Origin of the sequence: Waltera acetigignens, from assembly GCF_025567015.1 — a bacterium.
GTDB classification, from domain to species: Bacteria; Bacillota; Clostridia; order Lachnospirales; family Lachnospiraceae; genus Acetatifactor; species Acetatifactor acetigignens.
On record NZ_JAOQJO010000007.1, the window covers coordinates 1 to 50,831 of the forward strand.

45 protein-coding genes, 3 tRNA genes, 1 other RNA gene and 1 pseudogene are annotated in these 50,831 nt (G+C 46.4%); 3 read left to right on the plus strand and 47 right to left on the minus strand.

Features of this window, described 5'->3' with window-relative positions; translation table 11 throughout:
• Positions 1-365: 365 nt before the first annotated feature.
• The 27 genes from OCV96_RS07965 to OCV96_RS08095 all read right to left on the minus strand — a co-directional run bounded on the left by OCV96_RS07965 (position 366) and on the right by OCV96_RS08095 (position 26,974).
• Positions 366-647, minus strand: coding sequence for a hypothetical protein (locus OCV96_RS07965; RefSeq protein WP_262594290.1), 282 nt, complete (start codon positions 645-647; stop codon positions 366-368).
• 94 nt (positions 648-741) lie between these two features.
• Positions 742-1,740 carry a hypothetical protein gene (locus OCV96_RS07970; protein ID WP_262594153.1) on the minus strand — a complete coding sequence of 333 codons (999 nt, stop codon included), beginning with the start codon at positions 1,738-1,740 and terminating at the stop codon, positions 742-744.
• A 186-nt stretch (positions 1,741-1,926) separates the two neighbouring features.
• Positions 1,927-2,883 (minus strand): putative ABC transporter permease, encoded by a 957-nt coding sequence (locus OCV96_RS07975; RefSeq protein WP_227062952.1) that lies wholly within the window; start codon positions 2,881-2,883, stop codon positions 1,927-1,929.
• 69 nt (positions 2,884-2,952) lie between these two features.
• Positions 2,953-3,723 carry a YlmH/Sll1252 family protein gene (locus OCV96_RS07980; protein ID WP_227062953.1) on the minus strand — a complete coding sequence of 257 codons (771 nt, stop codon included), beginning with the start codon at positions 3,721-3,723 and terminating at the stop codon, positions 2,953-2,955.
• A 58-nt stretch (positions 3,724-3,781) separates the two neighbouring features.
• Positions 3,782-4,564 carry a ZIP family metal transporter gene (locus OCV96_RS07985; RefSeq protein WP_022312844.1) on the minus strand — a complete coding sequence of 261 codons (783 nt, stop codon included), beginning with the start codon at positions 4,562-4,564 and terminating at the stop codon, positions 3,782-3,784.
• Positions 4,565-4,643: 79 nt separating this feature from the next.
• Positions 4,644-5,918: a hypothetical protein gene (locus tag OCV96_RS07990; protein WP_227062956.1), complete on the minus strand. Its 1,275-nt coding sequence runs from the start codon at positions 5,916-5,918 to the stop codon at positions 4,644-4,646.
• A gap of 14 nt (positions 5,919-5,932) precedes the next feature.
• Complete coding sequence (locus tag OCV96_RS07995; RefSeq protein ID WP_022312842.1) at positions 5,933-6,865, minus strand: TIGR03943 family putative permease subunit; 933 nt, start codon at positions 6,863-6,865, stop codon at positions 5,933-5,935.
• A 54-nt stretch (positions 6,866-6,919) separates the two neighbouring features.
• Positions 6,920-8,086 carry a CobW family GTP-binding protein gene (locus tag OCV96_RS08000; protein ID WP_022312841.1) on the minus strand — a complete coding sequence of 389 codons (1,167 nt, stop codon included), beginning with the start codon at positions 8,084-8,086 and terminating at the stop codon, positions 6,920-6,922.
• A 148-nt stretch (positions 8,087-8,234) separates the two neighbouring features.
• Positions 8,235-9,011, minus strand: a complete 777-nt coding sequence (locus OCV96_RS08005) for a S1 family peptidase (protein WP_148708616.1) — start codon at positions 9,009-9,011, stop codon at positions 8,235-8,237.
• Positions 9,012-9,105: 94 nt separating this feature from the next.
• Positions 9,106-9,444: RNase P RNA component class A (rnpB, locus tag OCV96_RS08010), an RNA gene on the minus strand.
• Positions 9,445-9,455: 11 nt separating this feature from the next.
• Positions 9,456-11,024, minus strand: coding sequence for a glycosyltransferase family 39 protein (locus tag OCV96_RS08015; RefSeq protein WP_262594156.1), 1,569 nt, complete (start codon positions 11,022-11,024; stop codon positions 9,456-9,458).
• Between the two features lie 198 nt (positions 11,025-11,222).
• Positions 11,223-12,878, minus strand: a complete 1,656-nt coding sequence (locus tag OCV96_RS08020) for a nucleoside kinase (protein ID WP_022313273.1) — start codon at positions 12,876-12,878, stop codon at positions 11,223-11,225.
• A 47-nt stretch (positions 12,879-12,925) separates the two neighbouring features.
• A complete protein-coding gene (locus OCV96_RS08025) occupies positions 12,926-13,711 on the minus strand; it encodes a tRNA (adenine(22)-N(1))-methyltransferase (RefSeq protein ID WP_262594157.1) in 786 nt (261 codons plus the stop codon).
• Positions 13,711-14,823: an RNA polymerase sigma factor RpoD gene (gene rpoD, locus OCV96_RS08030; protein WP_022313271.1), complete on the minus strand. Its 1,113-nt coding sequence runs from the start codon at positions 14,821-14,823 to the stop codon at positions 13,711-13,713. Before rpoD ends, OCV96_RS08025 begins: the two co-directional genes overlap by 1 nt.
• 81 nt (positions 14,824-14,904) lie before the next feature.
• Complete coding sequence (dnaG, locus tag OCV96_RS08035) at positions 14,905-16,677, minus strand: DNA primase (RefSeq protein WP_118504767.1); 1,773 nt, start codon at positions 16,675-16,677, stop codon at positions 14,905-14,907.
• Between the two features lie 27 nt (positions 16,678-16,704).
• On the minus strand, positions 16,705-17,709 hold the full coding sequence (locus OCV96_RS08040; RefSeq protein WP_022313269.1) for a deoxyguanosinetriphosphate triphosphohydrolase: 1,005 nt from the start codon (positions 17,707-17,709) through the stop codon (positions 16,705-16,707).
• Positions 17,710-17,801: 92 nt separating this feature from the next.
• Positions 17,802-18,710: an alpha/beta hydrolase gene (locus tag OCV96_RS08045; protein ID WP_262594161.1), complete on the minus strand. Its 909-nt coding sequence runs from the start codon at positions 18,708-18,710 to the stop codon at positions 17,802-17,804.
• Between the two features lie 148 nt (positions 18,711-18,858).
• Positions 18,859-19,563: a DUF6320 domain-containing protein gene (locus tag OCV96_RS08050; RefSeq protein ID WP_118504765.1), complete on the minus strand. Its 705-nt coding sequence runs from the start codon at positions 19,561-19,563 to the stop codon at positions 18,859-18,861.
• Positions 19,564-19,589: 26 nt separating this feature from the next.
• Complete coding sequence (locus OCV96_RS08055; RefSeq protein WP_262594162.1) at positions 19,590-20,906, minus strand: alcohol acetyltransferase; 1,317 nt, start codon at positions 20,904-20,906, stop codon at positions 19,590-19,592.
• An 80-nt stretch (positions 20,907-20,986) separates the two neighbouring features.
• Positions 20,987-21,070 (minus strand) — tRNA-Leu (locus tag OCV96_RS08060).
• A gap of 79 nt (positions 21,071-21,149) precedes the next feature.
• A tRNA-Leu gene (locus tag OCV96_RS08065) sits at positions 21,150-21,233 on the minus strand.
• A 259-nt stretch (positions 21,234-21,492) separates the two neighbouring features.
• Positions 21,493-22,263 carry a flagellar filament capping protein FliD gene (locus tag OCV96_RS08070; RefSeq protein ID WP_262594163.1) on the minus strand — a complete coding sequence of 257 codons (771 nt, stop codon included), beginning with the start codon at positions 22,261-22,263 and terminating at the stop codon, positions 21,493-21,495.
• Positions 22,264-22,390: 127 nt separating this feature from the next.
• On the minus strand, positions 22,391-24,205 hold the full coding sequence (locus OCV96_RS08075; RefSeq protein WP_262594164.1) for a bifunctional homocysteine S-methyltransferase/methylenetetrahydrofolate reductase: 1,815 nt from the start codon (positions 24,203-24,205) through the stop codon (positions 22,391-22,393).
• Positions 24,206-24,489: 284 nt separating this feature from the next.
• Positions 24,490-25,635, minus strand: a complete 1,146-nt coding sequence (gene fucO / locus OCV96_RS08080; protein WP_227733469.1) for a lactaldehyde reductase — start codon at positions 25,633-25,635, stop codon at positions 24,490-24,492.
• A gap of 171 nt (positions 25,636-25,806) precedes the next feature.
• A complete protein-coding gene (locus tag OCV96_RS08085) occupies positions 25,807-26,379 on the minus strand; it encodes a TetR/AcrR family transcriptional regulator C-terminal domain-containing protein (protein WP_227733468.1) in 573 nt (190 codons plus the stop codon).
• Positions 26,380-26,399: 20 nt separating this feature from the next.
• Positions 26,400-26,552, minus strand: a complete 153-nt coding sequence (locus OCV96_RS08090) for a hypothetical protein (RefSeq protein ID WP_191835476.1) — start codon at positions 26,550-26,552, stop codon at positions 26,400-26,402.
• Between the two features lie 32 nt (positions 26,553-26,584).
• Positions 26,585-26,974 (minus strand): C-GCAxxG-C-C family protein, encoded by a 390-nt coding sequence (locus tag OCV96_RS08095; protein ID WP_227733467.1) that lies wholly within the window; start codon positions 26,972-26,974, stop codon positions 26,585-26,587.
• A gap of 245 nt (positions 26,975-27,219) precedes the next feature.
• On the opposite strand from OCV96_RS08095, the gene OCV96_RS08100 reads away from it, so the two are divergent.
• Positions 27,220-27,303: transfer RNA gene (locus OCV96_RS08100), tRNA-Leu, on the plus strand.
• A gap of 671 nt (positions 27,304-27,974) precedes the next feature.
• Here the strand turns inward: OCV96_RS08100 and OCV96_RS08105 are convergent.
• The 6 genes from OCV96_RS08105 to OCV96_RS08130 all read right to left on the minus strand — a co-directional run bounded on the left by OCV96_RS08105 (position 27,975) and on the right by OCV96_RS08130 (position 34,628).
• Positions 27,975-29,378: an ABC transporter substrate-binding protein gene (locus OCV96_RS08105; protein WP_262594168.1), complete on the minus strand. Its 1,404-nt coding sequence runs from the start codon at positions 29,376-29,378 to the stop codon at positions 27,975-27,977.
• A gap of 27 nt (positions 29,379-29,405) precedes the next feature.
• Positions 29,406-30,113, minus strand: a complete 708-nt coding sequence (locus OCV96_RS08110) for a carbohydrate ABC transporter permease (RefSeq protein ID WP_227733465.1) — start codon at positions 30,111-30,113, stop codon at positions 29,406-29,408.
• Between the two features lie 106 nt (positions 30,114-30,219).
• Entirely contained in the window at positions 30,220-31,107 is an 888-nt protein-coding gene (locus OCV96_RS08115) for a carbohydrate ABC transporter permease (RefSeq protein WP_262594169.1), read from the minus strand.
• Between the two features lie 3 nt (positions 31,108-31,110).
• Positions 31,111-33,315 carry a DUF6259 domain-containing protein gene (locus OCV96_RS08120; protein WP_262594170.1) on the minus strand — a complete coding sequence of 735 codons (2,205 nt, stop codon included), beginning with the start codon at positions 33,313-33,315 and terminating at the stop codon, positions 31,111-31,113.
• A complete protein-coding gene (locus OCV96_RS08125; protein WP_172594771.1) occupies positions 33,312-33,476 on the minus strand; it encodes a hypothetical protein in 165 nt (54 codons plus the stop codon). The genes OCV96_RS08120 and OCV96_RS08125 overlap by 4 nt, the downstream gene beginning before the upstream one ends.
• 84 nt (positions 33,477-33,560) lie before the next feature.
• Complete coding sequence (locus tag OCV96_RS08130) at positions 33,561-34,628, minus strand: LacI family DNA-binding transcriptional regulator (protein ID WP_262594171.1); 1,068 nt, start codon at positions 34,626-34,628, stop codon at positions 33,561-33,563.
• A 322-nt stretch (positions 34,629-34,950) separates the two neighbouring features.
• On the opposite strand from OCV96_RS08130, the gene OCV96_RS08135 reads away from it, so the two are divergent.
• Positions 34,951-35,133 (plus strand): hypothetical protein, encoded by a 183-nt coding sequence (locus OCV96_RS08135; RefSeq protein ID WP_148708615.1) that lies wholly within the window; start codon positions 34,951-34,953, stop codon positions 35,131-35,133.
• 353 nt (positions 35,134-35,486) lie between these two features.
• On the opposite strand, the pseudogene OCV96_RS08140 reads toward OCV96_RS08135, so the two are convergent.
• The 8 genes and pseudogenes from OCV96_RS08140 to ftsH form a co-directional block, all read right to left on the minus strand.
• Positions 35,487-35,906: pseudogene (locus tag OCV96_RS08140) on the minus strand (UDP binding domain-containing protein); the annotation flags it as partial.
• Between the two features lie 134 nt (positions 35,907-36,040).
• Entirely contained in the window at positions 36,041-36,715 is a 675-nt protein-coding gene (locus OCV96_RS08145) for a hypothetical protein (RefSeq protein WP_227733462.1), read from the minus strand.
• A 24-nt stretch (positions 36,716-36,739) separates the two neighbouring features.
• The gene (locus OCV96_RS08150; protein WP_227733461.1) at positions 36,740-36,958 is read right to left on the minus strand and encodes an aspartate dehydrogenase; all 219 of its coding nucleotides are present in this window, start codon (positions 36,956-36,958) and stop codon (positions 36,740-36,742) included.
• Positions 36,955-37,410, minus strand: a complete 456-nt coding sequence (locus tag OCV96_RS08155) for a YaiI/YqxD family protein (RefSeq protein WP_022312098.1) — start codon at positions 37,408-37,410, stop codon at positions 36,955-36,957. Before OCV96_RS08155 ends, OCV96_RS08150 begins: the two co-directional genes overlap by 4 nt.
• Positions 37,411-37,609: 199 nt before the next feature.
• A complete protein-coding gene (locus OCV96_RS08160; RefSeq protein ID WP_118504736.1) occupies positions 37,610-38,041 on the minus strand; it encodes a PIN domain-containing protein in 432 nt (143 codons plus the stop codon).
• On the minus strand, positions 38,038-38,253 hold the full coding sequence (locus OCV96_RS08165; protein ID WP_022312100.1) for a type II toxin-antitoxin system Phd/YefM family antitoxin: 216 nt from the start codon (positions 38,251-38,253) through the stop codon (positions 38,038-38,040). The genes OCV96_RS08160 and OCV96_RS08165 overlap by 4 nt, the downstream gene beginning before the upstream one ends.
• A gap of 139 nt (positions 38,254-38,392) precedes the next feature.
• Positions 38,393-40,633 carry an extracellular solute-binding protein gene (locus OCV96_RS08170; RefSeq protein WP_262594172.1) on the minus strand — a complete coding sequence of 747 codons (2,241 nt, stop codon included), beginning with the start codon at positions 40,631-40,633 and terminating at the stop codon, positions 38,393-38,395.
• A gap of 238 nt (positions 40,634-40,871) precedes the next feature.
• Positions 40,872-42,695: an ATP-dependent zinc metalloprotease FtsH gene (gene ftsH / locus OCV96_RS08175; protein WP_227064643.1), complete on the minus strand. Its 1,824-nt coding sequence runs from the start codon at positions 42,693-42,695 to the stop codon at positions 40,872-40,874.
• Positions 42,696-42,932: 237 nt separating this feature from the next.
• Between ftsH and OCV96_RS08180 the strand changes: the two genes are divergently transcribed.
• The gene (locus OCV96_RS08180) at positions 42,933-43,979 is read left to right on the plus strand and encodes a lysylphosphatidylglycerol synthase transmembrane domain-containing protein (protein ID WP_262594173.1); all 1,047 of its coding nucleotides are present in this window, start codon (positions 42,933-42,935) and stop codon (positions 43,977-43,979) included.
• Between the two features lie 99 nt (positions 43,980-44,078).
• On the opposite strand, the gene ftsZ is transcribed toward OCV96_RS08180, so the two are convergent.
• From ftsZ to OCV96_RS08210, 6 genes are all read right to left on the minus strand, one after another.
• The gene (ftsZ, locus tag OCV96_RS08185) at positions 44,079-45,275 is read right to left on the minus strand and encodes a cell division protein FtsZ (RefSeq protein ID WP_117466845.1); all 1,197 of its coding nucleotides are present in this window, start codon (positions 45,273-45,275) and stop codon (positions 44,079-44,081) included.
• 101 nt (positions 45,276-45,376) lie between these two features.
• Complete coding sequence (locus tag OCV96_RS08190; RefSeq protein ID WP_118504730.1) at positions 45,377-46,111, minus strand: cell division protein FtsQ/DivIB; 735 nt, start codon at positions 46,109-46,111, stop codon at positions 45,377-45,379.
• Positions 46,104-47,387, minus strand: a complete 1,284-nt coding sequence (gene murA / locus OCV96_RS08195; RefSeq protein WP_262594174.1) for a UDP-N-acetylglucosamine 1-carboxyvinyltransferase — start codon at positions 47,385-47,387, stop codon at positions 46,104-46,106. The genes OCV96_RS08190 and murA overlap by 8 nt, the downstream gene beginning before the upstream one ends.
• A gap of 84 nt (positions 47,388-47,471) precedes the next feature.
• On the minus strand, positions 47,472-48,644 hold the full coding sequence (locus tag OCV96_RS08200; protein WP_118539812.1) for an FtsW/RodA/SpoVE family cell cycle protein: 1,173 nt from the start codon (positions 48,642-48,644) through the stop codon (positions 47,472-47,474).
• A 34-nt stretch (positions 48,645-48,678) separates the two neighbouring features.
• Positions 48,679-50,046: a UDP-N-acetylmuramoyl-L-alanine--D-glutamate ligase gene (gene murD / locus OCV96_RS08205; RefSeq protein WP_262594176.1), complete on the minus strand. Its 1,368-nt coding sequence runs from the start codon at positions 50,044-50,046 to the stop codon at positions 48,679-48,681.
• A 165-nt stretch (positions 50,047-50,211) separates the two neighbouring features.
• On the minus strand, positions 50,212-50,475 hold the full coding sequence (locus OCV96_RS08210; protein ID WP_022312581.1) for a hypothetical protein: 264 nt from the start codon (positions 50,473-50,475) through the stop codon (positions 50,212-50,214).
• Positions 50,476-50,831 lie beyond the last annotated feature (356 nt).

Genomic DNA, 50,831 nt, shown 5'->3' on the forward strand with positions numbered 1-50,831 from the left:
AAACGCAGCGCAAACGAAAGGGCAGTTTTCTATAACGTAAGACTGCTTTTTCGTTTACGCCGCTATTGATTGTAGCCTAAAGAATTTACGAAAATCTCTTTTGAATCTTATACAACCATATCCCAGCGACAACAGCTATAAATAATATAAACACAAGTCTTCTGTTTTTCCTGTAAGCAGGAAAGAAGCCTTTTACCTCCATAGTCTCACCTCCCCTCAAAATGTTCCCATTCTTACGAATGAAAGAAATACTCTTGCTATCAGACAGAATAGAAGAAGAACTAACCTGACAAGTCCCAAGAACAGCTTTAATGCTCCAAGAACAATTTTCAGCATCCACTTGAGTATCTGTAAAACAGCGGTTCCTAAGAAAAGATTGCAGACACCAGATACAACAGCATAAACACATCCGTTTTCTTCCACGTCCGTTTCGTTGTCCGTTCTCCCCGGATTCTCTGCCACAGCACAGCCAGCACCACAAAAGCCCCCAGCACCAGCGTAGTATTCCGGAAAAACAAATATTTTGCATTTCCGATCATCACCAGCTTGTTCTGCATATACAGCGGTAAACCGGCAAAAAGAATCATCAGATACCCATAAACCAGCATACTCACGGTCTCTTTTGTATTTTGTTCCTGTTTCTTCATAACTTACATTATCCTTCAGACTGAAAAACAAGGCACCCCTCATTGACTGAAGAGTGCCTTATATTTCCCGGTTATTTCATTTCCTTACGGTTACTTATTTGCCGTAACGCATCTGCAGGTACAGAGGACCATACCATTCGATAGCATTGTCTTCTGCCTTACCGGCAGGGATGGTTACCGTATACTCGTTGCCTTCGAAGGTGTACTCCAACTCCAGAGCTACCGTCTGCTTCTTGTACAGAGCCTGCATGATATCGTTGGGCAGAGCATTGATGTTCTTGTCTCTGCTGATCTTAACGGTAGCACCGTCCTTGGCATTAGCGATCTCGCTTGCCACATTGTCACGATATCTTCCAAATGCGTTGTCAGTACCTTCTGCTGTTGCGGTATTATTAGCTTCTGCAATAGCAAAAGTAGAGAAGTGATTTACAGTAAAGGTCAAAGTGTTTGCGGAAGCATTGTAAATAGGCTTGATTTCTTCCAGTCCACCATTTACAAAGTGGAAAATCACTGCCTTATTACCATCTACACCTGCAGGAGTCTCAATGGTAACTGCTACGGGAATAGGCAGAGATTCAACTGAATAAGTACCAGCCTTCAGGCTGATTTCTACATATACGGGAGTAGAAGTTACTGCGTATGTAGAAGAAGTAATCTCAGGTGTAGCCGCCGGTGCTTCTACACTCAGTGTTGTGTCAGGAGCAACAAATGCTGCACCAACAATGCCTACAGCCTTTACAGCGCCGGAGTTAGCAAGAGTAGTATCCTTAATTCCCTTTGCCTTTTTGTATGCTGCTTCGATGGCTGCAACATCATTAACAGTATCCTGTCCTGCATTCATTGCTTCCTTCAGATCCTGAGAACCGATCTTTATCAAAGCAACTGCCGCATTATCTGCAGATGCCGCATCAGTAATCTTGGATGCATCAATAGCATCTACCGCATTCTTTACCTCTTCTACCGGTTTGGTGCTCGGTGCAACCACCGTATTATTCTCACTTGCTACAGATACGGTAGACAGTGCACTGCTGCCGTAAGGAACTGCAAATACTGCAAATGCAATGGCTGCGGCAATGATTAATTTCTTTTTCATTATCCCATTCCTCCTAAGTATAATGTTATGGATTTTGTTTTTACCGTTATTTAGTTTACCCCCCCCGCTATATTGTCAATACTATTTCTTCCTATTTTTCCTTTTTTTCTCATTTTCCATGTGCAAAAAAAGCATGCCCTTCCGCCCCCCTAAAAACGGGCATCACAGACATGCTTTTTCTGCTTTTTATTCATTTTTCTTATTGGAGTGCTCTTTCAGTTCTTCCAGAGCTTCCTTGAACTTCTCGGAACTCATGGTCGGATTGGAACGGATCATGTCACGCTGGAAGAAATCTCTTAAGCTGCTGACATTCTCTCTGTCTGCCACGCTTCTGGTGTACTTCTGCCGCAACTCGGCTACCTCGTTCTTCACGCTCTCCAAATACTGATTGGGAGATTTCTGTGCGGAAGTGCGGAAGCTCTCCAGCTTGCCCTCAATGTTGGACTTCAGGTCCTCCACTCTGGTGGTAATACTTGCAGTAAAGTCTTCCTTCTTCTGTGCCAGGCTATCACTGAAGCCTTCCCTGCGGTTCTCCAGATCTTCACTGGTCACAGCAATAATGACATCCAGCCGTTTCTGGATCCGCAGCATATCTTCTTTTGCCTTCTCCATCTTCTCCAGTACATCCCGCAGATCCAGGGCTGCCTTGAAGGATAATGCGAAATCCGCACCGATCAGCGCCGTCAGCACCAGTGTCACAGGAGTGAGGATGCTGTCCGGAATGGACAATACCAGATGTTCAATGGGCTTATGGATAAACTCCGTCATCAGGATCGTCAGACCACCCCATGCCAGCGAGGCCCCCAGGCAGATATGTCCCTGGAAATTGAATTTATTCTTGGAATAGTCCCAATATCTGACTTTAAATAACGCCTCCATAGTCACGCCTGTGACATACTCCAGCACCGTAGCCCCGATACATCCGGCAATATAGACTAACACCAGATTGTCCTGAAACGGCATGGACACCACCAGCATCATGATGGCTCCACTTCCATACAGCGGCAGAAACGGTCCGCGGCAGAAACCACGGTTGACCAGCTTCCTGCTTTTCAGGGATACATAGGTGGATTCAAAACACCAGCCGAAAAAGCAATAAAAATAAAAGAAAAATAGCCATTGGATCGCAGTATAATGATACACTGTTTAACCTCCTTCACGTCTTCGTTTTTTCCTTACGAGCAAGGCAACTGTCATCTCATGACCGAACCGCTACGGATATACCTCAGCCTCTATGGCAAGCTTCCCCTTCCTCGTGGCATGGGGTTCTCCACTTATGCGGAATTTACCGTAGCCTCTGGCATTTACCACATCCCCCGCCTCCAGGGGCTTGGAATTATTTTCACACAGCCTGCCGTTCACATATACCTTTCCCGCCCGGAACAACTCCAGGCAGTCGCTTCTGGATTTATTATATACCTTGGAAATGACAGCATCAACACGTGGACTTGCCACCTGAATGACCTGACGCACCGGTTCTTCCTGCGGTACTTCTGCCGCCGCATCCACCACCTCACACTTCACATGGGTATGACGGATCTGTTCCAGATTGTCACAGATGAATTCCGCGATGGTATCCAGACAGAACAAAAATGCTTCGCCCTCCCCCGGCAGAATATCACCGATGGTGCTCCGTTCAATGCCAAGGTTCATCAGCGCCCCCAGATAATCCCTGTGGGACAGCTTGTCTGCAAATTTTGCCGACAGAGGCCGGATCCGGATACAGCAGATGGGAAAAGGCTGTTCATAGCCCAGCTCCGCCTCACTGCCGAAGCGAAGGAGCTTCCGCTCTGCCTCTTCCCTGCCGCCGTATAAGGTGATCCCTGCGAACTTCACTTCCCGTTCCACCTGCCACAGGGCATCCTGCTCCGCCAGTCCTAAGAATCCGGTAAATGTGTACTGGTTCTGGTTGTAGGATTTGTCTGCCAGTTCACGGATCCGGTTTTTCAGCTGTTGTATTTCTTTTTCATTTTCCACGGACATTCCCGTACATCCTTCCTGCTGTTCTCACTTTGCTTTTGCAAATATTACACTGTACACATTATCCCAGTGCCACATCCAACATCATCATCAACGCAAAACCAATCGCAAAGGCAATGGTTCCCAGGTTGGAATGCTCTCCCTCACTGGCTTCCGGAATCAGTTCCTCCACGACCACATAGATCATGGCTCCGGCTGCAAAAGCCAGCATATAGGGTAAAATAGGTGTCACAATGCTTGCCAGTGCAATGGCCAGGATTGCTCCCACCGGTTCCACTGCTCCCGACAATACGCCTAAGGCAAAGGACTTTCCTCTCTTATTTCCTTCACTCCGAAGAGGCAGGGAAATAATGGCTCCCTCCGGGAAATTCTGAATGGCGATACCGATGGCCAGCGTCAGGGCTCCCGCCATCGTAACAGTTCCGTCCCCGTTTAACACTCCGGCGAAAATAGCACCACACGCCGCACCTTCGGGAAAATTGTGAATGGTCACCGCCAGCATCAGCATGGCTGTGCGGTTCAGACTGCTCTTATGGCCTTCCGGTGCATCGCTTCCCACATGCAGATGGGGTACCATGCTATCGATGAACAACAAAAAAACAATACCGATCAGGAATCCGATCACTGCGGGAAGAAATGCAAGCTTCCCCATCTCTTCGCACATATCCATGGCCGGTATCAGCAAAGACCACACCGAAGCTGCCACCATGACACCGGCAGCGAATCCGGTAAATATTCTCTGAATATTGCCGCCAATCTGTTTTTTCAGGAAAAACACGCAGGCTGCCCCTGCAGTCGTTCCCAGAAACGGAATCAGAAGACCGGCTACAATGCTTAAATTCATGAAACACTCTCCTTTCTTTCATTATTCTATGTAACTCGCAGCAAGATGGTATCTTGTCTGCCTTTTCAAATCATTTTTACTAAAATCCCGCCAGATCGTTGCCCAGGACGGCATACATCAGGAAATTCACACCACACACCAGATGGTAGCAGAATACCGCGATCTCGCCCACGACGAAGATCACCTTCCAGCTCTTCCACCACTCCCTGATATTCCGCACCATGACGATCAACGTCATCAGGAAGACAAAGAACATGCCGTGCATATAGCCCCAGGAAAAGTTGGCATGCATCATGCGGAATCCTTTTTCATAGAAGATCAGGAACATTACTGTACCCATAAGATAATTCAGCCATGCAAACCAGTAATATCTGTTGGACTTTATATTTTTAAAATCAAATACCAGATTCAGGAAAAGTACGCCGATGGGCAATGCCATTCCCATGATAATACTTAAAGGAATGCTTTTGGAATAATTGCTCCATACTTTGGCAAAGCCGATGGCGATGCCTGTCTCCTCTCCCATGGCATTCGTCCCGGTGAAAATTCCGGAAAACTGGTACAGCAGGGCAATTCCCGTGGGGATCATGGTCACACACAGACAGAAGGCATTGCGAAAACTTTTTCCTCTGCTTACGATCAGCTGGATCAGGAGGATCAGACCGATCAGAGGCACCACTACCATCGTATAGCTTGGTTTGGTCATGGTGGTCAGCAGAAGGCTGACTGCGAAGAGAACGCAGTTCTTCCACTGAAAATCCTTCTCATATTCTGACAGCACCTTCACCGTCTCAAAAAAGCAGATAATCGCAAAAGGTCTGGTGGCCAGATAAGTGGCATTCCAGAAAGGATTCGGCGTATAAATCCCCATACAGCGATACGCATAATCAAAGCCGAAAAAAGCTGTATTCTTGGGAGAATACAGGTTAGAAAGCAAAAATAGCGAAAAGACAAGCAGGGTCACAAGAATGTCCGTCATAGCCTGTCTTCCCTGAGTTAAGTCATCATAATGACTTACTTTCCGGATCTCCCGGTTCATATAATATTTTGTGATCACCACCGCTGCCAGATTGAACAGCGCGGTGGTGATGGCCATGGCCGCTTTCGCTCCGATCAGCCAGGCGGAAAGTCTGGCTGTCCAGAACAGGATCGGATAGGGAAACTCATAATTTCCCGCAATACCTGCCACCTTATTCACATAGTCCGGCATATCCGACTGAAAGCCCGGCACCTGATAGCACTCCATCCAAAACAGATATAACATAACCCCGGTATACAAAAACAGCAGGAAAAGAAATGTCACTTTTCCTGCCATTGTCTCCCGCAGGCCGCTCTTTATGGGATTCTTTTTCATAGAGCCGATCCTTTCTAGTTGAAACTGATCACGGGATCTTTGGGAGCCTTTGCCTTCTCCACACTGATGGCATGGAGTACAGGGCCCTCTCCCTTATAGTCTGCGAAGTATTCTCTGGCAACCTTCGCTGTCACTTTAACCCATTCCTTCTGCTTCAGGTCTTTCGTGCCTGCAAACTCACAGGCATAGCCCAGAAATGCCATATCTTCCGCACAGCAGGTCATTGCCATGCGTCCCGGTACGAAATAGCCATCGGGATATTCCTCGGGCTTCAGTACCATGGCCAGAAACTGGATATTTTTGCCTTCATAGCGCTCCAGATGATCCATGGAATCCAGATACCAGATGCCATAGCCCTGGTTGTCCAGTACGATAGGATCCTGATTCAGATCGTAGGGCAGATCCTCCTCGAAGATCTCATCGATCTCACCGTTGGAATCCTCGAAGATCACATCTGCGGAAGGATTCACCGCTTTGATGTTGCGCTTGTATACATTCAGATCCTTGATACCGTCGCAACGGTTGAAAATGATCATCTCGGACTTACGGATCATCTCTGCCAGCAGAGACTTCATATTTGTGTAGTACATAGGGAAGGTGGAGCCGTCAATGGTCGTGATCTGCTGCTCTACTTTCCAGTACCAGGGAAGCGTCATGTTCTTGCAATTCCACATACCGTTATACTCGATGATGATACGGGCGGGCTTGTACTGCTTCTCCAGCTCGATCAGATGATTCGGAGTAAACTCCTCTTCCTCTTCGATCAATACGACATCCGTACGACTCTTTTTTAATAAAGCGGGATCGTATTCATTCTCGCCCTCTTCACAGAGGATGAGCAGTGTCTTTCCTTTGATCTGGAAATACGGCTGTCCCAGTGTAAATGTGATAAATTCTGTCTTACCGCTCTCCAGAAAACCATTTATGATATAGACTGGTTTCGTCATAATTCATACCTTTCTCTTTCTTATCCTGCTGCCTGTAAAATCCGTTCCGGCAATTTATTTACGGAACAGTTCTGCCAGCTTGTCCTCGTCCAGTTTGGAACCGATGACACAGATCTTACCGGTAACTTCCGGCTTACCGCTTCTGATGTCATGCTCTTCGGGAACATAATCATAATATACCCAGGTTCCGTCGGGAGCGGGTACCATACCCTTGGCACGCAGGATTGCACCGTACTCTCCGCTGTCCAGAGCAGTAAGGATCTTCTCGATGTCCTCTGCGCTGTAGGTGTTGGGTGTCTCGATACCCCAACTGGTGAATACTTCGTCTGCGTGATGGTGATGATGGTGGTGGTCATGATCATGATCGTGGCAGCCGCAGGTGCAGTTCTCGTCATGCTCATGATGATGCTCATGGTCATGGTCTTCATCATGGTCATGATGATGGTGATGCTCATGCTCGTCTTCATCATCGTCGTCATCGTGGTGATGTCCACAGCAGCACTCATGGTCGTGGTCATCCTCGTCATGGTCGTGATGGTGATGATGCTCGTGGTCACAGCACTCATCCTCATCGTGATCGTCATGGATATGCTCCAGCATTTCCTTCATCATATCTTCCAGCTTGTCAGCGCCTTCGATGGTCTTCAGTACTTCCCTGCCATCCAGCTGATCAAGAGGAGTGGTGATAATGGTAGCCTTGTCGTTATGCTCACGAATCATCTCCACGCAGGCATTCAGCTTTGCCTGATCCACTTTGTCGGTTCTGCTTAAGATAATGGTTCCGGCGTACTCGATCTGGTTGCTGAAGAATTCGCCGAAGTTCTTCATATACATCTTGCACTTGGATGCATCTACTACTGCTACCGCACTGTTGATCTCCACATCCAGATCTCCTGCCACGTTCTCCACAGCCTTCAGGACATCGGACAGCTTGCCGACACCGGAGGGCTCGATCAGAATACGCTCGGGAGCATAAGTGCTGATAACTTCCTTCAGGGAAGTACCGAAATCACCTACCAGAGAGCAGCAGATACAGCCGGAGTTCATCTCTTTGATCTCGATACCGGCCTCTTTTAAGAAACCGCCGTCGATACCGATCTCACCAAACTCATTCTCGATCAGAACGGTCTTGCTGCCGTCCAGAGCTTCTTTTAACAGCTTCTTGATCAGGGTGGTCTTACCGGCACCCAGGAATCCGGATACTACATCTATTTTCGTCATTGTTTTTTCCTCCAATCTGAGTCTAAGACCCATCCTTTTTATTTTCTATCATATTTACAGTATTGTCAATAAAACGATTATTAAATTTTTATCAACTAAGCCATAATGTTCGTCAGACACTGTGCGGATGCTCGCATACGCAGCTGTGCTACGGTCTCTCCGTCTCGATCATGCTGTAAGGCACCACGGCCACTTTTCCCTCTTCATCACCGCCACACAGGATTCCTACGAACACACCGTCCTCCGTAAAGGCTCCGCCTCCTGACATTCCGGGAGCGATCAGTCCCTGCAGCAGAAGCATATACTGGTCAAAATCCTCCACATAGATCCAGGGATCCACCACGAAAGCATAGACCGGCAGCCCACTCTCCCCTCCGTACATCCATACATCGTCATATTCCTTCAGTGCATCGAATACTTCCCGATCCGTCTGCACCGGCAGACAGACCTTCCATGCTTCCTCTGACAGTTCCGCCTTGTCCACCCACAGGAAAGCCAGATCGCAGCTGTCCACTGTCTCCACGCCGGTGGCAGCCACCTGTGTTCCGTCCGGAAATGTCACCCGGGCCTCTCCGGTATCGTCCGCCAGTACGTGCCCTGCCGTTGCGATCAGAATCCTGTTTTCCTCTTCATCATAGATCACACCGCTGCCCTGCCGCTCTCCCGTCTGAATTCCCACCAGGGATTTCATTACCTTAAAATCATTCTCCGTCAGTTTCTGCTCTGTCTGCACCGGCAGTTCCACAAATTCCATTCCTGCGTCAGCCTGTCCCATGCCACTGTTTTCTTCCGAAACCTTCTGGCCTGCGGTCTCCGTGGAGACATTTTCCTCACTCCCACCGTTTTCCCCGCAGCCGGCGAAAAGTAACAGGCAGCTCAGTATCATAGTGATCCCTTTTATCCGCATTCTCTCTTTTTTCTCCATGACTTCTCCATAGTTTCTCCGTGAAACATGCTCTGCATTGCAGTCGCTTATAACAGAAAACGGACCGCATCCGCAGTCCGCATTTTTCTCAAAAGGTGTAAGCAAAAAATAAGCCGAGTTCTGTATATGACGATCATCTATCTAGTACGACTGTCACCAGCCGCATCAAGCGACCTACCTGAAAGCAGACCGGGCCGGTCTATAGCTCTCTGTTTGGTCTTGCTTCGGATGGGGTTTACATGGCTCCGTCTGTTACCAGCCGGACGGTAGTCTCTTACACTGCCTTTCCACCCTTACCGGCCAAAAGCCGGCGGTATATCTCTGTTGCACTAGCCTTGGAGTCACCTCCACCAGACGTTATCTGGCATCCTGCCCTGTGAAGCCCGGACTTTCCTCACCTGCATAAAGCAGCCGCGATCATCTATCTTACTTACACCTGTTCGATTATATCTTTTTCTTCCGGAAAAAGCAATATTTTTCTGCCAGACGTATGATTTCCCCATATCCCAGCGCTGCCAGCGGGAACATCATCATGTAATAGGCATACATATACCTGGCCTTTGCTTCCCAGAAAATACTGAACAAAAAGCCCCCGATCACAGCCACTGCCAACAGATGCTGTGTGATCTCACTGTCTTTTCGGACACAGAAGATAAAGTAAAACAGACACCCCAGATAGATAATGAACTGTAAACGATCTGCCATCCTCACCACACTGTCAAACAGATCTCCACTCAGCCGGTCTTCCAGTGCCGCCAGTTTCTCATGGTACACATCCCCGTGGTTAAAGTTGAAATACAGTGACTGATAGGTCGGGACATTCCACTGGGACAGAAGTTTTCCCTGATAAAAACCTCTCAGATACCCCGGCTGTGCTTTCATGGCCTGCATGCGCTCCTGCATCATCTCCCGGTAGATCTGATCGCTCTGCTCTGTATTACAGTCCGTTGCATAATATTGTGCCCAGCAATCGCTGTAATACCAGCCGTACCGGCCACCGATCTCTTCCATTCCCAGATACAGGTAAGCCGATGTGGGCAATCCCCGGGAATGCTCCATTCCGGATCTCATCTCATACATTTTATAGATTCCCTGATAGCACAAGAGTGGCAGTGCCAACGCCAGCACCAGTGAAATCAACAGGCGTCTGTCCCATTTTGAGAATATCCGTACCGCGCCGACCATGCAATATGCCACCACCAGGACCAGTGTGTTCTTACGCAGCAGAGTTCCCAGTGTAAGAGCTGTCACAATGCCCACCAGTGATCCCGTTTTTCCATATTTGATATATCGGACCAGCATCCATGCGGAAAACAGGGAACAGAATACCCAGGGAATCTCTCCGTAGACCCAGCTGGTATAAAAGACAGATGCCATACAGCTGCCCGCAAGCAGTGTCCCCATGGCCACCACCGCAAGTCTGCCGGAAACTTCCTTCAGAATGCCGTAAATGCAATAGATACCCGCCACGTTCAGAAGTACGAACACTATCTGGATCACATGATAATCCGCCTCTCCAAGAATCCGGAACAGCATCTCTTCCATGGCCGCCGGTCCCAGCTGATGAGCATACAGACCGCAATAATGATCCGGAGCCAGCGTCCCATAGTCACCCTGTATAAAATCTATGGCCGCACCAATAACCGATGCCTGATCTGCACTCGGCACTCTGTCTACCGCCAGAACCCAGCACAATCCTGCGATTCCCTGCCAAAGCATGCCGAGCGTTACGGCAATTCTTTTACACCAGATGACGATTTTGTCACCGGCCTTTTTTTCCACTGCCGTCAGAACTGCATACAATAGCAATATCAGCGCTGCTGCCGCCAGATTCCATATTACGGAATCCGGAATCTCCACCAGAACTTCATGACCTGCCACCGGAAGCATATACTGCAGGGTACGCATGGCATACCATACAAGGAACAGAAGGATCAGGCTGCCCATGATCCGGATCACCCAGTTTGCTGTCTGCTTTACTATCGATTTTATCTTTGGTAAACGACTCTCCACAGGTATTCTCCTTTTCTTACTGTAGAGTAAACTATTCAGCACCATGCATGTAAACTATTCAGCACCACATTCGCAAAATCGCCTCTCCGAGGCTTCCTTTTTGCTCATGTGGTTACTTCGTCGCATCAATTCTGCCGCACAGTCTTACGAATGCAAGCATTCGACGCCTGTCAGCAGAATTGCGCTACTCTGAATAGTTTACACGTTGAAGCAGCTTCCACCCACAAATTCTCTGCACAGAGAATTATTGGGAAGGCTTTCACTGGTCACACCCAGGAAATACTCCAGGAACTTAAGCAGTCTCTTGGCTTCGTAATATTCCGGTTCTCCCTTATCGATCTGGAACAATAACGGCTCTGCGAACTGCTTTAACACTGCCAGTTCATAGATCAGGACGGAATTAAACATGGCATCCGCATCCTCCTGGAACGGAAAAATATTCTGTTCCTCTCCCCGGCGCACGGAAGCCCACATATCGATGGTGCGTCTCGCATCCGCACCTCTGGTCCTCGCATCTCTGACCATACGGCGGAGAAGTCTTCCGTCCGTAGTCGGGATCCGGTTATGCTCATCAATATTGATATTGGTCAATGCACTGATATAGATCTTGTATTTACTCTCCTCGGGAAGTGCATAAGATGTCTTCTCATTCAGACCGTGGATACCTTCGATCACCAGAATATCATCCGGTCCCAGTTGTTTGAAATTGCCCTTATATTCCCGCTTTCCGGTCTTGAAGTTAAAGGAAGGCAGTTCCACACGTTCACCGGCTAACAATCTGCACATGTCGTCATTGAACTGCTTTACATCAATCGCTTCCAGACATTCGAAATTGTAATCACCGTTCTCATCCCTTGGCGTGAATTCTCTGTTCACGAAATAGTCATCCAGTGCAATGGGATGCGGTGTTTTCCCCAGGGTCTTCAACTGAATGGATAATCTGTGGGAAAAACTGGTCTTGCCGGAAGAAGAGGGTCCGGCGATCATGACAAATTTCACGCCGCCCCTGTCTACGATGCTCTTGGCAATCTCGCCGATCTTACGCTCCTGCTGCGCTTCCTGTACCAGGATCAGTTCACTCAGCGACCCACGGCAGATCTGATCATTCAGATCACCTACGGTCTCAATACCGATCTCCTTTCCCCATTCCTCAGATTCTTTCAACGTCCGGAATAACAGCTTTCTCTCTTGAAACGGCTTAACATGTGTAGGATCTTTTTTATCCGGCAACAGCAGCATAAATCCATCCTCATACGCTATGACATCGAACCACTTTACATAGCCGGCATTGGGCAGCATATAGCCGTAATAATAATCGTAATAACCGTCCATTTCATAAATATTTACGAAAGAGCCTCTGCGGTAACGGAACAGCTTTTCCTTATCCTTCATCCCCTCTTTCCGAAACAGTTCCATGGCATTATCCAGGGAATAGGATCTCTTCAGAAAAGGTGTCTTTGCCTCCACCAGCTCCCGCATCCGGTTACGGATCTTTGCAGCATTTTCTTCCGTCGCATTGATCTTCTCTTTTGGAGAGATGTAGGAGCCGTTGCCGATGGCAAATTCCACACGACAGCTCTGGGCCGCCTCTCTGCCGTAGACATCAAATACCGCTTTCAAAAACAGCATTGTGGCAGAACGCACATAAGTCTTGTTGCCCACATCATCCTTCAAGGTAAAAAAGGTAACCTCGCAATCCCTTGTCAGTTTCTTGAACAATTCTCTGATCTTGCCGTCTCTGGCTGCCAGTGCGATCAGATTCTCATACTCCTGCTGATAATCGTTGGCCACATCCTCGTAAGTGGCTCCCTGAGGATATTGTCTCTCTTCCCCGTTTATCTTCACTGTGATCATTTTTTTCACCCTGTCCTTCTGTAATCTGCTTTTACAGGTCTTATTGCCTAAATACAATCCGCTTCCTTGCCATTATCATACCAATCCAGTGCACGGGTAATCAGGGTGATCTCGTCTGCGATCTCCTGTCTGCGGCATATGGTTCTGGGATTGTCCGCATCTGCCTTTTGCTCCATGCGTCCCACGATCTGCTTTCGCTCGGTCAGCATCCATTCCAGATACTCCCGAAGTATCCGGTCTCTGCGGGATAAAAGCAGCGGGCCGAACTTTTCCGCCAGTCCGGGATCCAGACCTTCCGTCTTCCAGGAGTCCCCGACCTTCTGCCGTACCGCATCGTCCGTCATCGCACCCAGCCAGCGCACCTTCATCATAAAATAATATTTTCCTTCTTCGTAGATGATATTCTCATCCAGCAGAAGATATCCCTCATCCATCAGGAATGTCCGAAAATGCGGGATCTCCGACTGTGGCTGCAGGATCAGCTCTGCAAATCCCTGTGCCTGTTCTCTTCCTTCGGTAAGAATCTTCTCCATGAGAGGTCCGCCCATGCCGGCACAGATCATCCCGTTCGCCTCTCCGGTCTTCAGGCCGTGCAGACCGTCGGAAAGTCTGGTCTCTATCCTGTCCTGCAGACCATATTCCCGGATATGCTCTCTGGCACGCTCCAGGGGTCCTGACCGCACATCCATGGCGATCACCCGTGGGGAGAGCCCCCTCTGCACGAGATAGACCGATACAAAACCATGGTCACACCCCACATCTGTTATCACAGTGCCGGGAGTGACCATGTCTGTTAAAGCCTGCATTCGATTGGATAATATAACTTCCGCCATTAATCCAGATAATCCTTCAGCTTGCGGCTGCGGCTGGGATGACGCAGTTTGCGCAATGCCTTTGCTTCAATCTGACGGATACGTTCACGGGTAACGTTGAATTCCTTACCTACTTCCTCCAGAGTACGGGCCCGTCCGTCATCCAGACCGAAACGGAGTCTCAGTACTTTCTGTTCTCTCTCTGTCAGAGTACCCAGCACTTCCACCAGCTGTTCCTTCAGCAGGGTAAATGCTGCAGCATCGGAAGGAACCGGTACATTATCATCCTGAATGAAGTCGCCTAAATGGCTGTCTTCCTCTTCACCGATAGGAGTCTCCAGGGATACGGGCTCCTGGCTGATCTTTAAGATCTCACGCACTCTGTCTACCGGCATGTTCATCTCTTCCGCGATCTCTTCGGGGGTCGGTTCTCTTCCCAGCTCCTGCAGCAGCTGTCTGCTCACGCGGATCAGTTTGTTGATGGTCTCTACCATATGCACCGGGATACGGATGGTTCTCGCCTGATCGGCGATCGCTCTGGTGATGGCCTGACGGATCCACCAGGTCGCATAGGTGGAGAACTTATATCCTTTACGATAATCGAATTTCTCTACAGCTTTGATCAGACCCAGGTTACCTTCCTGGATCAGGTCTAAGAACAGCATTCCACGGCCTACATATCTCTTGGCAATACTGACTACCAGACGTAAGTTGGCCTCTGCCAGACGCTTTTTCGCTTCCTGGTCGCCCTCTTCCATTCTCTGGGCCAGTTCGATCTCTTCCTCAGCACTTAACAGGGGCACCTTGCCGATCTCCTTTAAGTACATACGGACAGGATCCTCAATGCTGACGCCTTCCGGTACGGACAGGTCGATGTTCTCCACATCCACTTCGTCCTCATCGGTCAGAATGATCTCTTCGTCATCCACATCATCGTCATCGGTAATACGCAGCACATCTACGTTGTTCTGGTCCAGATACTCCAGAACCTTCTCCATCTGTTCCTCTTCCAGAGGCATGTCCGCAAAGAAGTCACTGATTTCCTGATACTCCAGCACATTCTTTTTCTTTTTCGCCATATTCAGGAGCTCTTTTATCTTCTCCGCAAATTTTGCCTGTGTGTTTTCATCCATTTTCGTGGTTCCATCCTTTCATTGCCATTATTTATAGCCATATTTCGTATTTTTTATAACTGTCCCGAGCCGCAAACCCTATTATTCCAGAGAAATGCGGGCTCTTTGTAATTCTTCCAGTGCTTTTTTGCCTTCCACCGCTTTTTTGACCGCGTTGACATCTGTACCCAGCTGCGCCATATAGTACTGGTAGCTGTTGCGTTTGACTGACACCAGTATGTCATGGAAAGCTCTTTCTCTCTCCTGCTTCGTGGACAATTCGGGAAGCGTTGTATGGAACAGCTCCGCTGCCTGCCTCTGCTCCTCTTCATCCTCAAACATGCTGATGATCCCCGCCGGCTGAAACTGTCCGTTGTCCAGCTCTGCAAACATCTTCTCCGCCACCTTGCGATACAATTCCTCCGTGAAATCCTCCAGAGAAATGTACTTACGTACAATCGTATACAGAGAAGGATCATCTCCGATCCAGGTGATCAGCAGTCTCTGGGACTTCCGTCCGCTCTCCGAAGGATCGCTCTTATTCTGTACTCCGCTGCGGGGACGGGGAATCGGTCTGGCGATTCCCGTCTGGGAAGCATATCCTATGACCATTTTGCGCAGATCATCGGGCCGGATCATATATTTTTCGGCAATGGCCTGCAAATAATTCTCCCGCTCCAGATCTTCCGAAAATTCGCATAGTTTCTGTGCGATCTCCCGGTGGAACTTCGTCCGCTGTTCCGGATCGCTCTGATCGTATTGTTCACTCAGGATACGGATCTCGAAGTAGAAACTGTTCTCCGCCTGATCGATTCTCTCCTGAAAAGCCTCTTTCCCCAGATTCTTGATAAATTCATCCGGGTCCTTATAAGGACGCATATTGATGACTTTACCGGTAAGCCCGGCCTCCCTGAGAATACCGATGCCCCGGAGTGCCGCCTTGGTTCCGGCACCGTCGCTGTCGTAGGCCAGCAGGATGTTTTCCGCATAACGGTGTAAAAGGTTAGCCTGTTCCACCGTAAATGCCGTTCCCAGGGATGCCACCGCCTGGGTAAATCCCGCCTGATGCATGGCTATGACATCCATGTAGCCCTCGCACAGGATAATATTGCCCGTCCGGGCAGTCCTTGCGAAATTCAGCCCATAAAGATTCCTTCTCTTATCGAAGATCATGGTCTCCGGTGAATTCAGGTATTTCGGTTCCCCGTCTCCCATGACTCTGCCGCCGAAGCCGATGACCCGGTGGTTGATATCCTGTATGGGGAACATGACACGATTCCAGAACTGGCTTCGCAGTCCCCGCTGTTCAGAAAACATTGCCAGTCCGGAGTCTTTGATCTCTTCGTCCGTAAAGCCCTTTTTCCGCAGGTACTGTACCACCTGCTCGCCGTTTTTCCCGGCATAACCCAGTCCGAAATGATGCATGGTCTCATCGGTCAGCTTCCGCCCCGTCAGATACCGCATTCCCACTTCGCCACGGGGGTCCCGCAGCATATAATAAAAATATTTTGCCGCTTCCTTATTGACTTCCAGCAGCCGCATACGTTTGCCGGCTTTTTTCTTCTGTTCCGGTGTCTCCTCCACTTCGGGAAGCTTTACCCCGGCGCGGTCCGCCAGGATCTTAATGGCCTCCGGGAAGGTATCGTTTTCATATTTCATAAGAAACGTATATACATTTCCGCTGGCATGGCATCCGAAGCAATAATACATCTGTTTGTTCGAAGACACCGAAAAGGAAGGTGTTTTTTCGTTATGAAAAGGACAGCAGCCCCAATAGTTGCTTCCCTTTTTTTTCAATGAGACATAGCCCGATATCACATCCACGATGTCATTTCTGGCTCTGACTTCTTCTACCAGTTCTTCGGGATAATACACGTTTTTAACTCCTATTTTATCTTGTACCTATCTCTGCCAGGATTTCGGTATGTAAATATCCTCGTATACCGCTATGGCAAACCGATCCGTCATCGCTCCCACATAGTCGCAGACGACCTTCTCTCTCGGTTCTCCCACGGAAAGAAGATTGAGATATTCTTCCGGCAGATCATCCAGATGCTTCAGGAAATGCTGGTACAATGTCTCCATCAGCATCTCTGCTTTCCCCTCTTCGCTCTTCGCTACCGGGTTCTTGTAAACTCTCTCAAACATGAACTGTCGTATCTTCGTCATGGCTTCCGCCACCGGCTCCGACATCAGGATGTCTCCCTTGTCCATGCTGTTGGTCACGATGTCATGAATGAAATGATCCAGTCTCTCGGTGGGACTGCTGCCGATCACCTCACAGATGTCCTTCGGCACATCCGCTTCCGTGAGGATTCCTCCGCGGATGGCGTCATCCATATCGTGATGAATATAGGCAATTTTATCGGAAAGTCTGACGATCTTGCCCTCCAGGGTGTGGGGCTTTCCAATGGTCTGGTGGTTTCTTATACCGTCTCGCACCTCGTAGGTCAGATTCAGCCCCTTGCCATCCTTCTCCAGAATGTCCACGGTGCGGACGCTCTGTTCGGCATGTTCGAAGCCAAAAGGGCATACTCTGTTCAGCGCACGCTCTCCGGCATGTCCGAAAGGCGTGTGTCCCAGATCGTGTCCCAGCGCAATGGCTTCCACCAGATCCTCGTTCAGCTTTAATGCCTTGGCTATGGTTCTGGCCGTCTGGGATACCTCCAGCGTATGTGTCAGTCTGGTACGGTAATGGTCACCCTCAGGTGTCAGAAATACCTGGGTCTTATCCTTTAGCCTTCGAAAGGCCTTGCAATGGATAATACGGTCTCTGTCTCTCTGAAACACCGGCCGGATATCACATTGTTCTTCCGGTCGCAGACGTCCTTTGGAGTTCACACTCAAGGATGCGTACGGACTTAAATAATCCTTTTCCCACTGTTCCAAGTTTTCTCTGATCGTCATAGTTCCTCCTGCCCCTACTTCTAATATTCTGTGCCTGTCTTAAAAATCCTTTTCTTTCTTTTGAAAAAAATAGTCATTTTTTCTGATTTAAATTATCTGCACACAGAATAGATGAATTCCGCATTCTTATCCATGGCCTCACTGGCCTTTTTGAAGGGTGACATCTGAAAAACATGCCACATTCCGGGGAATCGGTCGATATGGGCAGCGACCCCGGCTTTGATCAGATTTTTATATAACCGCAGGGAATCGTCCAACAGGATTTCATTCTCTCCCACCTGAATATAGACGGGCGGGAAACCATGAAAGTTTCCAAACAGCGGAGAAATATAAGGATCCGTCAGATCTCTGTCCGGGGCATAGGCCCTGGTCATACGGTCGATGTACTCTTTATCCAGTACCGGATCCAGTTCCGCCTTGGTCTGGAAAGTCTTGCCCTCGCCGGTAAGATCCGTCCAGGGAGACATCAGCACGATTCCTCTGGGAAGCAAGCGCTCCTGCTCTTTTAATTTCAACACCAGTGAAAGCGCCAGATTACCTCCAGCCGAATCTCCGGTAATGATCACATCTCTTGCTCCGTAGCCCAAAAGCATCAGATAGTTCCAGGCTTTCATGGCATCCTCCGCAGCTGCCGGATACGGATGCTCCGGTGCCAGTCTGTAATCAAAGCACAGCACATCCATGGAAGTACCCGCCGCCAGCTTCGATGTCAGGGTTCTGGCATAGATACTGCTGCCGGTGGAATATCCGCCTCCGTGGCAATGCAGGATCACGTACTTTTTCATATGAGCCCGGTTCACGCTGACCCACTCCGCATCCATGCCATCGATGTCCACGGGACGGTACTGGATCTCTTTACTGTTGCCGAGCAGCTCGCCAATGTGATCCTGGGATTGTCTGTGCTTCTCCAGATCCGGATTCTCCACAAGACCATGGGCCCTGCGGATGAGCTGCATCAGATTCTGGTTGTTCTTCTCACTGTTTTTTCCTACCAGTGCCATAAGTTCCTCCTGTTCACCAAGTTTTCTCGTAACTATTCAGCGCCTCATTCGCAAAATCGCATCTCCGATGCTTTCCTGAACAACAAGTTCACTTGTTGTTTGCTCATCTGAGGCTGCTTCGCCAATATTTCATGGCTCTGAATAGTGATCAAAAGTGCAATCTTCTGCGCACTGCATTGCGCAGTCTCCTCCGGGATAAAAGGGTGGCGATGGTGATATCGACGATCACGCAGATCGTCAGCACGATAGCCGACCATCCCAGTGCGATCTCCTGTCTCAGGAACCGGTCGATCAGAAGTTCCAGTCCAACGCACAAAACAGCGATTCCCGAGATCAGGTACAGGGCTCCTGTCAGGAAGGACATGGGGAGCTTGCGGATACAGAACGTCACCGCTTCCACCACTGCCGTCACCAGCAATACGATCGGCAGTCCCAGTCCATAGAACCAGCTGTTATGTCCCGTCAGATAAGTCAGCAGATATAGATACACGATCACTGCCACTCCATCCAGCAGGATCGACAGATAAATGGGCTGTCTCGTATAAATAACCACAGGGATCATAATAACCCACAATACCAGGACTACGCCAATCACCGCCAGAGACCACAGACTGCTGCGGAACACAAAAGCGTTTAACAGCCCACAGGTCACCGCCGTAGCCAGTACAATAACCGTCAACAGTACTCCCAGATCTTTTCTTTTTACCACTTCCACCTGTCCCTTTTCCTTTGGAAAAGGGGATGGCTGCTTCTCCGGTTCCGGTGCCTTGGGATTATACACCGGTGTGTCGCACAGAGGGCACTTCTTTGCCGAAGCATCCAGTTCCACACCACAGTTCACACAATATGACATAAGCATTTCCTTTCTAACCGGAGTATCTACCGGTTACTCTCGATCTTCACATGAATACCGTCCTGTACCAGCTTGCGGAAAAACAGTCGTTCCACATCCGTTTCCGCAATACTGCTGGCAAAATTGATGGTCAGAATATCTTCAAAGCTGGCAATGGCACAGTTGGTTCTCGTAGAGAACGGCTGTCCCATATAGATATCAAAACGTTCGATATAGGGCTTCATGGTCTCCGGCACTTTCAAAGCTCCCATGTTGGTCAGTCCCGCCGAAGAGTTTTTGTCCTGGATCTTCGTATAGAACTGGCGGACCACCAGATCCTTGATAAACAGCGGTACCACACGGATAAACGGGTTTCTCTGGGTCTCTGCGTTGGTGGTGATATCGCCCCGCAACAGCTTTTCATTCAGATAATACCGCATGTAATTGTGCACCTGGGTCACGATCTCTTCAAAAGTGTATTCTCCCAGTCTTGGGTCAATCCCCGGATAGATCATGGTGATAAAATTCCGCAGAGTCTTCGATGGGAAAAAGCGCCGCAGATTCACCGGCATGGCAATCTTTACCGGACGTAATTTTAAATGCCACTCACTCTCCTGCTTCTGCATCAGTGCATAGAGCAGAACCGCATTGAGATATTCCGTAATGGTGGCATTATAGCTTTTTGCCACCTTCATGACCTCTGCCACCGACATAATACCGTCTATGATGTTCAGGGTATAAAAGGGCTCCTTGGTTCCCCGGACACGGTAAGTCTTCTCCCCCGGTCTGGGCGGGCACACCTTGGCATTGGCATATTTCATGTAGGCATCTTCCAGTTCTACCGGATCCGGTGTCTCTAAAATATCCAGCACAAAACCGCCGTTTTCGATCTCCGTATGCCCCTTCAGGCGCAGATAAGTGGCCGTCAGAGTCTGCAATACGCACATGCCTCCGGTACCGTCTCCCAGACTGTGATGAGCCTCCAGGGCGATCCGGTTCCGGTAATAATAGATTCTTACCAGATACCGGTTATTGGCCTTGAAATACATGGGCTGACAGGGATTTTTCACGTCCTCCTGCACAAATGGGCCGGGGCGGTCATTGGGCTCCAGGTATCTCCAGAAGACACCCTTGCGGATAGCCGCCTTATACGTCGGAAAACGAGGCATTGTCAGATTCACCGCCCGCTGCAGCATCTCGGGATCGATCTCCTCCTTTAAAAGAACGGACAAACGATAAACGGAAGAAAAATCTCTTCTCTGTAAGGTCGGGTATACGATGGCCGACAGATCCAGTTTGTACCAGTCCTTGTGTACTTTCGATGCCCTGTCTGTCTTCGTTTTGTCTCTTCTATTAATTGCCACGGTTTTCACCCCTTTCTCGGTTTTGTATTATATTTTTCAGAAACGACAAAGGCGGCAACCTTTCGGTCACCGCCATGTGATGCAGAAAGAGGGACTTGAACCCTCATGGTATCACTACCACACGGACCTGAACCGTGCGCGTCTGCCAATTCCGCCATTTCTGCGAACAAGATATATCTTACAGTATTTAATTAAAAATGTCAACACTTTTTTCAAATTACCTTAAGTTACTTGAAAAAGTGATGCAGAAAGAGGGACTTGAACCCTCATGGTATCACTACCACACGGACCTGAACCGTGCGCGTCTGCCAATTCCGCCATTTCTGCGAACAAATGTATATTACAACAACCGGCTCCAAATGTCAACACTATTTTTCGAATTATTTAAACTGTATGCAAAATAATTACGATTTCTGCGTTCTTCGGCCTTGTAACTATTCAGACCCCATTCGCAAAATCGCCTCTACGAGGCTTCCTTTTTGCTCATGAGGTTACTTCGCCATGTAAAACTGCTTATCTGCCTGAATGCAAGCATTCGCAGAACACAGTTTTGCATGGCTCTGAATAGTTACCAATTATTTTACATTTACATGTAGGAACTGAACAGATTGCCTGCATTGTAAGTGCCGGTATATCCTGCTGTTCCGGTGTACAGACTGCTTCTGGTGGAAGCATGGTCTGCTGCAAAATTGATCATGGAACTCTGTGCAGATACACGATAACCATAGGAACCGTTCCCCTGGAACAGGTTCTTCACAGTATTCATATCCGCTTTCATAAAGGTATCCTTGTCCAGAGACAGGGTGCCGTCATTTTTCATAGTGATACCGATCTTCGCCAGCTGCTTACTGTTGGCAATGGTAGTATTCCCCAGAGATTCCGTGCGGTTGTTCACTGTGGTATCGCTCACATCATCCACAGCAGCCATCACGCTGTTGTAATTCTTCACAAAGCTGTTCACCGCATTGTAGATGGCACTGGTATCATAGCCCTTGGTCGTGGTCTCTATACCATTCTCATCCTTGGTGGTGATATCCTTTTGTGCGAACAGATCATTTTTACCGGTAGCCAGTAATGTATCTGCGGATTCCTTCAAAGCATCAGTGGTGGTCTCTACCTTGGCCAGTGCTTTCTTCGCGGTCTCCGTCGTGGTGTCTTTCTTCGTTATGTCGGAAGCTGCGGTTTTGGATGCGTTGTTCTCCTTGCCGTAATAAGCCTTCATCAGCTTGGCATAGCTGCCGTTCTTAATACTTGCATAATCTGCCAGCCAGTTGCCGCTTAGCGCATTGGATGCAGAGGAACTCAGTCCGGAAAACAGAAATGAATAATTGGTCTTTGCCTGAATATTAATACTCATCACAGTCACCTCCGTGTCAACTGTTTTGAATCGGCCTTTCAGCCATTAGTCCTTTTATATCAGTTACAGTATACTACTTATTTCGGATTTTTCCAAGGTTTGTTAACTGTTTTTTAAAAAAATCCCATTAATTGAGTATTTTTTCCAGCATGGTCACCCGGTTGAAGGGAAAGGAGAAATAATAGCCGTCCGCAAAATCCTCCGTCATGACGATCACTTCCTTTGCCAGCTGCACACCGGCCTGCTCTCCCTCTTCTCTGGTCATGTCCGCCCGGTATCTTGCCAGTACTTCGTCCGTCACGTCGATGCCTGCCATCTCGTTCTTCATAAAGGTGGCATTTTTAAGACTCACGAAAGGCATGATCCCGCAGAGAATCCTTGCTCCGGTCTCCTCCTTGATCCGGCGCACTCTGTCGGCACTCTCCTGTGTGGAAATGGGCTGTGTCAGAAAAAAGGTGGCTCCCGCCGCCATTTTCTTCTTCACTCTGCCGATCTCCACCTCAAGATTACGCCTGCTCTGATTGATGGCTCCGCCGTAGTTGGCCGGAGCCTGCGTGAACTGCTCCTCGTTCATATCCGCCAGAATCTGCATCAGTCCCACAGAATCAAAGTTGAACACACTCTTCACCGTGGTCCGCACCATGGAAGGAATGGGGTCTCCCGTGATCACCAGGAAATTCTGAATACCATTGATATAGGCTCCCAGCAGCTGGGAACGCATGGCAATGGCATTTTTATCCCGGCAGCAGATATGGGGCATGACACACATACCGGTCTCTCTTGCCACCTTCTCCGCCATGAGAATGGAATCTGCTCTGGTACGTCCCGAAGGAGAATCCGGGAAAGTCAGCACATCCACTCCGCTCTTCTGTAGCAGATGTGCCGCATCCATCAGTTTTTCGTCATCGATTCCCATGGGAGGTGCCAGTTCCACGGCGATCAGCTTTCGGTTCCTGCCCTCCGCCTCTTTGGTATGATAAAAAGAACGGTCTTCCTTCGGTGCCTGCTGTTTCTCCGGTTCTGTGTCTTTTTTTGCCTGTGGGTACTGGGTCAGATCCAGCTTTCCGGCAAGCTCCGCGATATATTCCGGTGTCGTACCGCAGCAGCCGCCTGCCATATCCACACCAAGAGCTATCATCTGCTGCATTCTGTCTACAAAATATTCTCTGTTATCCCCGGTGAAGATCATGCGTCCGGTGACCATCTGCGGGTAACCGGCATTGGGAAGGGCTGTGAGGAATTTATCTGCAGGCTTATAAAGTGTCTGCAGGATCCGGTGCATATGAGAAGGTCCCACGCCGCAGTTAAATCCCACGGCATCGATCTCTTTTATCGCTCCCGCTCTCTGCAACAGCTTTCTGGCACTTAAACCTGCATTGCTGTAACCGAACTGGTTTACAGAGAATTGTACCGTAATAAATGCCTGTTCCCCGATCATTTTGATCGCAGGCAGGAGCTCTTCCATCTCGGAAAATGTTTCAAAGACAAAAAAGTCCGCTCCCTCTTCCAGAAAAATATTACAAATTTCTTCATATTCTCTGCTTAAAGCATCTTTCTGTGCCATGGCCTCCCCTGGAATCTGGCCAATGTCCGCCGCTATGTAGATCTCTTTCGTCTCTCCGGTGGTCTCTCTCCACTCTGCCACTGCTTCCCTTGCCAGTCGAAGCCCACTGCGCAGTGTCTCTCCGATCTGTTCCCGGGGTATATCCATGCAGAAGCTGTTAGCAGCAAAGGTATTGGTTCGTAAAATCTGTGCTCCTGCTTCCAGATACTCTCTGTGGATCTCCTTTACCCGCTCCGGAGCCTCCAGATTCGCCAGCTCCGGCAGCTGCCTCGTGTCGTATTTTCCTCCGTAATAAGTGCCGAAAGCTCCGTCAAACAGAATCTTTTTCTGTTGGATTCTTTCACGGATCTGTTCTTTGGTATGTTTTGTATTATTCATGATCATATCCTTTTCGTCTTTTCACAACTCTCCTCTGTCAAAACGAGCAGGTCTGCTTCCGCAAGCCTGCTCGTTGATCAGCTTCCGTAACTATTCAGAACCACATTCGCAAAACCGCTCTTTCAGAGCTTACTTTTTGCTCATATGGTTACTTCGCCATATAAATCATGTCAAATGTTCTTACGAATGCAAGCATTTGACGTACATTTGACATGATTTGCATGGCTCTGAATAGTTACAGCATACCATATTCTTTTTCGGAAAAACAGTAGCAAATTTAATGATTACATTAACTTGCGGAACAATGCGGTCAAATCCTCGATGCTTGCATCCTTAGGGTTGCCGGGTGCGCAGGCATCTGCATGTGCGGACTCAGCCAGGAAAGGAAGATCCTCTTCCTTCAGTGCTTCCAGCTTGGAAGGAATACCAACATCCTCAGACAGCTTACGAACTGCGTCAACTGCAGCCTTACGGTAGGCGGCCTGATCCATCTGATCTACACCTTCCACACCCATAGCACGGGCAATCTCACGATACTTTTCACCGGTGCAGTCAGCATTGTATTCCATAACGATAGGAAGCATCATTGCACAGGCAACACCATGAGGGGTATCATAGACAGCACCCAGGGTATGTGCCATGGAATGAGCGATACCGAGACCTACATTGGAGAAGCCCATACCGGCAATGTACTGACCCAGAGCCATGCCTTCACGACCTTCCTTAGTGTTGGCTACCGCACCGCGCAGGGACTTGGAAATGATCTCGATGGCTTTCAGATGGAACATATCGGTCATCTCCCAGGCTGCCTTGGTGGTGTAACCTTCGATTGCATGGGTCAGTGCATCCATACCGGTGGAAGCAGTCAGACCCTTAGGCATAGAAGACATCATCTCGGGATCTACCACAGCGATAATAGGCATATCATGAGGATCTACGCATACGAACTTACGCTTGCGCTCTACATCAGTGATAACGTAGTTGATGGTAACCTCTGCTGCGGTACCTGCTGTGGTGGGCACTGCGATGATGGGTACGCAGGGCTTCTTGGTAGGTGCTACGCCTTCCAGGCTGCGTACATCTTCGAATTCAGGGTTGGCAATGATGATACCGATGGCTTTGGAGGTATCCATGGAAGAACCACCACCGATGGCGATGATATAATCTGCACCGGATGCCTTGAAAGCAGCCACACCGTTTTTCACATTGTCAATAGTAGGATTAGCCTTAATATCGGAATAAACTTCATAAGCAAGACCTTCCTTGTCAAGCAGTCCGGTTACTTTTCCGGTCACACCGAACTTGATCAGGTCGGGATCGGAACATACGAATGCTTTCTGAAAAGCATGAGCCTTTGCTTCGGTTACGATTTCTGCGATTGCTCCTGCACCGTGATAAGATGTCTGGTTGAGCATAATTCTGTTTGCCATGATACATAATCTCCTTTCGACATAAAAACGATCTTATTGATAATTTTATTCTAACTGTAAACATCGAATAAAGAAAGTGACAGTTTGCCCCGACTGTCACTTTTTACAGAAATTTCATATTTCGTCCGTTGCTTTTGTTAATTTTTCACAAATGTTTTTGGTCATTTTTCCTCAACGTAATACGCCTAACTGCTGAAATAATTCTGTCACCGGTGCCGGAAATGCACTTACCAACAGCGCCGCCATCTGCTCCGGGGTTTTCTCCTTCGGAGCGAAGATCCATTCCACGGTCATATCAATGGAACCTCTGCAATAGAGCCGCAGTGGGAATAAAATATTCTCTTCGGGCTGTCTGCCAGTCTTACGCCTGATCAGCTGTGTATAAAAATCCAGGATCAGTTCGTAGTCATGTTCCCTCAGGGAATTATGATCGTCCGAGCGGAATGCTCCTGCGAAAAAGACCCTCTCCTTCTGAATAAATTCAAACTTTCTGGTTAAACCTTCGTATACGGTAAGCCCATCCCCCATCTGTGCAAAAGATTCCAGTAAGAGCTTGTCGAAATACCAGTTGATCAGATCATATTTGTCCTGAAAATTCCGGTAAAAGGTCTGCCTCGTCACGCCGCAGGTCTGCACGATCTGCGTCACTGTCATGGCATCGGTGCCGGACGAAGCCATACACTTTTTCGCCGCTTCCGCCAGACGGTATTTAGTTTTATCCGCTGAAGTTTCCTTCGTACTCATGCTGTCACACCTCTACGGTACTACCGGTTTCGGCGGGCATAACCTTCCGTCATATCCGCGAAATCCCGCTCCTGCATATTCTGTGTGGATGCTCCGTTATTGTGTCCCTGGCAGGCACATAATCCTACGGCATTGACAACACATAATACTGTTGCCAGAAATACTCTCTTCATATTATTTTCCTCCTGTCTGTTGTATGATCTGATTACATTTCCGGTAATTCTGCTTCCAGTAAAGCCGCTGCATCTCTGACGCAGTCGATGCATTCTCTCTTTACAATGCCATCGTTGATACCTTTTAATTCCTTACAGATCACGGTTCCGTTCTGCTCCTTGAAGCTCTGAATTATCCTTCTGGACCCTTGCATGGTCTTCTGCGGATTTTTATTGATCAGTCCCAGTACATTGACCGCTCCGATGACAGCTCCGCAGGTAGCTTCCATGCTGCCGCCGATTCCTACCGCAAAGCCCTGGGTAAGATTCCTAGCCGTCTCTTCATCAATTCCCGCCAGATCACAATACGTGCACGCCACTGCCTGCGCACAATTGTAGCCACACATTTTTCTTTCTGCCGCTTTTTCTACTCTTGATTCCATAACTGTTGTTCCTTCTTCTGTTTATATTTTTCCAATAATCATCTGTAGTGTATTTTCTGTTATGTATTATATCAGAAATAAATCTAAGACGCCATCGTCATAATTTTCTATCTTTACATTTCTCCCAAACTGTTCTAAGTGTATAAATAATTCCTACAAATTTCAAAATCATGTTGACATTGCCGTGGGAAGATGTTATTATCATTCTTGCGTGATGCGAGATAGTAATTATTTTGTGTCGCTATGCGGAAGTGTCGGAATTGGCAGACGAGCAAGACTAAGGATCTTGTGGTAGCAATACCGTGTGGGTTCAAGTCCCATCTTCCGCATTCGTCTTTTGTTCTAAAAAGCTCGAGAATATGCGGTTCTTGAGTTTTTTTCATTTGTAAAAGTAATGATATTTTGGTGAGACCCAGGTGAGACCTCAATCTCTCCATTCAGTATTGCACAAATATCGTCCAAGCTGTCCTTTCCAGCGAAGCTATAATATCTTAAATTTGTCCCTACTGAATGTCCTAACAATCTTGCTCTCTCTGTAACAGGTAACCCATATTTGCCAATAAAAACATTGCTGTTTAAGCTCATACAGAAAGAATGGTTGTTTGTCACATCATACCCCACCCCAGACATTAAGCGTCTAAGACAAGTTTCATAGGCATCGGTTTTTATCCACTCCCCATTTTTATGACAAAACACATATTTTGAATGTATGCTACCTGTTTTCCCGCTACTATTCGAAGCCGTTGTTGTCTTCGGAGTTGCTGTAAGGTTTGCCGTCGTTACGGGTGCCGATACCTACTCAATAATTATGCTAAAGATAGCCTGGAAAATCAATAAAAACGTTGATTTTCCAGGCTTTTCAAAGTCTTTTATTCGATTGAGTACTAACCCTCATCGGAAGTTAAGAATTTTAATTGTGATATTTTCTCTTCAATTGTCATTTTTTGACAATTTCTTTTGCCTGTGCATCTGCTTCTCTTCTGTCCATCTTATTTTCCCGTTACCACACATTTTTTTCATAATAATCCTGGAGTTCCTGAAAAGCCTCCTGAGGAGTTGCATTTTGTAAATAAATTTCTACAATAGCATCATCAAATATATCTCCTGCTTCCGTTGTGGCCAGAGATTCATTATAAAATCCGAATGTAGCTGTTGTATTATCCAAAACCTCTTCTACATAATTATACTGTTTTGGTGCCACAGCAGTATCAACTTCTACATTTGTAGTCGGTATTTTCCCCGCTTCTTCCGCCACATATTTCTGTGCCGTTTCATCTGTGAAATATTTCAATAATTCAATTGCCGCCTCTTTTTTGTCACCTTCAGCTTTAGAACTTAGCATGATATTATCTGTTTTAACCATCATTCTATCAGGATCGGCTCCTCCCTCAATAGCCGGGAACCGGAAAGCCCCGCATACCTCTTCAATCTCAGGCACACGCCCATTAATTTCACCGATCACCCAAGATCCCTGAACTAACATAGCTGCCTTTCCTGAAGTAAATTCCGCATTTGCCTGATCGTTGGAATCTCCGGCTGCTGTCGGCTGAAAATATTGAGAGAGTTCTATAAGTTTATTTCCGGCATTAATATATGATTCACTTGTCCAGTCTAATGTGCCTTCAGAAACGCCCTGCAGATTATCCGGTCCATCCTCTCTGTCGCAAAGGTAACCTGCAAGCAAAGAGATACACCATGGGTCTTTTGCAGAACAAGCTATAGGCGTATATCCGGCATCCTGTATCTTTTCACATACTTCAAGCCACTCGTCATATGTTTCCGGAGGTGTTACACCAACCTCTTCAAATATCTGTGTATTATAAAAGACAAGTGCTGCCGAAAAATTAGTCGGTATTGCCATAATTTTTTCATCATACGTCAATTTATCAAAAATACCGTCTTTAAATGATTTATACCAGTCCGGATTATCTTTCTGAAGTATCTCAGTGAGATCAGCGGCAACGCCTGCGTCTACATATTGTTCCATAAGCGGTCCGGGATGACAGGTAAATAATTCAGGGATATTTCCCGATGCAATTAATGCGTTAAGTTTTGTATCATACTCTTCCCTCGGAGTACTAATAACATTTACATGATACTTTCCCGCATAATCTTCATTAAACCGTTCAATCACATCCTTATAGCCTTTTGTTACAAGATCTTCTGATACATTTAGGTCATCATAAAAAATCCATGATATTTCTGTAGCATCGCCAGATGATTCTTCATTGGAAGTATTTCCTTCATTGGAAGTATTTCCTTCATTGGAAGTATTTCCTTCATTGGAAGTATTTCCTTCATTAAGGGAAGCATCACCTGTATCCGTTGAAACACTGCATCCCAGTAACATAGATACACATATAACACTAATGGTTAACACTGACACTAATTTTTTTCTCATCATTTCATTTTCTCCCTTCTGCTAATTGTTTTATCCTTTAACGGCCCCCGTAGTCAAACCTTCTACTATTTGATTGCTGAAAATAAGATAAACTATTATTGTCGGCGCCAAAGCAATAATAATTGCAGCAAACATTTGTACATAATTAACAGCATAAGGTCCTACAAAATATGTCAGGGTCACCGGTAAAGTCTTTTTATTTACATCAGATATAAATACAAGTGCCATTAAAAGTTCATTCCAACTTGAAACAAAAATCATCATTCCCGCTACTGAAAATCCAGTTTTGGTAAGAGGTGCAGCAATTTTAAAAAAACAGGAATAAATACTGCATCCATCTATACAGGCAGCTTCAAAAATTTCATTCTGTAAAGATTTAAAAAAACCTGTCATTAAAAAAATTACCATCGGCAATGCAAATACCGTATATGGAATAATTAACCCGATCAATGAATCTGTCAGCCCCAATTTTGAAAACTGAACAAATAAAGGAATAAGTACACAATGCACAGGTATCATCATCCCAAACAGAAAATAACTCAAAGTCCATTCTGAAAGTTTCCATTTCATTCTTGCAATGGCAAAAGCCGCCATAGATCCAATCGTCAAACTCAATATCAATGATACTGAACAGACAATAAATGAGTTAAGCATAGCTATCCCCAAATTTCCATTGACCCATGCATAGATATAATTTCCCAACTGCAGAACTTCCGGCATACTGAATGGATTTGTCATTAATTCCTGATTCGTCTTCAACGATACATTAATCATCCAAAGAAACGGCAGTATATATATTAACGTTAAGATTATCAGAATGATATATATAATTATTTTCTTCGGTTTACATTTCATAATTTTCCACCCTTATGCCCTTCCGTATTATCAACGACACTATTAAACAAAGTACCAGCAAAACTACAGCTATAGCGCTGGAATAACCATATTTAAAATAAATGAATCCTTGTTCATATAAATGTGTTGCAAGAACCTGGGTCCTGTTGCTAGGTCCGCCTTGAGTCATGTTATAGACCAGATCAAAAAATTTGAGGGAACCAATACAATTTAATGATAACGATGTTATAAACATTGGTTTTATCAAGGGTAATGTAATAAAACGAAATGTTTTCGCATCTGACGCACCATCTATTCGTGCCGCTTCATACAAATCCTTAGAAATGCCCATAATCTGAGCCATATATAACATCATATTCTGTCCCACATATTGCCAAAGTGCTACAAAAGCAATCACGATCATAGGAAGAACAATAAAACCGTCTGATTCCATCAGCCATAAAGGTCCCTGTATTCCCAACTTATCCAACAGATAATTGAGTCCAAATTTCGGATTAAAAATGAATGCCCACAACAACCCCAGTGCGGCTGATGATAAAACCGTAGGGAGATATATTACATTCCTAAAAAAGTTTCTTCCTCGTCTGATATTGGTCAGCATAACAGCCAGAAGCACTCCTATTATCTGTTGTGTGACGGCAGAAAATATCATGAAAAACAAGGAATTCTTTAAAGCCATCCTCATTGTTTTGTCCTCAAATAAAAGGGTTTTAAAATTATCCAGACCTATAAATACCGGCTCTTTTAATGCGTTATAATCACATAGAGAATAATACAGCATCTGCAGAATCGGAATAAGCAAAACAACTGTAAATAAAACAAATGCGGGAGCTACAAAAAACACTATTGCTTTCCTGTTACGCAACATCCTATCCATACTCTAACTTTCCTCTCTAACAACAGCTGCCGATCTGGCTGGCATTTTCAATCTGACTTTTCCTTTGACTATATTCCTCCAGTATCTTTTTTCATATCCGTTTATTTCCACGAAAACTTTTTGTATATGTTTCATATATGAATCTACCGGTATATCTACAATCTTTGTCTCATCTGACACGTTTGCCAACGCGCAGGCTATTTTACCTGCCGGATTCTTCCAAAACATACTGAGTACAGAAGGTACCGTTATGCTTTTCCTTTTAAAACCAAAATCTAATCCCTGAATATAAATGTCCATTCCGGGTACAGGCAGTTCTTCTGTGGGGAGCATCTCCCCATATATAAGATAGGACGTCGCATTTTTTAACGCTGCACAAACATTGCATGCCATCTCCATTATTTTAGGATCTGCCTCTTCTGGTTCATGATTTTTTATTTCCCCCAACATATTCAGGGGGGATCCTGCCGGAAGATTACCACAGATAAAATTCCATCCATGGAAATATACGCCGGTTTTATTATCAGGAAGCAATGATGTCCAATCCCCCGCATAACAAGGAATATATTTATGATATAAATATGAAAACAGTGGTATACTTTCCAGACCACCCTGAGGTTTATCATAATTTCGGCAATGGTAAATATCCAGATACTGAATAAATGGTTCTGAAATCCACTCCTGTGACAGTGCAAAATCTTTAGAAATTTTCTTTGCGTCTTTTCGAGTCTCATCATATATTTTTTTAAGACTTTCTATCTGCCAGATGCCTCTGCCCGGTGGATGTCCATGCCCGAAATTGTAACATTCGGAAGTGCCCCCTCCTAAAACCTGATCCGCCTGCTGCATAATAACACCATATTCTTTTAACATCCGGATTGACGCTCCGTAAATCTGGCTTTTTGCCTGTTCTGTAGCAGGGCAGGCATATGCATGCACCCCATCCCATTCGTCAATATTAGAGTCTACAATAGGAACTCCGTTAATATCTAACGCCGCTGATTCACGATACTGCTGTTCAAATATTTCTCTTCCATCATAGTCTAATGCCAATTGAGGCTGATCTTTTGATTTTGTTCTATGTCGTCTTATAAGGATCTTTAAACCCGATAAGCCGAAAGTAAATGGAATCTCCCCGTTTCTCATAAGTCTGCCACACATATTCCGAAATCGTCTTTCTCCTCCAAAAGGAGGAAAATAATCAGGACCGGCCCATTCACCTATTTTTTCCCAGCCACACATCATTGCAACAATCGGAATGTCCAATATCTTTTTCCATTTTTCGATATAATCAGGTACATAATCCAGATAAGCCTCTCCTTTGTTCTGGTACCTCAGGCGAAAGCTCAAGAAGAATGCCCCTTTTTTTATCCAGTCCGGGATATCTTCACGCTCTGAAATAGTTTTATTACACCAGGGTGCGGTTTCCGCAAATTTCTTATAGATTTGGGCTGCCTGCTTCCAGTCGCCTTTAAAAAACCTGGTAACAATCGTATATTCTAATGAAAAATCCATTTTCGGAATTTCCGGTCTAAGATGCACCGGACTCAGATCTATAAATTTATTTTTATAATAAATTGGGCCCATTTTTTTAGGATATCCATCCGTATCTGCCGCATAAATTAAAATTCCTTCCTTTTCATCGTAATAAGCGGTCATCTGCACTGCCAAATTATTCGGTTTTTGTTTTCCTTCTCCCGGATACCAGTATCTTTCCGCAACTATTTCGGCGTTAGTGTCTTCCCATGGATGTAACTCCGGGTTGCCTAGAAGGATACCGTCCATCTTAGGCAGTAAGATTCTCTCGCTTTCCGCATTTAATCCTAAATACGGTTTAAACAGAAGCACCGGATATTCTATTTCACTGACAGCGAACCTTGTCTTATTCTCTATTAATATATTCCAGTGAATTTCTTCATCCATAAATCCTATTGTACATTTTACCGTTACTGGCATACCGTCCAAATTTCTATAATCAATCTCCAAACACTGACTTTGCTGTATAAAGTCAATCTGCTCTGCCATATCACCGGTCAGGGCCAGTGTTCCCGGCATAACACGGTTTTCTATTATTTCTGTCATAGTCAGACGGAATAAACTACATCCATCTTTCACAATATAATTTCTGCCCGAGCTTTTACTAACTAAAGCCAAAAGGTTTCCTCTATCATCAAACTGAAGCAGACAATGTATGTTTTCTAATATCATCTGTCATCCTCCTTATCCGCATCGCTAACCTTTACATTCAGCTCTTTAAAATATCCCCTTCCTCTTTCCGCAAACATTGCCAGATAAGTTCCCGTAAATGTCATCGTTCTTGTGCCTTCCGTAGCAAGTCCGGCTACCAGACCTTTTCCCAATTCAAACATCCCCCCTGCCTTATCTGTATATAAAAATCTATACCACTTCTTATCGCTTTTTATTGCTAAACGTATTTCTCCTGATTCTCTGCACTAAAGCTTTTTAACACTTTCACCTTCTAAAATTGAAACTTTAAATTTATATATATACTTATATTTAAAACCATTTAGAATATCAATCAGGATTTCTGCACACTTCGCGCCCTGAAGTTCCGGATACATATTTACCGTAGTTAACTTAGGTGTATATTTATCGCGCGTAAACAAACCGTCTATTCCCATTACGGATACATCATCAGGAACCCGAATTCCAAGTTTTTTCAAATATTCAATAGTGCCGAATGCAATATCGTCATTAAAACATAAAATTACTGTAGGCTTATATCTCATAGAGACATAAAATTCAGCCACTTCCTTTCCAATATAAAACCAATCATAGCAGAGGAAATCCCCTGATTCCTGAGGACATGGAATCTTTATTCCTTTCGTATTGCTTCTCCTCTTTACCCGGTCCTGTACATCTATAATGTATTTTTCATATCCTATGCCAATCTCCTGTTTCATCCGCTCTTCCCAGTATCTAAAACGCAAATCTACATAACCATAACTGAATGGCAATGTCATACCTATTTTTTTATGTCCCAATCCGATCAAATAATCTATGGCTTTATTAATCACCTCTTCATTATCAATCGTCACAGCCGGCATTGCTTTTGAAAACGACATGCCCGGATTAAAACATGCTGTCACAGCCGGAAGATTATAATTTCTCCCCACCGAAGCTGCATAGGCTTCCGCTACCATTTCATTTGGAAACAAAATTCCATCCGTTATTGTTTCTTTTACCATTTCAAAATCATTTTCATCCATTACCGTCAATACATGATATCCTCTTTCCTTGGCGGCTCTTACCATGCCATGATACATTTGATTGTAGTATGTAGAAGTAAGATCTTCGCAGAAAAAAAGTAACTGCTTTGTTTTGTTTTGCTGAAGGGCCATTGCAACAGGATTCTGTACATATCCCATTTCTTTTGCCGCCTTTAATACTTTTTCTCTTTTTTCTTTACTTACATATCCACTATTATTTATTACTCTTGAAACAACAGATACTGATACTCCAAGTTTTTCTGCAATGTCTTTTCTCGTAACATTTTTCATTTACCGGACCTCGCAATATTATGTACTTTAAATCTGCCATTTATATGTCCTTTAATTAATTTTCAGTTTAAGACAATAAATAATAATATACAATACGGAAAAATGTGGTCGCGCGACCATATGTATTTATGCATAAAAAAGGAATTTAAAGATTATTCCGTTCTTTTCCTGAATCAAATACGAAGCGCCAGGAAAACTATTGCTGAATTTGTCATTTACTGCAGCTTCAGTGACTCCTGTGTACAGCTCTCCGGTAAGGAGAAAGAGGCAACGATGTCCAGGACTATACAGAAAAATACTCAGAGAAAAGGAGAACAGTATAATGGAAATATCAAAAGAATCATTAGAAAATTTATTGGAAAGAACCGGTCTTAACGGTATTACAGAAGTGTTACTCCCCCACTTACGGAAAATGGAGAGGCGCCATAAAGAACAAAAGAATCCGCCGAAGTATATGTCCGAGTTCTGCGGCAGATTATCTTTTATAAAAATGGTTGAGGATTAGCTTATGATGGCGACTTTTCATCGCATAAAAATCACAGACAGAGATGGCAGTATAATCTATGATGACCTGATATATAGACTGCCATTAAAAGAATACGCAGTACAGCACAAGTGTACGGAAATATATATCTTAGACCTAAAATATATGTTATACCGAAAAAAGATATTGACAGTAAGGCTGCAATGATTATGGGCCTCCAGGCGGCGCGTGCCTGATATTTATAATCCCGGAAATATTATACACAAATGCAGAGGGGTATGTTACCCTCTGCTGTTATAAAAGGCCCATTGGAGTAAAGGAACAAAAAAACTATGAGTATATATAGTCTCTCCATATATCTCAATCTCATATCATTAATCACGACCGAAAAGATCTCTTGTATATACCTTCTCCTTTACATCGTCCAGACAGCTGTCATACCGGTTGGCAATGATGGACTGGCTCATCTCCTTGAACTTCGCAAGGTCATTGACCACCTTGCTGCCGAAGAACGTACTGCCGTCCTCCAGAGTAGGCTCGTAGACAATCACCGTAGCTCCTTTCGCCTTGATCCGCTTCATCACGCCCAGGATGCTGCTCTGGCGGAAGTTATCGGATTTGCTCTTCATGGTCAGGCGGAATACACCTATTATACATGTTTTTTCTTCATCTTTACTGTAGTCACCTTTATTATAATAGTCATAATATCCTGCCATAGAAAGTACCTGATCAGCAATAAAATCTTTTCTCGTCCGATTAGATTCTACAATTGCTGATATCATGTTCTGGGGTACATATCATAGGGTGTTCCTGAGCTTTTTTCATTTGTAAAAATAATGATATTAGGGTGAGACTCTTTCAAGCTGCCTTCTCTCTGTGAATAATCTACCAAGGATCTGTGTCGGCTCTTCAGCATTTTCAGTTAAGTTCAATCTTCTGACCAATACTTCATTGAAATAGGTTCTATTACAACTGCAATTATATTATTATTTTGATCTACTCTAAATCTAAATGCATAAAAGTAGTCTTTGGTTGAATCAATTTTTAAGAAATAATTATATGCTCCGGAGTCCTTTAACCCATCATGTGAGAATACATCTTTAATATCTGCGGAACGCTGCTTTGTATCTCCATATAATTCAATTACTTTGTCTATACTGTCTCCAAGTTTGATGCCTCTTACTGTACTTTCTATTACATTACCATCATCTGTAAATTCACCTGATACTATCATGTTTGCATTATCGGCAAGCATGTATGCAGCCTCATCATTTCCCGCCTCTACATATTCATTATATGTATCATATCCCAAAAAACTAAATGCAAGGTCTTTTTCTGAAAGTGGCTCTGCTTCTTCTATGTTGGTTACTTCTGTGGTCTTTTCTGCCTCTGTTGATTCGTCTTTCGCTTCTGCTTCACTTGTGTTATTTTCTACTACCTCAGTGCTTTCTATTGTCTCCGTGGTTGTTTCTGTAAGTTCTACTTGTGCAGATTCAACGGCATTGGGGATGGATTCTGTTGTCGCTGTAGCTTCCTGTTTTCCGCAGGAAACAAAAGATAAAGTACATATTGTCATCAGCGCTAAAATAATTTTTCTTTTCATAGTCTATTTCTCGCTTTGTTAAAATCAATATTCTTTTGCAATCTCTCCCTCAATCCCATACATTATCTTAAATGTCTCAAGGTCTTCCGCCCGGCGGATCAGCATGACCTCTTCAAATTTTCCCGTGCGAATATCCTTAAATCCTGCCACCTGTTCACCGTTGCAGATGCTGGCTTTGATAACAGGTTTTTGATTGCTTCTGTCGTAAGTCTTCTTTTCGGTTCTCTTTGGAAAAAGTCTCATTTCTCTTCCTCCAGTGCTGCTTTTACCATCCGTTCAAAGGATTGTGCAAATCTTTCGTCATCCTCTTCTGTCCGCTTCTTCGGACCTTTTAAATGATTTTTATGAGAAGCTCTTCTTGCCTTTTTATTCAGATGTCGTTCCATGAGCATCTGGTCGATGTTCTCATCCGTGTACCATTTACCGGACTGGTGGATGGCGTAGGCACTCTTGCCCAGCGTCATGGCTGCCACGCCATAGTCCTGAGTTACCACGATGTCTCCCCTGCGGCAGAGACTGATCAGCTTATAATCCACAGCATCCGCCCCGGCTCCCACGACCACCACCTCGCTGTAACCGGAAGTCAGTATATGATTGGTATCGCACAGAAGTGTCACCGAAATCTGATATTTCTTTGCAATCTTTTCCACTATGTCCACCACCGGACAGGCATCTGCATCCACATAAATCTGCATAAGTAAGTTCTCCATCACCTTTTTCTGTAATTGAAATTATAGTAACTTTATCAGACGTTTACAAGTGTATATTTAGCCATAAAAAAACCGACCTCCTATCGTTAGATTTTAAGTCTAACGATAGGAGGTCGGTTCAGAATAAGGCTATTTTTCAATCCATATCAAAAATTATCCATTTTGAACAATTCACTTCTTGTTTTTATTCAGTTTCGTTTTCTTCCTCTAATAGCTTTAATAATGCAGAAGGTTCACACACCTTAACAGAAGATTTCATATAATCTTTTACATTTCTGGTTACTATACAATCCATTTCTGAACGAATTGCTGTTTCCACCATAATAGCATCTTCATAATCACCAATTTCAGAAGATATTGCTTTCCGGCAATCTAAAGAAGTGGTATCCAACAAATGAAATAAAGTAAAAAGCTTGCTCAAAATCTTTCGTGTTTCTACGTCGTTATGTGTTAAACGGTGTGTCAGATAATAGATATCTGTAACTGACTTTGCTGTAATATAACCCTCAAATTGCTTATTTGCAGAATATATAAAGAGTTTTTGCGCTACTTCTGAAAATGGAGCACGAGACTGTAATGCATCGATGATAACACAAGTATCAACTAAAACTCTCATATCGTATTCAACCTTTCTTCCCGTGCTTCTTCCAGAGTCATATCATTTGAAAGAACGCCAAACAATGATTTAGCAACATCTACTCTATCCTGATATGGATTAGACAATTTTGCAACAACTTTTCCGTTACGAGTAATATAAATATCCTCTGTTTCTGCAAGCATAAGATATTTGCCAAGATTAATTTTTAATTCAGTTGCAGTAATGGACATATCATCATCACCTTTCTTGAAGAATAACTATTTATCGTCTCATAAAGAGAATCTCTCTTTTCAATTATATTATACACAAATCGAACGATTTTATCAATAAAATCGTTCGAAAATCGACTATTGAATGCTGGTCGGAGCGCTACTCCGCCAGATACATCTTCAGGCTTCCTTCCACCGCATCCATGGCTTCCTCCACACTCGCCTGCCCGTTTAGGTATGCCTGTAAGCTCTCGGTCAGGGAAGTCTCGATCTGAGTGTCTTCCTTAAGGCACAGGGTGGCTGCCTTGCACAGCTCCATCAGATGGTTCGCGGTCTCCTCAGAGTAGGCTTTGATGGCGAACTCTGCGGTGCTGCCGTCGATATCATAGGTGGTATAGGCTTCCGCCATGCTGCGGTCTGCTGCAGCCTGCATCTCCAACGCTTTTGCATTGACAGGAAATCCCTCATAGGTATCCACGCTCTGCAATTCTTCGGACAGAGCAAACCGCAGGAAATCCTTTGCGATCTCCACGTGTTCACTCCGGCTGTTGATTCCAATGACCATCTTCGGATAAAATGCATTTTCCACGGATACCACATTGGCATTTAACAGTTCTGCCACAGCATAGGGTGTCATTGCCTGATTAAAGCCGTCAGTCTCCTGAAGTACCAGCTTCACATCAGATCCCAGATCCCAGATATTCGCTGCACGGCCTTCTTTTCTGGAAGGCAGGATACCGCAGTTATCCGCAATCTTCTTCAAATCTTCCAGCCAGGCACGTAAGGTATCACGATTCACCTGACGGTTCTGTAAAATATCATCCACGATCAACGGATAGAACGCTTCCACCAGTTCGCCGCAGGTACGGTCTCCCATATAACTCTCCGCCTTTCCGGATACCGCCTTTGCAATAGCGTCCATGCTGCTCATTTCCTTCGGCTGCACATCCCTGCCGACAGCTAACAATAATCCGAATTGCAGCGGCACCGCATACCGTCTTCCATCCGCCTCTTGATACGCTGTTGTAATGTTGGAAAGCAGGGTTCCGTCCTCTTCCATGGGCTGCAATATCTCCTGCAGATTAAGCAACAAGCCCTTAGAGGCATACGTGTCCAGTTTCAGATGATCCATCACCATGAGATCCGGTCCGTTGCCGGAGGTCAGGGAAGTGTTCAGATCCTGATAGATCTGCTGATAATCCGCATTTCCGCTGTATTTATCCGTCATGGAGATTGCCGCATCCACATGGATCAGTACCTCCGGATGCTGCTTATGATACTGCACCGCAGCCTGCTGTAAAAAGAAGCTCTCCTCCACGGTATACAGCGTCAGTTCTTCGGTCACCTCTATCACCGCATCGGGATCATATCTATAAATCATTATTTTGTCCCCGCTCTCACTTCCAAACCACGCGTATACACTGCCGTCCGACAGTGCCACAATATCCCGGCACCACTGATCCGACATGGAAAAGCTAGTATCGATTCCTTCTAATAGCTTCTGCCAGTTGGTATCGCCCACGTCGCAGCGGAAGAATCCGTCTGCATCCGCCGCATAGACTGTGCCGTCCTCCAGTACACTGAAATAAGCAGAGCTATAGCTGTCCTGGGAAAAGGGAATCACTCCCTTAGCTTTTGCCCCGTTATTTCCATCCAGCTGCATCTGTAACAATCCGTTCACAGAGCCCTGTTCATCTGCCTGTGCCAGATACAACGTGTCTCCCACAGCGCTGACCCACTTATTATCCGCCAGAGTTCCGCTATCGATCAGGCTGTCGCTCTCCTGGCTGCTCACCATGCTTCCGTCCTGTGCCAATACAACATCCAGGGAAAAATAAGACAGTCCCACTAACAATCCGTCCTCTGTCAGTGTCACATACTGCGGCGCATCATAGAACCGATAGCCATCCATATCCATAGGCTCCAGCCACTTCTGTGGTGTAATATCCAGCGCATTACCGTCCGCTTCCTTCCACAGATGTGCGGAAGAGCTCTCCTCATCCCGGTAACAGTTGCCGTACAGGTACTGATTCCCCTCCGCATCCTGCAGCAGTGTAAAACTGTCACTGCTCTCCAGACCCTTTCCCTCGGGAAGCGCCTTCAGCCAGTCCTTCGTCACTTCCGTCAAAGTATCCCCTTCGCCCAGCATCCATTCCCCTAAAGAGACCTGACCTTCTGCGCCTCCTGCCACAAGAAAATGTAATTCATCACCTGAACGGAAGATCTGGCTGATATTTTTGTCCTTCCATTCCTCCGGAAGTGAGAGTTCCGTCTCTACATATCGTCCTTTCTGCACTTCATCAGGTGACGCTGCGATCTGCTGATCGTTCTTATTCCCACACCCGGTGAACAGTCCCATGACGATCGCCATACAGGTTGCCAGTGCGATTCCTTTTTGCATGTTATTGTTACTGTTATTCCAATAAATTCTGTTTCGCATCTTAATCCCTATGTCTTTCTCCCATTCTGCTGTGCCATTCCACAGCTTTTTCTTACAGGAAAAGTATAACGGTTTCTTTTTTAAGATAACAGTAGGCATGGTTTAAGATGCCATTAGCACCTCTTTAAGATTTGCTTAATTTGCTCACACAAAAACGGAACCGGCACAAACGCCGATTCCGTCTTCTCCGGAAACCCTTTTAGGAATTCAATATCTTCATAAATTCTTCTCCGGTAATGGTCTCTTTTTCATATAAGTACTGGGACAGTTCATCCAGTTTAGCACGATTTTCCAACAGGATCTGTCCTGCCTTCTCATGCTGTTTTTTCACCAGCTCCACAACTTCTCTGTCGATGGCAGTCTGGGTCTCCATGGAACAGGTCAGGGAGGAATCTCCACCCAGATACTGGTTCGTCACGGTCTCCATGGCTACCATGTCAAAATCCTTGCTCATACCGTAGCGGGTGATCATGCCTCTGGCAAGCTTGGTTGCCTGCTCGATATCGTTGGAAGCTCCTGTGGTCACAGAACCGAAAGCAATCTCTTCCGCGGCACGTCCACCGGTCAATGTAGCGATCTTGTTCTCCATCTCTTCCTTGCTCATCAGATAATGATTGCCTTCCTCTTCCACCTGCATGGTATAACCCAGTGCACCGGAGGTACGGGGCACAATGGTGATCTTCTGCACCGGTGCGGAATTGGTCTGCTTCGCTGCTACCAGTGCGTGTCCGATCTCATGGTATGCCACGATCCGCTTTTCCTTATCTGTAAGGATGGCATTCTTTTTCTGATAACCGGCAATGACTACTTCAATACTCTCTTCTAAGTCTGCCTGGGTTGCGAACTTACGTCCATCTCTGACTGCCCGAAGAGCTGCTTCATTGACGATATTGGCAAGCTCCGCACCGGAGGCTCCGGAAGCCATACGGGCGATCTTGTTGAAGTCCACATTATCTGCGACTTTGATCTTACGGGCATGCACTTTCAGGATTTCTTCTCTTCCTTTCAGGTCGGGAAGCTCTACCGGCACACGTCTGTCAAAACGACCGGGACGTAGCAGTGCAGGATCCAGACTCTCCGGACGGTTGGTGGCTGCCAAAATGATGACACCGTTGTTGCCTTCGAATCCATCCATCTCTGTTAACAGCTGGTTCAGTGTCTGTTCTCTCTCATCGTTACCGCCCACCTGTCCGTCACGCTTTTTACCGATGGCATCAATCTCATCGATAAATACGATACAGGGAGCCTTTTCCTTCGCCTGTTTGAACAGGTCTCTGACCTTGGACGCACCCATACCCACGAACATCTCCACGAATTCCGAACCGGACATGGAGAAAAAGGGAACATTGGCTTCTCCGGCTACTGCCTTGGCTAACATCGTCTTACCGGTTCCGGGAGGGCCTACTAAGAGGATACCCTTCGGCATGGAAGCACCGATCTCTTTGTATTTGTCGGGATCATGCAGGTATTCCACGATCTCTGTCAGATTTTCCTTCGCCTCGTCCTCTCCTGCCACATCGGTGAACTTGATACCGTTGGAAGACTTCACATAGACCTTCGCATTGCTCTTGCCCATGCCTCCCATGCCGAACATCATGGAATCGCCGCCGGCCTTTTTCGCCATCTGGCGGTACATCAATTGTCCGAAGCCAATAATGATGATCAAAGGCAGCAGCCAGCTGATCAGGAAGCTTAAAATCGGCGATGCTTCCTCCACGATCTCACTGGAGAATTTTGCCCCGCTGTCATACAGTCTCTGCGTTCTGTCCGGATCATCCATCAGACCGGTCTTGTAGATGGTCTTGTCATCTTTTGCCGTGAATACAATCTGATTGTCCTGGACCTGTACCTCATCGATCTGTTTATCATAAGTCATCTGCATAAAAGTGTTGTAATCCACTTCCTTCACTGCCCTCTGTACGATCTGAGGTACCAGAAGACTGTTGATCAGGATAATCACGATCAATGCAATCATATAATAGAATATGAACGGTTTTTTGTTTGGTTGTTTGACTTCCTGCATACATTTTCCCTTTCTCATTCCTGTATTATTGTCCAAATCTGTTGTAATAAATCAATCATAGCCACTTTTCATCAGACAATCAATGGATATTCTCTTACCTTATTCTAAAAAAAAGATAAACTTATGCGGTGAAAAGACTACGTTTTTCAAAATCTGTTTCTTTCCATTTTCAGGCAAAAGAGAGACAATCAAAATAGATTTTTACTTGCCAAAAGGTTCAAAAAGGAGGAAACGTCTGTGTCGGATACTACCAAAAAGAGATTAAAATTCGCAGGAAAGCTTCTGTTTGTCTGTCTGTTATTAGGTATCCTGTATTACAGCTTCCGGGATTCCATGGGAGATATGCTGACGGAGCTTGCCAATGTCTCCCCGCAAGTGGTCATGTCCCTGTTCCTGACCGTGATCCTCTACCATATCTTTGAAGGGCACATCACCTGGCTGATCGTGCATAAAACGCACCCGGAATATCCCCGCCTGAAGGGATTCTGTAATGCTTTCTACTGCTCTTTCTATAAGACAGCCACTCTGGGCAGCGGTTCCGGCATCGCAGGAATCTATTACCTGAACAAAGCCGGTATCCCGGTTCCCAATGCCACCAGCATGTACTTTTTCCAATATATTGTCCACAAGGTCTCTATGGCAGTCTATAGTCTGCTATTGTTTTTGGCAACCTATGGATTTATTCATGCTTCATTTGCCGATTATCAATGTTATATCCTGCTGGGATTTGCAGGAGTCTGTGTGATTGCAGGAGTTCTGTTAGCTGTCGCTACCGTACCCTGGATGCAGACTGCCTGTAATCTGCTGGCCAACCGGTTCCGTGCAAAGCATCCCTCCTGGGAGGAAAAACTCACCGGTGCCGGGCATAAGCTTGCCCTGCTACAGGCGGAAAGCCGGTCTCTGTTACAGGATCCAATATTGCTGCTTCACCTGTTCCTGTGTAATGTATTAAAGTTCACTACCTGGTATATCATCCCCTGGATCGTGTTCTGCAATTCTCTTGGGGGAGAATACGGCGATCTGCCTTTTTCTTTCCTGCAATGTTTTGCTCTGACCTCTCTCAGCCAGTCGCTGGCGGGTGTCATCCCCACCCCGGCGGGGATCGGATCCGTAGAAGCTGTCTTTACATTGCTGTTCCGACGTCTCCTGCCGGAGGCCAAAGCCCTGTCTGCCGTGCTTCTCTACCGTTTCGCCACCATGCTGTTACCTTGTGCGATCGGTGCGTTCTTTGTACTGGGGGAGAGGATTATTTCTCTGCACAGGAAAAAGAGAACGGCAGACTAATATGCTTTCCTAAAATCTCCACACAAAACAAGCCACTACACAGTATTCTGTGTCGTGGCTCTTATTATGTTCCGTTATTATAAAAACAAATGCTAAGTATTACTTTCTCTGTAAGAAATCAGGAATCTTCAGAGATTTCTCTTCTACAGAGCTTCTGATATCTGTAGGCTTATGAATACCGGGCACCGGCTGTATGGGTCTCGGAGCCTGTCCTCCCTGTCCCTGGGATGTCGTAGGAGCGGTAGACTGTATATTCATTCCCTTCAGAGAACTGGGAGTCATATGGGAAGCAGGCTGTCTGAATGCAGCGCCTCCTCCCAGACGATTCTGTACACCGTTGTTGGCCTTGTCTTCCAGACCGGTAGCAATAACCGTAATGGTGCAACTGTCGGACTTGGACTCATCATACATGGCACCGAAGATAATATTTACATCGTCTCCTGCCAGCTCCTGAACATAGCTTGCCGCATCGGAAGCATCTGCCAGGGTAATGTCACCGGAAATATTGATGATAACATGGGTAGCACCGGAAATCGTAGTCTCTAACAGAGGGCTCTCCACTGCCATCTTGACAGCTTCCATAGCCTTGTCATCGCCCTTGCCTTCACCGATACCGATGTGAGCAATACCCTTGTCCTTCATAACCGTCTGTACATCTGCGAAATCCAGATTGATAACTGCGGGAACATTGATCAGGTCAGTGATTCCCTGTACTGCCTGCTGCAGTACTTCATCCGCCTTCTTCAGTGCTTCCGGCATGGTGGTACGTCTGTCCACGATCTCCAGAAGCTTATCATTGGGGATTACGATCAGGGTATCCACGTGTTCCTTGATACGCTCGATACCGTTTAATGCATTGACCATACGGGCTTTTGCTTCAAAACGGAAAGGCTTCGTTACCACACCAACGGTTAAGATGCCCATATCCTTTGCAAGCTTGGCCACTACCGGAGCAGCTCCGGTTCCGGTACCTCCGCCCATACCACAGGTGACGAATACCATGTCTGCACCCTTCAGAGCTGCGGAAATCTCTTCTGCACTCTCCTCGGCTGCTTTCTCACCGATCTCAGGCTTGGCTCCCGCACCAAGACCCTTGGTCAGCTTCTCACCGATCTGTAACAGTTTCGGAGCTTTGCAGAGCTGCAATGCCTGCTTATCGGTATTCACCCCGATAAAATCCACTCCGTCAATCTTCTCATCTATCATTCTATTTACAGCGTTGTTACCCGCGCCACCTACACCGACTACGATGATCTTGGCAGCTACATCCGCGTCATTCGTCTTAATCTCCAGCAAGGTTAGTTCCTCCTTTTAACCCTTTTCAACTTCACATAGACTATCATATAATCATTTTACAAATTTAGCAACCTATTTTTTCAAAATGTTTCACAAATGTTTCACGCGTCCGGTTTGAATGTAAATTTACCCTTTCCTTCCTCGTAGTTTTCCATTTGCAGGGTTCCGCTTTTACCCTGTAACTTCTCCAGGAAGTCCGGCAACAACTGCAGCTTGTCCTCTATATGGCTGTTGTCACTGCCCATGGACACCTTGATCTGTCCGAAGTAGATCGTAATGTCACCGGAAGAATGCAAATAGATCTTGTCCGCAGCCAGTGAATATTTGTTCAAAAGCTTTGTCAGATCCATGATCCTGGAAAACACCTGCGGATCCTCCACCGGCAGTTGCTCTCCCAGCACCACATGGTTGAAGGAAAGCCCCGTGATCTGCGGTATTCCCTGGGTGCGGATCCCGGAACTTTCCACCACATAGCCGTCTTTATCAAAATACATATAAGTATCCAGATATTTCACATATCCCGCCAGTGCTTTTTCATATACAGTGATCTTGATCGTGTCGGGTGCCAGAATCGATACATTCATCACATCCACAAAGGGAATGTCCTGAATCCCTCTGTCCCGGTATTTCAGAGACAGATACAGGGAATTATCTCCCAAAGGTCCCGACATCACGATCTCCATGATCTCGTCCTCGGTATAATGCACATTGCCCTCCACATACACGGTACGTACCGTATACACGGAGTGCAATGCCACCGCACCACCGCCCAGTGCCAGCAGCAGGATGCCTATGATCACTATTCTTCTGATAATTTTGCTTCGGTCTCTATACACTGATGATCCGTGCTCCTAATTCTCTCAAGTCTCTGCAGATATTTTCATATCCGCGTTCTATAAAGTGCTGTCCTGTCACGAAACTCTCGCCTTCTGCCGCAAGCCCCGCCAGAACCAGTGCCGCACCGCCGCGAAGTTCACATGCCTCCATCCGGCTTCCCCGTAAATGCTCCACTCCGGTGATCACGGCATGTCTTCCGTCCTTCAGAACAATCTCTGCTCCCATGCCCTTTAGCGGTTCCGCAATACGAAAACGATTCTCGAAAATATTCTCTTCAATGCAGCTGCATCCTTCCGCTCTCGTCAGCACCGCCATTGCCACCGACTGCAGATCCGTGGGGAACTCCGGGTATGGCCCAGTCCGCAAATGTGGTATGGCCTGCGGCCTTTTGGAACACTGTACGAACAGGCCTTCCTCCGAGGCAATACACTGTGCACCCATTTTTTCCGCCACAAAGGTCACCGCTTCCATCTGCTCCCAGGGAGCCTCTGTCAAAAGTGTACTGCCTCCGCAGCCGATACAGGCGAACAGATACGTCCCGGCTACGATCCGGTCTGCCGGAACCGTGAACTGTGTACCATGAAGCGGTCTGTCACCATGAACCAATAGTTCCGTTTCTCCGATTCCTTCGATCTGTGCACCACATGCCGTCAGAAATTCGCACAATGCCGTCACTTCCGGTTCTCTGGCGGCCCCCAGTATCCTGGTGTCTCCGTCCGCCTTCACCGCAGCCAGCAAAATATTCTCCGTAGCTCCCACACTGGGAAACTCCAGTGTGATCTCTGCCCCGTGCATTTTCCCATCCTTCACCTGTGCAGACAGAAGCCCTTCTTCCTCCCGGAATTCGACGCCCATCTGCTGTAGTGCCCTGATGTGCAGATCGATCGGCCGTTCTCCGATGATGCACCCACCCGGATGCTCCATGGTCACATAACCACATCTTCCCAGCAATGCTCCCAACAGGCACAGAGATGAACGCATTCCGGTGATAGCTTCCCCCTGCATCCGTCTGGCCTCCGCTCTCTCGCAGGGAAGTTCTTCATTTTCTCCCGGCTGTACCCGGATCCCTTTTTCCTGCCAGTGCACCAGACATCCCAGTTCCCGAAGCAGATGCACAAAACGATGTACATCTGCAATACGTGGGCAGTTCTGAATATAGGATACTTCATTGGTAAGAAGCGTTGCCGCCAGGATCGGAAGTGCCGCATTCTTTGATCCCTGTATGCGTACCTTCCCCTGCAGCGGAATGCCTCCCTGCATGCGGATTCCTTTCATACAGCACCATCCCCGTTTTTATGATAATCTTATCTTATGTAGGAAAGCACTGTTTCGTACCATGTCTTCTGAATATGTATTTTTCTACAGCTCTTTTAACTGGATCCGGCGCGCCACGCTTAATACCAGTCCGATCTCCGACAGCAAAAACAATGCCGAAGAACCACCGTAACTGATAAACGGCAGGGAAATTCCGGTGTTGGGAATGGAGTTGGTAACTACGGCAATGTTTAAGATCGCCTGGATTGCGATATGTCCCATAACGCCCACCACCAGCATGGCGCCGAACAGGTCCGGTGCATTGTTGGCAATGACCATCATTCGCCATAAGAGCATAATGAACATGAGAATAATGGCAACCGCTCCGAACAATCCCAGTTCCTCGCAGATAATGGAGAAGATCATGTCGTTCTGCGCCTCGGGCAGGAAGCTTAACTTCTGCATACTCTGCCCCAGTCCCTTGCCCCAGATGCCACCGCTTCCGATGGCATACAATGCCTGCAGGGTCTGGAAACCTTTATCCTGCGCCTGACTTTCCGGGTTCAGCCACGCCTGGATTCTTGCCAGACGGAACTTGCCACCGATCTTATCTCCCAACTGTACGACTGCGACTACCAAAAGTCCAGCCGCCGCCAGTACGCTGCCTCCCATGATGATGAATTTCTTGTAATCCGGGCTTGCCACGAATACCATCAGCACCGCAATACCCATAATAATAATGGCGGAACTCAAATTATCCGTAATGAGGTACACCGATGCTGCGATCGGCAGGGGTGCCGCCATCATGGTAAAGAAGCCTTTCATGGTACGGACGCTTTTTCCCATCTTGCATACCAGACTTGCCAGGAACAGGATCATACACAATTTCGCTACTTCCGCAGGCTGCAGGTTGAAGCCCGTATGTGGGATACCGATCCATCTGGTAGCGCCGTGGGAAGTGATACCCAGGGGGGTCTTTACCAGGAAGATCAGGATCATGGACACCACATATCCCAGGGTGGCAAACCGTTCCCAGAAGGTATACGGGATATTGGCAATGACCATCATGAAGACCAGACCGATGATATTGGCGATCAGCTGTTTCTTCATATAATAGGCGGCATCTCCATAGGAATCATAAGCCTCATAGGAGCTGGCCGAATAGATCATGATCAGTCCGAATCCCAGTAAAAACAGCACAATAAAAAGCAGGCTGTAGTCAAAAAAGTATTCGGATTGTTGTTTCTTTTTACGTCTTCTTCCCCGCGTTTCCGCCATGCCTGCTTTTACTCCTTACTTCTGTTATGATTTCTTATTCCGCCAGTCCGTGTACATATTCCTTGAAAAGCTGTCCTCTGACTTCATAGTTCGGGAACATGCCCCAGCTTGCACAGGCCGGAGACAACAGTACCGCTTCTCCCGGCTGGGCCAGTTCGGTACACAGCTTCAGGCATTCCTCATAGGTATCTGCGAAACGGATCTTATCAAAGCCATGCTTTCTGGCACACTCGGCAATCTTCTCTCTGGTCTGGCCGATGAGGACAAGGCACTTTACCTTGCCATCAAAGCTGTCGATCCACTCATCGTACTCGCTCTGCTTGTCATAGCCTCCGCCGATCAGCACGGTAGGCTTGCTCATGGCTTTGATGCCCTGGATCGCCGCATCGGGATTGGTTCCCTTGGAATCGTTGTAATAGTCCACACCGCCCTTGGTAGCCACGAATTCGATCCGGTGCTCCACCGCATGGAAACTGCGGATCACAGTAAGGATCGTCTCCATGGGCACCTGCATACCTTCTGCAATGGCTATGGCTGCCATGACATTTTCCACATTGCACAGGCCTACCAGATTCATATCCTTGTGAATATCCATCAGTTCGGTCTCTTCGCCGTTCACACTCTTGATAATCTTGTCTCCCCGCAGGAAGTAACCGTTTTCCAACTCGTGATGGGAGGAGAACAGTACCGGAGTCGCAGGACATCTTCCTGCGAAATCTCTGGTATAATCATTGTCATAATTCAATACACAGATATCATTTTTTGTCTGGTGGGAAGCCACTGCTTCCTTGGCTGCCACATAGGCCTCCATGGTATGATGTCTGTTCAGGTGATCCGGTGTAATATTCAGGATGGCTGATACTACCGGATGGAATGTATGTATGGTCTCCAGCTGGAAAGAACTGATCTCTCCCACGGTGACACTATCCTTTGACGTCTTCGTTACTTCCAGTGTATAAGGGTTGCCAATATTACCCACTACAAAGGTCTTCTCCGCACCGAAATGAGCTTTCATGATCTCACCGGTCAATGTGGTGGTAGTAGTCTTGCCGTTAGTGCCGGTAATGGCGATCACTCTGCCTTGCTCTGCAAGGAATCCCAGTTCGATCTCTCCCAGAATCTGTACCCCGCGGTCCCTCATACGGTTCACCAGAGGAATATCCGTAGGTACTCCGGGGCTTAAAACGGCTGCCTGAATGCTCAGTTCTACCTCCTCCGGCAGTTCTCCGGCGATACAGACTGCCTTGCTTTCCCCGGGAAGCTTCGCCTCCAGATCTTCCTTTGTCAATTTATCACTGCTGTCATACAGAACCACGTCTGCATGGTATTTTTCCAATAAAGCCACTGCACCGATCCCGCTGATGCCGGAGCCGATGACCAGACATTTTTGTCCTTCTAACATTTTCCTTACCATACCTTTCTGTAAAAGTCCATTAGTTCATTATAACGCATTCCCTACAAATGGGGAAGAGATTTTTACAGGAGACTTACGCAAAGAAGCCCTCCAACATATATATGTCGGAGAGCTCCGGTTCATTCCAGTTTCTGTGTACAATAATCTTCGGTTCTACGCTTCTACGATCAGATATCTGCCGTCTCCGATATCGAATACTTCATCTGCCTCCAGAATCTCATCATCCACAGCGCCGTCCACATCCATGCCGGCCTCATCAAAATACTCAATGACATCCTCCACGGAATCTACCACGACTGCCATGCACTCTTCCAGAAAATCTTCTGCCTCATCCAGTGTCTCTGCTACAGCTTCCGGAAAAAGCTGGAGCTGTTTGTCCAGGAAGCATTCCAGTACCGCATCATCATACTCTCGCATGCTATTACCTCCAAATTCTTACAAAAATGTCTTATTTATTTTCATAATAATATGGATATAAGATTACGTCAATTAGCAATTCGATATAGATGTAAATTGAGAGTTAGTGAAATAAATCCACGAACGCCCATGGCGGACGGAATGTCCTTCCTCGATGTAAGGTCTCCCGGTGGGAATTTTCTGACGAAAAGTGAGTAGCGGTTCTAAACCGCACGGGCACGGCTCCAGTTGCCATCCATGGCAACGTCCGCCTGTCGCGAACGTCCTGTTCGCTCCACCCTGTTTTTCTACACTTTTCGAGAAAATATCACCACCTCCCGACAAACATCCTCGGAAGGACATTCCGTCCGCCATGG

What these genes read in the sequence shown, in the direction of transcription:
- OCV96_RS07965 (WP_262594290.1), bottom strand. Translation starts at nt 647, where the DNA reads ATGAAGAAACAGGAACAAAATACAAAAGAGACCGTGAGTATGCTGGTT.
- OCV96_RS07970 (WP_262594153.1), bottom strand. Translation starts at nt 1,740, where the DNA reads ATGAAAAAGAAATTAATCATTGCCGCAGCCATTGCATTTGCAGTATTT.
- OCV96_RS07980 (WP_227062953.1), bottom strand. Translation starts at nt 3,723, where the DNA reads ATGTCCGTGGAAAATGAAAAAGAAATACAACAGCTGAAAAACCGGATC.
- OCV96_RS07985 (WP_022312844.1), bottom strand. Translation starts at nt 4,564, where the DNA reads ATGAATTTAAGCATTGTAGCCGGTCTTCTGATTCCGTTTCTGGGAACG.
- OCV96_RS07990 (WP_227062956.1), bottom strand. Translation starts at nt 5,918, where the DNA reads ATGAAAAAGAATCCCATAAAGAGCGGCCTGCGGGAGACAATGGCAGGA.
- OCV96_RS07995 (WP_022312842.1), bottom strand. Translation starts at nt 6,865, where the DNA reads ATGACGAAACCAGTCTATATCATAAATGGTTTTCTGGAGAGCGGTAAG.
- OCV96_RS08000 (WP_022312841.1), bottom strand. Translation starts at nt 8,086, where the DNA reads ATGACGAAAATAGATGTAGTATCCGGATTCCTGGGTGCCGGTAAGACC.
- OCV96_RS08005 (WP_148708616.1), bottom strand. Translation starts at nt 9,011, where the DNA reads ATGGAGAAAAAAGAGAGAATGCGGATAAAAGGGATCACTATGATACTG.
- OCV96_RS08020 (WP_022313273.1), bottom strand. Translation starts at nt 12,878, where the DNA reads ATGATCACAGTGAAGATAAACGGGGAAGAGAGACAATATCCTCAGGGA.
- OCV96_RS08025 (WP_262594157.1), bottom strand. Translation starts at nt 13,711, where the DNA reads ATGGCGGAAGTTATATTATCCAATCGAATGCAGGCTTTAACAGACATG.
- rpoD (WP_022313271.1), bottom strand. Translation starts at nt 14,823, where the DNA reads ATGGATGAAAACACACAGGCAAAATTTGCGGAGAAGATAAAAGAGCTC.
- OCV96_RS08040 (WP_022313269.1), bottom strand. Translation starts at nt 17,709, where the DNA reads ATGACGATCAGAGAAAACTTGGAACAGTGGGAAAAGGATTATTTAAGT.
- OCV96_RS08045 (WP_262594161.1), bottom strand. Translation starts at nt 18,710, where the DNA reads ATGGCACTGGTAGGAAAAAACAGTGAGAAGAACAACCAGAATCTGATG.
- OCV96_RS08050 (WP_118504765.1), bottom strand. Translation starts at nt 19,563, where the DNA reads ATGTCATATTGTGTGAACTGTGGTGTGGAACTGGATGCTTCGGCAAAG.
- OCV96_RS08070 (WP_262594163.1), bottom strand. Translation starts at nt 22,263, where the DNA reads ATGAGTATTAATATTCAGGCAAAGACCAATTATTCATTTCTGTTTTCC.
- OCV96_RS08075 (WP_262594164.1), bottom strand. Translation starts at nt 24,205, where the DNA reads ATGAATAATACAAAACATACCAAAGAACAGATCCGTGAAAGAATCCAA.
- fucO (WP_227733469.1), bottom strand. Translation starts at nt 25,635, where the DNA reads ATGGCAAACAGAATTATGCTCAACCAGACATCTTATCACGGTGCAGGA.
- OCV96_RS08085 (WP_227733468.1), bottom strand. Translation starts at nt 26,379, where the DNA reads ATGAGTACGAAGGAAACTTCAGCGGATAAAACTAAATACCGTCTGGCG.
- OCV96_RS08090 (WP_191835476.1), bottom strand. Translation starts at nt 26,552, where the DNA reads ATGAAGAGAGTATTTCTGGCAACAGTATTATGTGTTGTCAATGCCGTA.
- OCV96_RS08095 (WP_227733467.1), bottom strand. Translation starts at nt 26,974, where the DNA reads ATGGAATCAAGAGTAGAAAAAGCGGCAGAAAGAAAAATGTGTGGCTAC.
- OCV96_RS08105 (WP_262594168.1), bottom strand. Translation starts at nt 29,378, where the DNA reads ATGATGAGAAAAAAATTAGTGTCAGTGTTAACCATTAGTGTTATATGT.
- OCV96_RS08110 (WP_227733465.1), bottom strand. Translation starts at nt 30,113, where the DNA reads ATGACAAATCCATTCAGTATGCCGGAAGTTCTGCAGTTGGGAAATTAT.
- OCV96_RS08115 (WP_262594169.1), bottom strand. Translation starts at nt 31,107, where the DNA reads ATGGATAGGATGTTGCGTAACAGGAAAGCAATAGTGTTTTTTGTAGCT.
- OCV96_RS08120 (WP_262594170.1), bottom strand. Translation starts at nt 33,315, where the DNA reads ATGATATTAGAAAACATACATTGTCTGCTTCAGTTTGATGATAGAGGA.
- OCV96_RS08125 (WP_172594771.1), bottom strand. Translation starts at nt 33,476, where the DNA reads ATGTTTGAATTGGGAAAAGGTCTGGTAGCCGGACTTGCTACGGAAGGC.
- OCV96_RS08130 (WP_262594171.1), bottom strand. Translation starts at nt 34,628, where the DNA reads ATGAAAAATGTTACGAGAAAAGACATTGCAGAAAAACTTGGAGTATCA.
- OCV96_RS08135 (WP_148708615.1), top strand. Translation starts at nt 34,951, where the DNA reads ATGGAAATATCAAAAGAATCATTAGAAAATTTATTGGAAAGAACCGGT.
- OCV96_RS08145 (WP_227733462.1), bottom strand. Translation starts at nt 36,715, where the DNA reads ATGAAAAGAAAAATTATTTTAGCGCTGATGACAATATGTACTTTATCT.
- OCV96_RS08150 (WP_227733461.1), bottom strand. Translation starts at nt 36,958, where the DNA reads ATGAGACTTTTTCCAAAGAGAACCGAAAAGAAGACTTACGACAGAAGC.
- OCV96_RS08155 (WP_022312098.1), bottom strand. Translation starts at nt 37,410, where the DNA reads ATGCAGATTTATGTGGATGCAGATGCCTGTCCGGTGGTGGACATAGTG.
- OCV96_RS08160 (WP_118504736.1), bottom strand. Translation starts at nt 38,041, where the DNA reads ATGAGAGTTTTAGTTGATACTTGTGTTATCATCGATGCATTACAGTCT.
- OCV96_RS08165 (WP_022312100.1), bottom strand. Translation starts at nt 38,253, where the DNA reads ATGTCCATTACTGCAACTGAATTAAAAATTAATCTTGGCAAATATCTT.
- OCV96_RS08170 (WP_262594172.1), bottom strand. Translation starts at nt 40,633, where the DNA reads ATGCAAAAAGGAATCGCACTGGCAACCTGTATGGCGATCGTCATGGGA.
- ftsH (WP_227064643.1), bottom strand. Translation starts at nt 42,695, where the DNA reads ATGCAGGAAGTCAAACAACCAAACAAAAAACCGTTCATATTCTATTAT.
- murA (WP_262594174.1), bottom strand. Translation starts at nt 47,387, where the DNA reads ATGAAAGGAATCCGCATGCAGGGAGGCATTCCGCTGCAGGGGAAGGTA.
- OCV96_RS08200 (WP_118539812.1), bottom strand. Translation starts at nt 48,644, where the DNA reads ATGGCGGAAACGCGGGGAAGAAGACGTAAAAAGAAACAACAATCCGAA.
- murD (WP_262594176.1), bottom strand. Translation starts at nt 50,046, where the DNA reads ATGTTAGAAGGACAAAAATGTCTGGTCATCGGCTCCGGCATCAGCGGG.
- OCV96_RS08210 (WP_022312581.1), bottom strand. Translation starts at nt 50,475, where the DNA reads ATGCGAGAGTATGATGATGCGGTACTGGAATGCTTCCTGGACAAACAG.